Origin of the sequence: Novosphingobium sp. KN65.2, from assembly GCF_001368935.1 — a bacterium.
Taxonomy (GTDB): Bacteria; Pseudomonadota; Alphaproteobacteria; order Sphingomonadales; family Sphingomonadaceae; genus Novosphingobium; species Novosphingobium mathurense.
Genome location: NZ_CCBH010000139.1, coordinates 1 through 54,823 on the forward strand (window position 1 = coordinate 1; position 54,823 = coordinate 54,823).

Annotated in this window: 63 protein-coding genes and 1 tRNA gene (1 of these 64 cut by a window edge); 14 read left to right on the top strand and 50 right to left on the bottom strand. The window is 63.3% G+C overall.

The window, feature by feature from the left end; genetic code table 11:
• Window positions 1-32 precede the first annotated feature (32 nt).
• The 38 genes from SPHV1_RS06415 to SPHV1_RS06605 all read right to left on the bottom strand — a co-directional run bounded on the left by SPHV1_RS06415 (window position 33) and on the right by SPHV1_RS06605 (window position 27,420).
• A complete protein-coding gene (locus SPHV1_RS06415; RefSeq protein WP_054945218.1) occupies window positions 33-1,091 on the bottom strand; it encodes a DNA-directed RNA polymerase subunit alpha in 1,059 nt (352 codons plus the stop codon).
• A gap of 108 nt (window positions 1,092-1,199) precedes the next feature.
• A complete protein-coding gene (rpsK, locus tag SPHV1_RS06420; protein WP_007011846.1) occupies window positions 1,200-1,589 on the bottom strand; it encodes a 30S ribosomal protein S11 in 390 nt (129 codons plus the stop codon).
• 60 nt (window positions 1,590-1,649) lie between these two features.
• Window positions 1,650-2,018 (bottom strand): 30S ribosomal protein S13, encoded by a 369-nt coding sequence (gene rpsM, locus SPHV1_RS06425; RefSeq protein ID WP_007011847.1) that lies wholly within the window; start codon window positions 2,016-2,018, stop codon window positions 1,650-1,652.
• A gap of 314 nt (window positions 2,019-2,332) precedes the next feature.
• Window positions 2,333-2,992 carry an SRPBCC family protein gene (locus SPHV1_RS06435; RefSeq protein WP_054945220.1) on the bottom strand — a complete coding sequence of 220 codons (660 nt, stop codon included), beginning with the start codon at window positions 2,990-2,992 and terminating at the stop codon, window positions 2,333-2,335.
• A 109-nt stretch (window positions 2,993-3,101) separates the two neighbouring features.
• The gene (locus tag SPHV1_RS06440) at window positions 3,102-3,749 is read right to left on the bottom strand and encodes an adenylate kinase (RefSeq protein WP_054945221.1); all 648 of its coding nucleotides are present in this window, start codon (window positions 3,747-3,749) and stop codon (window positions 3,102-3,104) included.
• Window positions 3,750-3,785: 36 nt separating this feature from the next.
• Complete coding sequence (gene secY, locus SPHV1_RS06445; RefSeq protein ID WP_054945222.1) at window positions 3,786-5,153, bottom strand: preprotein translocase subunit SecY; 1,368 nt, start codon at window positions 5,151-5,153, stop codon at window positions 3,786-3,788.
• Window positions 5,154-5,363: 210 nt separating this feature from the next.
• On the bottom strand, window positions 5,364-5,843 hold the full coding sequence (gene rplO / locus SPHV1_RS06450) for a 50S ribosomal protein L15 (protein WP_054945223.1): 480 nt from the start codon (window positions 5,841-5,843) through the stop codon (window positions 5,364-5,366).
• Between the two features lie 117 nt (window positions 5,844-5,960).
• Window positions 5,961-7,184, bottom strand: coding sequence for a hypothetical protein (locus SPHV1_RS06455; protein ID WP_054945224.1), 1,224 nt, complete (start codon window positions 7,182-7,184; stop codon window positions 5,961-5,963).
• A 115-nt stretch (window positions 7,185-7,299) separates the two neighbouring features.
• Window positions 7,300-8,760, bottom strand: a complete 1,461-nt coding sequence (locus SPHV1_RS06460; RefSeq protein ID WP_054945225.1) for a hypothetical protein — start codon at window positions 8,758-8,760, stop codon at window positions 7,300-7,302.
• Window positions 8,761-8,967: 207 nt separating this feature from the next.
• Window positions 8,968-9,144, bottom strand: a complete 177-nt coding sequence (gene rpmD / locus SPHV1_RS06465) for a 50S ribosomal protein L30 (protein WP_054945226.1) — start codon at window positions 9,142-9,144, stop codon at window positions 8,968-8,970.
• A 6-nt stretch (window positions 9,145-9,150) separates the two neighbouring features.
• A complete protein-coding gene (rpsE, locus tag SPHV1_RS06470) occupies window positions 9,151-9,867 on the bottom strand; it encodes a 30S ribosomal protein S5 (RefSeq protein WP_079729167.1) in 717 nt (238 codons plus the stop codon).
• Between the two features lie 2 nt (window positions 9,868-9,869).
• Window positions 9,870-10,208 (bottom strand): 50S ribosomal protein L18, encoded by a 339-nt coding sequence (gene rplR, locus SPHV1_RS06475; RefSeq protein ID WP_054945227.1) that lies wholly within the window; start codon window positions 10,206-10,208, stop codon window positions 9,870-9,872.
• Window positions 10,208-10,741 carry a 50S ribosomal protein L6 gene (gene rplF / locus SPHV1_RS06480; protein ID WP_054945228.1) on the bottom strand — a complete coding sequence of 178 codons (534 nt, stop codon included), beginning with the start codon at window positions 10,739-10,741 and terminating at the stop codon, window positions 10,208-10,210. The genes rplR and rplF overlap by 1 nt, the downstream gene beginning before the upstream one ends.
• The gene (gene rpsH, locus SPHV1_RS06485) at window positions 10,741-11,136 is read right to left on the bottom strand and encodes a 30S ribosomal protein S8 (protein ID WP_013832934.1); all 396 of its coding nucleotides are present in this window, start codon (window positions 11,134-11,136) and stop codon (window positions 10,741-10,743) included. Before rpsH ends, rplF begins: the two co-directional genes overlap by 1 nt.
• Before the next feature lie 14 nt (window positions 11,137-11,150).
• The gene (gene rpsN, locus SPHV1_RS06490; RefSeq protein ID WP_054945229.1) at window positions 11,151-11,456 is read right to left on the bottom strand and encodes a 30S ribosomal protein S14; all 306 of its coding nucleotides are present in this window, start codon (window positions 11,454-11,456) and stop codon (window positions 11,151-11,153) included.
• 29 nt (window positions 11,457-11,485) lie between these two features.
• Complete coding sequence (rplE, locus tag SPHV1_RS06495) at window positions 11,486-12,067, bottom strand: 50S ribosomal protein L5 (protein ID WP_054945230.1); 582 nt, start codon at window positions 12,065-12,067, stop codon at window positions 11,486-11,488.
• A complete protein-coding gene (gene rplX, locus SPHV1_RS06500) occupies window positions 12,060-12,377 on the bottom strand; it encodes a 50S ribosomal protein L24 (RefSeq protein ID WP_054945231.1) in 318 nt (105 codons plus the stop codon). Before rplX ends, rplE begins: the two co-directional genes overlap by 8 nt.
• Window positions 12,377-12,745: a 50S ribosomal protein L14 gene (gene rplN / locus SPHV1_RS06505; protein ID WP_007011862.1), complete on the bottom strand. Its 369-nt coding sequence runs from the start codon at window positions 12,743-12,745 to the stop codon at window positions 12,377-12,379. The genes rplX and rplN overlap by 1 nt, the downstream gene beginning before the upstream one ends.
• A 60-nt stretch (window positions 12,746-12,805) precedes the next feature.
• The gene (gene rpsQ / locus SPHV1_RS06510) at window positions 12,806-13,093 is read right to left on the bottom strand and encodes a 30S ribosomal protein S17 (protein WP_007011863.1); all 288 of its coding nucleotides are present in this window, start codon (window positions 13,091-13,093) and stop codon (window positions 12,806-12,808) included.
• 12 nt (window positions 13,094-13,105) lie between these two features.
• Window positions 13,106-13,306, bottom strand: a complete 201-nt coding sequence (rpmC, locus tag SPHV1_RS06515; protein ID WP_054945232.1) for a 50S ribosomal protein L29 — start codon at window positions 13,304-13,306, stop codon at window positions 13,106-13,108.
• On the bottom strand, window positions 13,306-13,743 hold the full coding sequence (gene rplP / locus SPHV1_RS06520; protein ID WP_054945233.1) for a 50S ribosomal protein L16: 438 nt from the start codon (window positions 13,741-13,743) through the stop codon (window positions 13,306-13,308). The genes rpmC and rplP overlap by 1 nt, the downstream gene beginning before the upstream one ends.
• Window positions 13,744-13,764: 21 nt before the next feature.
• On the bottom strand, window positions 13,765-14,460 hold the full coding sequence (rpsC, locus tag SPHV1_RS06525) for a 30S ribosomal protein S3 (protein ID WP_054945234.1): 696 nt from the start codon (window positions 14,458-14,460) through the stop codon (window positions 13,765-13,767).
• A gap of 3 nt (window positions 14,461-14,463) precedes the next feature.
• Entirely contained in the window at window positions 14,464-14,841 is a 378-nt protein-coding gene (rplV, locus tag SPHV1_RS06530; RefSeq protein WP_007011867.1) for a 50S ribosomal protein L22, read from the bottom strand.
• Complete coding sequence (gene rpsS, locus SPHV1_RS06535; RefSeq protein WP_007011868.1) at window positions 14,841-15,119, bottom strand: 30S ribosomal protein S19; 279 nt, start codon at window positions 15,117-15,119, stop codon at window positions 14,841-14,843. Before rpsS ends, rplV begins: the two co-directional genes overlap by 1 nt.
• A gap of 6 nt (window positions 15,120-15,125) precedes the next feature.
• Window positions 15,126-15,962: a 50S ribosomal protein L2 gene (gene rplB, locus SPHV1_RS06540; protein WP_054945235.1), complete on the bottom strand. Its 837-nt coding sequence runs from the start codon at window positions 15,960-15,962 to the stop codon at window positions 15,126-15,128.
• Window positions 15,963-15,966: 4 nt separating this feature from the next.
• A complete protein-coding gene (locus tag SPHV1_RS06545) occupies window positions 15,967-16,278 on the bottom strand; it encodes a 50S ribosomal protein L23 (protein WP_054945236.1) in 312 nt (103 codons plus the stop codon).
• A complete protein-coding gene (rplD, locus tag SPHV1_RS06550) occupies window positions 16,271-16,894 on the bottom strand; it encodes a 50S ribosomal protein L4 (RefSeq protein ID WP_054945237.1) in 624 nt (207 codons plus the stop codon). The genes SPHV1_RS06545 and rplD overlap by 8 nt, the downstream gene beginning before the upstream one ends.
• Before the next feature lie 3 nt (window positions 16,895-16,897).
• Window positions 16,898-17,656, bottom strand: a complete 759-nt coding sequence (gene rplC, locus SPHV1_RS06555) for a 50S ribosomal protein L3 (RefSeq protein WP_054945238.1) — start codon at window positions 17,654-17,656, stop codon at window positions 16,898-16,900.
• A 355-nt stretch (window positions 17,657-18,011) separates the two neighbouring features.
• Complete coding sequence (gene rpsJ / locus SPHV1_RS06560) at window positions 18,012-18,323, bottom strand: 30S ribosomal protein S10 (protein WP_007011873.1); 312 nt, start codon at window positions 18,321-18,323, stop codon at window positions 18,012-18,014.
• A 202-nt stretch (window positions 18,324-18,525) separates the two neighbouring features.
• Entirely contained in the window at window positions 18,526-18,873 is a 348-nt protein-coding gene (locus SPHV1_RS06565; RefSeq protein ID WP_054945239.1) for a hypothetical protein, read from the bottom strand.
• Between the two features lie 128 nt (window positions 18,874-19,001).
• Window positions 19,002-20,192 (bottom strand): elongation factor Tu, encoded by a 1,191-nt coding sequence (gene tuf / locus SPHV1_RS06570; protein ID WP_054945240.1) that lies wholly within the window; start codon window positions 20,190-20,192, stop codon window positions 19,002-19,004.
• 92 nt (window positions 20,193-20,284) lie between these two features.
• Entirely contained in the window at window positions 20,285-22,378 is a 2,094-nt protein-coding gene (gene fusA / locus SPHV1_RS06575) for an elongation factor G (protein WP_054945241.1), read from the bottom strand.
• A gap of 118 nt (window positions 22,379-22,496) precedes the next feature.
• The gene (gene rpsG, locus SPHV1_RS06580) at window positions 22,497-22,967 is read right to left on the bottom strand and encodes a 30S ribosomal protein S7 (RefSeq protein ID WP_054945242.1); all 471 of its coding nucleotides are present in this window, start codon (window positions 22,965-22,967) and stop codon (window positions 22,497-22,499) included.
• A gap of 92 nt (window positions 22,968-23,059) precedes the next feature.
• Window positions 23,060-23,431, bottom strand: coding sequence for a 30S ribosomal protein S12 (gene rpsL, locus SPHV1_RS06585; protein WP_007011879.1), 372 nt, complete (start codon window positions 23,429-23,431; stop codon window positions 23,060-23,062).
• Between the two features lie 469 nt (window positions 23,432-23,900).
• Entirely contained in the window at window positions 23,901-24,422 is a 522-nt protein-coding gene (locus tag SPHV1_RS06590; protein WP_054945243.1) for a DUF1993 family protein, read from the bottom strand.
• 118 nt (window positions 24,423-24,540) lie between these two features.
• Window positions 24,541-25,740, bottom strand: coding sequence for a GGDEF domain-containing protein (locus tag SPHV1_RS06595; RefSeq protein ID WP_054945244.1), 1,200 nt, complete (start codon window positions 25,738-25,740; stop codon window positions 24,541-24,543).
• Between the two features lie 212 nt (window positions 25,741-25,952).
• Window positions 25,953-26,726, bottom strand: coding sequence for a peptidylprolyl isomerase (locus tag SPHV1_RS06600; RefSeq protein ID WP_054945245.1), 774 nt, complete (start codon window positions 26,724-26,726; stop codon window positions 25,953-25,955).
• Between the two features lie 4 nt (window positions 26,727-26,730).
• Complete coding sequence (locus SPHV1_RS06605; protein WP_054945246.1) at window positions 26,731-27,420, bottom strand: GcrA family cell cycle regulator; 690 nt, start codon at window positions 27,418-27,420, stop codon at window positions 26,731-26,733.
• 95 nt (window positions 27,421-27,515) lie between these two features.
• Between SPHV1_RS06605 and SPHV1_RS06610 the strand changes: the two genes are divergently transcribed.
• Both SPHV1_RS06610 and SPHV1_RS06615 read left to right on the top strand, forming a co-directional pair.
• Window positions 27,516-28,394: an ABC transporter permease gene (locus tag SPHV1_RS06610; RefSeq protein WP_197277667.1), complete on the top strand. Its 879-nt coding sequence runs from the start codon at window positions 27,516-27,518 to the stop codon at window positions 28,392-28,394.
• A 99-nt stretch (window positions 28,395-28,493) separates the two neighbouring features.
• Window positions 28,494-30,755, top strand: a complete 2,262-nt coding sequence (locus tag SPHV1_RS06615) for an EAL domain-containing protein (RefSeq protein WP_054945247.1) — start codon at window positions 28,494-28,496, stop codon at window positions 30,753-30,755.
• Window positions 30,756-30,787: 32 nt separating this feature from the next.
• Here the strand turns inward: SPHV1_RS06615 and hspQ are convergent, their stop codons facing one another.
• Window positions 30,788-31,168, bottom strand: a complete 381-nt coding sequence (gene hspQ / locus SPHV1_RS06620) for a heat shock protein HspQ (RefSeq protein ID WP_054945248.1) — start codon at window positions 31,166-31,168, stop codon at window positions 30,788-30,790.
• A 156-nt stretch (window positions 31,169-31,324) separates the two neighbouring features.
• On the opposite strand from hspQ, the gene SPHV1_RS06625 reads away from it, so the two are divergent.
• A tRNA-Ser gene (locus SPHV1_RS06625) sits at window positions 31,325-31,414 on the top strand.
• A 120-nt stretch (window positions 31,415-31,534) separates the two neighbouring features.
• Here the strand turns inward: SPHV1_RS06625 and SPHV1_RS06630 are convergent.
• From SPHV1_RS06630 to SPHV1_RS06650, 5 genes are all read right to left on the bottom strand, one after another.
• Window positions 31,535-32,305 (bottom strand): triacylglycerol lipase, encoded by a 771-nt coding sequence (locus SPHV1_RS06630; RefSeq protein ID WP_054945249.1) that lies wholly within the window; start codon window positions 32,303-32,305, stop codon window positions 31,535-31,537.
• 121 nt (window positions 32,306-32,426) lie between these two features.
• Window positions 32,427-33,011 (bottom strand): GNAT family N-acetyltransferase, encoded by a 585-nt coding sequence (locus tag SPHV1_RS06635; RefSeq protein ID WP_054945250.1) that lies wholly within the window; start codon window positions 33,009-33,011, stop codon window positions 32,427-32,429.
• Window positions 33,008-34,090, bottom strand: coding sequence for an alpha/beta fold hydrolase (locus SPHV1_RS06640; protein ID WP_054945251.1), 1,083 nt, complete (start codon window positions 34,088-34,090; stop codon window positions 33,008-33,010). Before SPHV1_RS06640 ends, SPHV1_RS06635 begins: the two co-directional genes overlap by 4 nt.
• Before the next feature lie 2 nt (window positions 34,091-34,092).
• Window positions 34,093-34,458, bottom strand: a complete 366-nt coding sequence (locus SPHV1_RS06645; RefSeq protein ID WP_054945252.1) for a hypothetical protein — start codon at window positions 34,456-34,458, stop codon at window positions 34,093-34,095.
• A 133-nt stretch (window positions 34,459-34,591) separates the two neighbouring features.
• Window positions 34,592-36,622 carry an elongation factor G gene (locus tag SPHV1_RS06650; protein WP_054945253.1) on the bottom strand — a complete coding sequence of 677 codons (2,031 nt, stop codon included), beginning with the start codon at window positions 36,620-36,622 and terminating at the stop codon, window positions 34,592-34,594.
• 156 nt (window positions 36,623-36,778) lie between these two features.
• On the opposite strand from SPHV1_RS06650, the gene SPHV1_RS06655 reads away from it, so the two are divergent.
• From SPHV1_RS06655 to SPHV1_RS06665, 3 genes are read left to right on the top strand one after another with little or no spacing between them, the layout of a single operon-like run.
• A complete protein-coding gene (locus SPHV1_RS06655; protein ID WP_054945254.1) occupies window positions 36,779-37,567 on the top strand; it encodes a tryptophan 2,3-dioxygenase in 789 nt (262 codons plus the stop codon).
• Between the two features lie 2 nt (window positions 37,568-37,569).
• A complete protein-coding gene (locus tag SPHV1_RS06660) occupies window positions 37,570-38,730 on the top strand; it encodes an aminotransferase class V-fold PLP-dependent enzyme (protein WP_054945255.1) in 1,161 nt (386 codons plus the stop codon).
• A gap of 13 nt (window positions 38,731-38,743) precedes the next feature.
• Complete coding sequence (locus SPHV1_RS06665) at window positions 38,744-39,427, top strand: type 1 glutamine amidotransferase domain-containing protein (protein ID WP_054945256.1); 684 nt, start codon at window positions 38,744-38,746, stop codon at window positions 39,425-39,427.
• 118 nt (window positions 39,428-39,545) lie between these two features.
• On the opposite strand, the gene SPHV1_RS06670 is transcribed toward SPHV1_RS06665, so the two are convergent.
• Window positions 39,546-40,868: a PQQ-dependent sugar dehydrogenase gene (locus SPHV1_RS06670; RefSeq protein WP_082430879.1), complete on the bottom strand. Its 1,323-nt coding sequence runs from the start codon at window positions 40,866-40,868 to the stop codon at window positions 39,546-39,548.
• A gap of 393 nt (window positions 40,869-41,261) precedes the next feature.
• On the opposite strand from SPHV1_RS06670, the gene SPHV1_RS06675 reads away from it, so the two are divergent.
• Together SPHV1_RS06675 and SPHV1_RS06680 are read left to right on the top strand one after the other, a co-directional pair.
• Complete coding sequence (locus SPHV1_RS06675; protein ID WP_054945258.1) at window positions 41,262-42,497, top strand: hypothetical protein; 1,236 nt, start codon at window positions 41,262-41,264, stop codon at window positions 42,495-42,497.
• Window positions 42,498-42,540: 43 nt separating this feature from the next.
• The gene (locus SPHV1_RS06680; RefSeq protein WP_054945259.1) at window positions 42,541-42,957 is read left to right on the top strand and encodes a thioesterase family protein; all 417 of its coding nucleotides are present in this window, start codon (window positions 42,541-42,543) and stop codon (window positions 42,955-42,957) included.
• Between the two features lie 187 nt (window positions 42,958-43,144).
• Here SPHV1_RS06680 and SPHV1_RS06685 read toward each other — a convergent pair whose 3' ends face one another.
• Window positions 43,145-44,545, bottom strand: a complete 1,401-nt coding sequence (locus SPHV1_RS06685) for a serine hydrolase (protein ID WP_054945260.1) — start codon at window positions 44,543-44,545, stop codon at window positions 43,145-43,147.
• Window positions 44,546-44,642: 97 nt separating this feature from the next.
• A complete protein-coding gene (locus SPHV1_RS06690; RefSeq protein ID WP_156367269.1) occupies window positions 44,643-45,938 on the bottom strand; it encodes a hypothetical protein in 1,296 nt (431 codons plus the stop codon).
• Between the two features lie 595 nt (window positions 45,939-46,533).
• Between SPHV1_RS06690 and SPHV1_RS06695 the strand changes: the two genes are divergently transcribed.
• From SPHV1_RS06695 to SPHV1_RS06720, 6 genes are all read left to right on the top strand, one after another.
• Window positions 46,534-46,920 (top strand): DUF6152 family protein, encoded by a 387-nt coding sequence (locus SPHV1_RS06695; protein WP_054945262.1) that lies wholly within the window; start codon window positions 46,534-46,536, stop codon window positions 46,918-46,920.
• A 64-nt stretch (window positions 46,921-46,984) separates the two neighbouring features.
• The gene (locus SPHV1_RS06700) at window positions 46,985-47,785 is read left to right on the top strand and encodes a hypothetical protein (protein ID WP_176167923.1); all 801 of its coding nucleotides are present in this window, start codon (window positions 46,985-46,987) and stop codon (window positions 47,783-47,785) included.
• A gap of 52 nt (window positions 47,786-47,837) precedes the next feature.
• Entirely contained in the window at window positions 47,838-49,169 is a 1,332-nt protein-coding gene (locus SPHV1_RS06705) for a DUF4185 domain-containing protein (protein ID WP_197277668.1), read from the top strand.
• A 446-nt stretch (window positions 49,170-49,615) separates the two neighbouring features.
• On the top strand, window positions 49,616-50,077 hold the full coding sequence (locus tag SPHV1_RS06710; RefSeq protein WP_054945263.1) for a MarR family winged helix-turn-helix transcriptional regulator: 462 nt from the start codon (window positions 49,616-49,618) through the stop codon (window positions 50,075-50,077).
• 267 nt (window positions 50,078-50,344) lie between these two features.
• Window positions 50,345-50,623, top strand: a complete 279-nt coding sequence (locus SPHV1_RS06715) for a hypothetical protein (protein WP_054945264.1) — start codon at window positions 50,345-50,347, stop codon at window positions 50,621-50,623.
• A gap of 16 nt (window positions 50,624-50,639) precedes the next feature.
• Window positions 50,640-52,160: an aldehyde dehydrogenase gene (locus SPHV1_RS06720; protein ID WP_082430885.1), complete on the top strand. Its 1,521-nt coding sequence runs from the start codon at window positions 50,640-50,642 to the stop codon at window positions 52,158-52,160.
• Between the two features lie 45 nt (window positions 52,161-52,205).
• On the opposite strand, the gene SPHV1_RS06725 is transcribed toward SPHV1_RS06720, so the two are convergent.
• The 3 genes in view from SPHV1_RS06725 to SPHV1_RS06735 are tightly spaced (at most 53 nt apart) and all read right to left on the bottom strand, a layout consistent with a single transcriptional unit that may run on beyond the window.
• Entirely contained in the window at window positions 52,206-53,498 is a 1,293-nt protein-coding gene (locus SPHV1_RS06725) for an FAD-binding oxidoreductase (protein WP_054945265.1), read from the bottom strand.
• A 53-nt stretch (window positions 53,499-53,551) separates the two neighbouring features.
• Entirely contained in the window at window positions 53,552-53,974 is a 423-nt protein-coding gene (locus SPHV1_RS06730) for a Rid family hydrolase (protein ID WP_054945266.1), read from the bottom strand.
• Window positions 53,975-54,015: 41 nt separating this feature from the next.
• Window positions 54,016-54,823: the 3' portion of a tyramine oxidase subunit B gene (locus tag SPHV1_RS06735; protein WP_197277675.1), read on the bottom strand. The gene runs 365 nt beyond the window's last position; the window shows 808 of its 1,173 coding nt (coding positions 366-1,173); its start codon lies beyond the right edge, outside the window; its stop codon occupies window positions 54,016-54,018.

The window sequence follows — 54,823 nt, forward strand, 5'->3', positions numbered from 1 at the left end:
CCCCCCCGCCGCCGGGGGGTTCGACTGGTTCCTTATCCAAGGAGCTCCTGTTCGAGCTTCTTGGCCATCTCTTCGATGTTCTCGGGCGGCCAGCCCGGGATGTCCATGCCGAGGCGCAGGCCCATCGAGGAAAGGACTTCCTTGATCTCGTTGAGCGACTTGCGGCCGAAGTTCGGCGTACGGAGCATCTCGGCCTCGGTCTTCTGCACGAGATCGCCGATGTAGATGATGTTGTCGTTCTTGAGGCAGTTCGCCGAACGCACCGACAGCTCGAGCTCGTCGACCTTCTTGAGAAGGTAACGGTTGAGCTGGTTGGTGTCGCTTTCCTCGGGCTGCGCAGCGGCCATGCCGATCATCTGCGGAGCGCCAACCGGAGCGATGTCCTCGAAGTGGACGAACAGCGCGAGCTGGTCCTGAAGAATGCGACCGGCATAGGCCACCGCATCTTCCGGGGTCACCGTGCCGTCGGTCTCGACGCTCAGGCTCAGCTTGTCGAAGTCGAGTTCCTGCCCGATGCGGGCGTTCTCGACCTTGTAGCTGACCTGGCGAACCGGCGAATAGAGCGAGTCAACCGGGATCAGGCCGATCGGCGCATCGACGGGACGGTTGCCGACGGCGGGGACGTAGCCCTTGCCGGTGTCGGCGGTCAGTTCCATGTTCAGCGTCGCACCTTCGTCGAGGTGACAGATCACGAGGTCCTTGTTCATGACCTCGATGTCACCCGAGACGGCGATGTCGCCAGCCTTGACCTCGGCCGGGCCGGTAGCCGAAAGCTGCAGACGCTTCGGGCCTTCGCCCTGCATCTTGAGCGCGATCTGCTTGACGTTCAGGACGATGTCCGTGACGTCTTCACGCACGCCGGCAAGCGACGAGAACTCGTGAAGCACGTTCTCGATCTTGATCGAGGTGATCGCTGCGCCCTGAAGCGAGGAGAGCAGCACGCGACGCAGCGCGTTTCCGAGAGTCAGGCCGAAGCCGCGCTCGAGAGGTTCGGCAACGAAAGTCGCCTTAAGCTTGGGGTCTGGTCCCGGCTTGATCTCAAGGCTGTTCGGCTTCTTGAGTTCCTGCCAGTTCTTGATGTTGACAGTCATGGACTTCCCCTGGGATTTCGATGGCGGTTACGCCCGCAGGCCGGTTGGAAAGGCCTGGGACGATCCGAAAGCCGGGCGACGACCGGTTCGTCGCCCGGAATAACTCGATCAGACGCGGCGGCGCTTCGAGGGGCGGACACCGTTGTGCGGGATCGGTGTCACGTCGCGGATCGAGGTAATCGTGAAGCCGACGGCCTGCAGGGCGCGCAGCGCGCTCTCGCGGCCCGAACCGGGGCCCTTGACCTCGACCTCGAGGGTGCGCACGCCGTGTTCGGCGGCCTTCTTGCCGGCGTCGTCAGCGGCGACCTGCGCGGCGTAGGGAGTCGACTTGCGGCTGCCCTTGAAGCCCATCATGCCGGCCGAGGACCACGAAATCGCGTTGCCCTGGGCGTCGGTGATGGTCACCATGGTGTTGTTGAAGCTCGCATTGACGTGCGCAATGCCGCTCGTGATGTTCTTGCGTTCGCGGCGCTTAATGCGCTGGGGTTCGCGTGCCATGTCCGTGTATCCTGTCGATAAATCGCTGCGGAAACCGAGGGCCGAGGCGGCCCGTCAGGCTTACTTCTTCTTGCCGGCGATCGGCTTTGCCTTACCCTTGCGGGTACGGGCGTTCGTGTGGGTGCGCTGGCCGCGAACGGGCAGACCCTTACGGTGACGCAGGCCGCGATAGCAGGCGAGGTCCATGAGGCGCTTGATGTTCATCGCGGTTTCGCGACGAAGGTCACCCTCGACCAGGTGGTCGGCGTCGATGGTTTCACGGATCTGGAGCACTTCGGCGTCCGAGAGGTCCTGAACACGACGGGTGTGATCGATGCCGAGCTTGTCGGCGATCTCAACGGCCTTGGTACGACCGATACCGTGGATATACGTGAGCGCGATGATAACGCGCTTGTTGGTGGGGATGTTTACCCCGGCAATACGAGCCACTTAAATCTCCATGCTCCACAGAAGACGCTTGGACGCCTTCCATCTCAACGCTTGCCACCCGAATTCCGATGAAACGGCAAAAGCCCAGAGGGCGTGCCACACGATGCCTTTAACACGCGTGGTGTGAGCCATCCGGACTACCGTGGTTTTCGAGTGAAGGGCGCGCTTAAAACGATTCGCAGCACCTGTCAACGTCCAGCGGACGAGAAACGGTGCCGTGTCCGCCATTGTATGGCGGCCAGCGCTCAACCAGTGTTCACTTCCTACCGTATCCATGGCGCGCAGTCAAAATATGCCAAAACGCGCGCCCTCCTTCAGCGACCGATTATTTCGGCGCCGGCGGTAGCAGGCGGCTCCGGCGGACCGGCCTTTTCCGCTTGCGGCTTCTCGACGGGCCTGTCTTCCGGCAGCGGGAATGCGGCCGAAAAAGAACCGCCCAGCTTTCCGGCGAGGCTCGCCAACTGGGCGCCGAGCATGCCGTCCACTGCCGGGGCCAGTTTGTCCATCGGCGTGCGCAGGAAACCGCCCACGACATATTCGAGCAGGACCTGCGTCCCGTCTTTGGCGGGCTTGATCTCGATCGTCAGGGTGCCATTGGCGGCATCGGCCTGCAGCGGCCCCAGCGCTCCGACCATGCGTAGCGCGCGGCCGTTCTCGATGTAGACCACCCGCATGTGCTCGACGCTGCCGCGCGGCGCCGCATTGGGCGACTTGGGATTGCGCAGCACTTCACAGAAGCACCCGCCCGCCTTCGCCTCGATCGAGAGGTTGGCCGCGTCGCCCGACCAGGTATGCGAAGATTCCCACCACTTGGCAGGTTCGAGGATCATGTCCCAGGTCTTGGCCGGACTGGCCGCGACCTCGACAAGGTGGCGCACCACGAAACCACGCTCAGAAACGTCCGCCACTTTCGCCGAAGCCGGTACGGCACTTCCGAAAAGGGCCAGGCCAAGGGCGAATGCAGCGGATTTCATCGGGGCATTTCTCCTGGAAGGTTTCCGGCAGTCCTCCGCACGCACGGCAGAGGCGTCACGGGCGAGAGGCAGAACCGCAAGGCGCGGCGCCCCTCGCCCGTGCTCACAATCAGGAGCCGAGGACGGCTTCGATCGCCGCGGTCACGTCGTCCATGTCCGCCATGCCATCGATCTTCGCGACGATGCCCCGCGATTCGTAGATCGGCAGGATCGGCGCGGTCTTGGCACGATACTCGGCCATGCGGGTACGCACGGTCTCGGCGTTGTCGTCGGGACGGCGCTTGAACTCGGTTCCGCCGCACTTGTCGCAGGTGCCGGGAACCTTGGGCTGTTCGAACTTGTCGTGGTAGCCCTTGCCGCAGGTGGCGCAGGTGAAGCGACCCGTGATGCGCTCGACCAGCGCGTCCTCGTCCACCACCAGCTCGATCACGCGGTCGAGCTTGCGACCGCGCTGGGACAGGATCGCATCGAGCGATTCGGCCTGGGCGGCAGTGCGGGGATAGCCGTCGAAGATGGCGCCCGCATCGGGGCCCATCGCGTCGAGTTCGTCGCCGATCAGCGCCGAGACGATGGCGTCCGAAACCAGTTCGCCACGTTCCATGACAGCCTTGGCCTCAAGCCCGGTCGGCGTTTCCGCCTTGACTGCCGCACGCAGCATGTCCCCGGTCGAAAGCTGGCGCATGCCATGCCGCTCGACGAGACGCTGTGCTTGGGTGCCCTTACCCGCTCCCGGCGGACCCAGCAGGATGATATTCACGCCTTACCCCTCAATTATTTGTCCGGCGCTCGCCCCTTAGCGGATGCGGCCTTTCAGTTTCGCCTTCTTGATCAGGTCGCCATACTGGTGCGCCAGCAGGTGCGACTGGATCTGGGTGATCGTATCGACCGTCACGTTGACGACGATCAGCAGACTCGTGCCACCCATGAAGAGCAGCGGCAAGCCGGTCATCGACAGGAAGTACTCCGGAACCGTGCAGACGATCGTCAGATAGATCGCACCGATCACGGTCACGCGCGTCAGCACGTAGTCGAGATAGGTAGCGGTATTCTTGCCCGGACGGATACCCGGGATGAAGCCGCCGTTCTTCTTCAGGTTCTCGGCAGTCTCTTCCGGATTGAAGACGACAGCGGTGTAGAAGAACGAGAAGAACACGATGCCGGCTGCGTAGAGCAGCATGTAGAGCGGCTTGCCGTGCCCCAGGTACTGGTTCAGCGTCACCACGACCTGGCCCATCGTCGATTCCGGCGAAAGCGAATTGCCGGCGAACTGGGTGATCGTGAGCGGCAGCAGCAGCAGCGAGCTGGCGAAGATCGGCGGGATCACGCCCGCGGTGTTGATCTTGAGCGGCAGGTGGCTGCGGTCGGCCTGCATCATGCCGCGCTGCGTGGCGCGCTTGGGATACTGGATCAGCAAGCGGCGCTGCGCGCGCTCCATGAAGCAGATCATCAGGATCATCGCGACGATCAGGACGATCAGGGCCATGATCAGGAACGAACCGGTGTCGCCGGCGCTGTAGGCCTGGCCCAGGTTGCTGGCGAAAGTCGGCATCTGCGCGACGATGCCGGCCATGATGATCAGCGAAACGCCGTTGCCGATGCCGCGCGAGGTGATCTGCTCACCCAGCCACAGCAGGAACATCGTCCCGCCCACCAGCGAGATCACCGCGCCGATGCGGAACATGTAGCCCGGATCGACGACCGCCTGCAGGCCGCTCGACGCGCCATAGGCTTCGAGGCTGACCGCCAGGAAGTAGCCCTGGATGGCGCAAAGGCCGACGGTGCCGAAACGGGTGTACTGGTTGAGCTTCTTGCGACCGGCCTCGCCTTCCTTCTTCAGCGCGACCAGCGCCGGGTGAAGCGAAGCGGCCAGCTGCACCACGATCGAGGCGGTGATGTAGGGCATCACGCCGAGCGCGATCAGGCTCATGCGCGAAAGCGAACCGCCCGAAAAGGTGTTGAACAGGTCGAGAATGCCGCCCTGCGTCTGGCTGTAGAGCGATTCGAGAATCAGCGGGTTCACACCCGGCAGCGGCACGAAGCTCAAAAAGCGGAAGACGATCAGCGCACCGATCGTGAACCAGATGCGGTTCTTGAGTTCGGTTGCCTTGGAAAAATTGGCAAGACTGAGCGAACTTGCGATGTTGTCGGCGCGAGATGCCATGACGTTAGGGATGCCTCGATGAATCTTATCGGAGTCGCCCTTAGCGGCTGCATGCCGGCTTGTCGAACCCCGGGACAGGAACTCGTCATATAGTTCTCGAGGCGGGAGCGAAAACCCCTGTCTCGAAAAACCGTGGACGGAACAGCATGAGAGGGCGAAGCGCCTGGCGCCCGCCCTCTCCGGATCATCAGATCACTTTATCGCCTTGCCTCAGGCTTCGGCGGCTTCCTTGGCAGGAAGTACGACCGAACCACCGGCCTTCTCGACCGCGGCGACGGCGCCCTTCGAGGCACCGGCGACGTTGAAGGCGACCTTGGCGGTCAGTTCGCCCTTGCCGAGCAGACGGACGCCGTCCTTGCCGCCACGGGCCAGGCCGGCAGTCTTCAGAGCGGCGTGATCGACGGTGCCCGAGATGTCGAGCTTGCCGGCGTCGATCGCCTTCTGGATCATGCCCAGGTTCACTTCGGCGTAGTCCTTGCGGAACTTGGCGTTGGTGAAGCCGCGCTTCGGAAGACGCATGTGGAGCGGCATCTGGCCGCCCTCGAAGCCGTTGATCGAAACACCCGAACGTGCCTTCGCACCCTTCTGGCCACGGCCACCGGTCTTGCCCTTACCCGAGCCGATGCCACGGCCGATACGCATACGGCGATGACGGGCACCCGAGTTGTCGCGGATATCATTCAGTTTCATAGTCTGCACTCGCTTTCGCTTTAGGTCGCGCTTGATGGGAAGGCGGCCCCTTAGGGGATCGGGCGGGGAATGTCACCCCCCTTTCGCCCCCGCCTCGTGCGACGCCTCGTCCGACGCCTACTTCGAACGAACCCCGACGATCAGCGATGCCTCTCCGTCGATCACGTTGCCGAAGACGCCACGGGCCGGCTTCCAGTGCAGGACATCGAGGCCCAGCGCGCAGATCTTCTCGTCATAGTCGGGATAGGTCGTCGCAGGCTCGATGCGGCAGCCGGTCGATTCGCCATCGCTGTTCACGGTGAAATAGATCCGGTGCTTGGTCAGATACCGGTTCTTGCTGAACTGCGCGGCGAAGCTGTCGTTGAGCAGCGTGAGCCCGTGATTGAACCGGTCGATGTCGCCGTCTGAGAGACGCGGCAGTTCCTGCAGCGCGTTGAAGTCATCCTCGGTGACCAGCGGCTGCATGCGTCGCAGCATGCCGACCCATTGCTGCACGCGTGCCACCTGCATCGGCGAGCGACGGTCGTAGATCGTCTGACAGCGAGAGCCCCCCGGGCTCGACTCGGCGCGCAGCAGCAGGTCCGATGCGCCGCGGCGACGATAGGCGATCGCCCAGGCCAATGGCGTCATCCCGAACAGGTCGGGCGTGTTCACGTCATACTGACCGGACCGCAGCAAGCCGTCGAGTCGGCTGACCGAGCCGCGCCGCGCCAGCTCGGCCAGAGTCGGCGCGGAACGGACCGAACCGAGATCGGCAAAGCCGAAAGCATGATCGGAAGGCCTCGCGTCCTGGACCTGCAGGGTGCCGTCCTCGCCGAACGCGACCTTGCCGTCGAACTTCCGGCAGATGTCGCCATAGGGATAGCGCTCATCGGACAGGATTGCCGCGTTGTAGGCCCGCGCAAAGGTCTCGGCCCGCATCAGATAATCCGGCCCGGGCTTCTCGGCCGGCACCGGGTCGAGGAAGGACACGGCGCGGATCGCCCGGGCGCTCAACCCGCCCATGATCCGGCACTGCGCCCCATAGACCGAGGTCGACACGCCTTTCGCCGTCAGGGCCCCGGCCAGGCGAAAATCGCCGCGCTCCAGCGCCTCGGCTGCCTGTGCCGCCGGATCGAGCGCCTTGCCCTCCAGCAGCGCCTTGCGCAGGGCATCGTCCACCCTGCGCTGCGAGCGCAGCAGCTCGGGATCGGACAGTTCGTCGATGCAGGCGCTCTCGCTGCCGATCTCTTCCAGCGCGTTGACGTCCTGGTTCTCTTCGCTGACAGGGCGCGGATCGCAGGCCGCCGTGCCCAGCAACGTCAGGCAGAGAAGCGAAACGGCAAGAGTACGACTGGCCAAGGTAATCCTCGTCTGGAGATCCGGCCCGGCGCGGCGCCCGGGGCCTGCGTGCGCCCTTAGCACAGCGCGCGGACAGAGGAAGATGTCACGAGCGGCGGCCCGGCGCGAACGGGCGCTATTTCGCCCCGCCATGCCGGTTGCAGTCGGCCCAGACATCCATCTTGCTGGAAAGAAGCCACTCGGGCGTCTCCACTCGGGCGACAAGCCGGCAGTTGGCGTGGATATAGGCGCGAACCGGCCGCAGAGTCTCCCAGTTGACCGGGTCCTGCCGCGGCTGGGGCGCGAGCACGACGGTGCTGGGACGCTCGGCCAGAACCCGTCGCACCTCGCCTGCAGTCGACAGGTGACTGACGTCCTTCTCTATCGTTTGCGCAAGATGATGGGGGAAGACCAGCGGCGATACGAAGCGATGCCCGGTCAGGTGATAGAGCTGGAACGGGCCGTCATAGACGAACAGCGGCCCGCCATCGTCATGCCTGCGAACCGCTTCGACCAGTTCGGTCATCGCCGCGCGCGAGCGCCGGGCGTGTTCGAAGTCCAGCACCGACGTCTCGCGAAAGGCGAGGAACGCGAGCACCACCATCGCGATCGGCCCGGCAATGCGTCCCTGCAGCAGGCCCGCGCTCACGATGGTCAGAGGTACGAGGATCGGCAGCGCATAATGGACGTAGAAATTGGGCACGGAAAGCAGCCCCAGGCTCGCAGCCAGCAACCAGAACCCCATGAACCGGCGCTGCTGCGAAACCATCTTGGGAATTCCGAGCACCCCCATGACGAGGAATGGCGCAAGCCTGATGAACATGAGGATCGTACGGATTCCGGAAGATAACCAGACTTTCGGCTTGGCGAGGTTCGACGTCACCATCGCGTGCCAGTAGATCGCCCAGTAACCCTCCAGCCAGTACCACGCGGAAATCGCCAGCATCGGCGCTGCGCCCAGAAGTGCCCACGAAGCGATGACGGTGCAGACCCGCCGACGCGACAGGGGCGCCTGCCAGAGGGTATAGGCACAGTAGAGGCCCAGGAAGGCACTCTCGAAGAAGCTGGTCTGCTTGACGGTAATCGCACAACCGCCCAGCAGCATCGCCGCATAGGGGCGCCAACCCGGCTTTCCTTCCCGCAGGTCGGGCAGAGCCTGCAGCACCAGCAGCGCGGCACTTGCCACGAAGAGATTGTAGAAGATCGGGGACTGGCCGCCGAAGCCCTGTTCCTGCTCCAGCCACAGCAGATAGAAGATACCGGCCAGAAGGCCGCCCTGCGCCCTGTTCCAGAAGCTGGCGATTGCACCGATCACCCAGGCGGTCGCCGCGGCGAACACCGTTGCCACCAACTGGTAGGCCAGCGGAGCATAGGACATGAAGGCGATCAGGTAATAGAGGAAGAACAGACCCCAGGGCTTGCGGTCCCAGACGTCGACGTAAGGCACCGCATGCTGTTCGTGCATGGCGATGCCGACGGTCTGGTAGAAGGTCTCGTCGACGTGGACGTTGGGATCACCGAAGGTGCTGGCCCGCAAGGCCAGGGCAACGAGCAGGAGGATGATCCCGTACCACGCCGGGAACCGTGCTTGCTTCATCTCGGCAATTGCCCCCTGCCCTCAGCGCCCGCTGCCCCCGACGGATGGGGGCAAACCCAAGGCGCAGTCCTAACCGGCCAGCCTGCACAATCAAAGACCGTTCCGCCATGCTTCACCATCAGCCATAGAAAAAGGCCCCGACGTTGCCGCCGGAGCCCTTTTCGAATGTCTCTCGAAGTGTTCCCCTAAGGGCGTTCCTCGAGCAGGTCAGTCGACCACGGCCACCATGTGCGGCAGCTTGGCGATCGCACCGCGCACTTCGGCGGTGTCCTCGACTTCGACGACCCTGTGCATCTTGCCGAGGCCAAGACCGATGAGGATCTTCTTCTGGCTCTCGGGGCGACGGATCGGCGAACCGATCTGCTTGATCTTGATCTTGGCCATGGTTGATTACTCCACGATGGCTTCGGCAGCGGCCTCGGCCTCTACCTCGCTGGCACCGCCACGACCGAGAAGGTCTGCAACCTTCTTGCCACGACGCTGGGCAACCGACTTCGGCGAAGTCTGGTTGGTCAGCGCGTCGAAGGTGGCGCGGATCATGTTGTACGGGTTCGACGTACCGACCGACTTGGTCACGACGTCGGAAATGCCCAGGCTCTCGAACACGGCACGCATCGGACCGCCGGCGATGATGCCGGTACCGGCCGGGGCGGTACGCACGTTGACCTTGCCGGCACCGAAACGGCCCTTGCCGTCGTGGTGCAGGGTGCGGCCTTCCTTGAGCGGCACGCGGACCATCTTCTTCTTGGCAGAAGCAGTGGCCTTGGTGATCGCCTCGGGAACTTCGCGCGCCTTGGCGTGGCCGAAGCCGACGCGGCCCTTGCCGTCGCCAACGACGACGAGAGCTGCGAAACCGAAGCGCTTGCCGCCCTTCACGGTCTTCGAAACGCGGTTGATGTGGACGAGCTTTTCGATCAGCTCCTCACCGCCATCTTCCTCGTTGCGATTGCCGCGACGGTCGTCGCGACGGCCACGGCCGCCACGCTCGCCACGTTCACCGCGACCACGGCCGCCACGACCGCGACCCTCGCGGGCCTCCTGCGGCTCACCGCCCTGCGGGTGCTCAGCCGCGATCGGCTGTTCGGGGTTGGTGTTTTCGTCAGCCATGATCAGAACTCCAGCCCGCCTTCACGGGCGGCTTCGGCCAGCGCCTTGACGCGGCCATGGAACAGGAAACCGCCACGGTCGAAGACAACAGCGGTCACGCCCGCCTTCTTGGCGGCCTCGGCGAGCTCCTTGCCGACGCGGGTAGCCGCATCAACGTCGGTGCCCTTGCCGCCAAGGGTGTTGGCAGCAGCCACGGTGCGACCCTGCGCATCATCGATGATCTGCGCATAGATGTGACGGCCGGTGCGGTGAACCGAAAGACGCGGACGATCGCCGCCACGGGCACGCAGAGCGGTACGAACACGCCGACGACGGCGTTCGAAGAGGGAAAGCTTTGCCATTACTTCTTCTTCCCTTCCTTGCGGAAGATGAACTCGCCGCGGTACTTGATGCCCTTGCCCTTGTAGGGTTCGGGCTTGCGCCAGCGACGAATTTCGGCAGCAACCTGGCCGACCTTCTGCTTGTCAATACCGGAGATTTCGACCGTGGTGTTGTCCGGGGTCTTGATCTCGATGCCTTCGGGCACGTCGATGTCAACGTCGTGCGAGAAGCCGAGCTGAAGCTTGAGCTTCGCGCCCTGGGCCTGCGCGCGGTAACCGACGCCCTTGATCTCGAGGACCTTGGAGAAACCTTCGGTCACGCCTTCGATCAGGTTGGCGACGAGCGTGCGCTGCATGCCCCAGTGGCTGCGGGCCTGCTTCGACTGGTTGATCGGCTTCACCGCGATGGTGCCGTCTTCAACCGTGTAGGTCACCTGGTCAGAAAGACCCATGGTCAGGGTACCCTTGGGACCCTTGACCGAGAGGATGCCGTTGTCGATCGCGGCGGTGACACCGCCGGGGATCGCAACCGCCTTCTTACCGATGCGGCTCATCAGAACACCTCCGCCAGCACTTCGCCGCCGACGTTCTGCGAACGGGCTTCCGCGTCGGAAAGCACGCCCTTGGGCGTCGAGACGATGGTGATGCCAAGGCCGTTGCGTACGATCGGGAGTTCCTTGGAACCCGAATAGACGCGGCGACCAGGCTTGGAAACGCGCTGAACGTGCTTGATGGCGGGCTCGCCTTCAAAGTACTTCAGTTCGATGCGCAGCTGCGGGTGAGCGCCGGTGGCATCTTCGCTGTAGCCACGGATGTAGCCTTCGCGCTGGAGCACTTCGAGCACACGTGCACGAAGCTTCGAGGCCGGCGACAGGACGGAGTCCTTCTTTGCGCGCTGGCCGTTGCGGATGCGGGTGAGCATATCACCCAGGGGATCGGTCATAGCCATTTTCTATATGCCCCTTACCAGCTCGACTTCGTCACACCGGGGATCATGCCCTTGTTGGCAAGATCACGCAGCTCGATGCGGCAAAGGCCGAACTTGCGGTAGTAACCGCGCGGACGACCGGTCGTGGCGCAACGGTTGCGAACCCGGGTCGGGTTGCCGTTGCGCGGGATCTCGGCCAGCTTCAGGCGGGCGATGAGGCGCTCGGTTTCATCGAGCGCTTCATCGTCAGCGATCGCCTTGAGGCGCGCGTACTTGCCTGCGTACTTCTTCACGAGCTTCTTGCGACGCTCGTTCTTGTTCACGGAACTCAGTTTCGCCATGGACTTAAGCTCTCTTCCTCAGCGGCGGCTCACGCCGCCTCCTTCTGTTCCTCGGCTTCTGCCGGGAACGGGAAACCAAACAGACGGAGCAGCTCGCGCGCTTCGTCGTCGGTCTTGGCGGTGGTGGTGACGATGATGTCCATGCCACGCACCTTCTCGATCTTGTCGTAGCTGATCTCCGGGAAGATGATCTGCTCCTTGAGACCCATCGCGTAGTTGCCACGGCCGTCGAACGACTTCGGGTTGAGGCCACGGAAGTCACGGATGCGGGGCATCGCGATGGTGATCAGACGATCGAGGAACTCGTACATGCGTTCGCGGCGCAGGGTAACCTTGCAACCGATCGGCATGCCTTCACGCAGCTTGAACTGCGCGATCGACTTGCGAGCCTTGGTGATCACGGGCTTCTGGCCGGCGATCGCCTCCATCTCGGCAGCGGCCGTCTGGACTTTCTTCTTGTCCTGGCTCGCTTCGCCCACGCCCATGTTGAGCGTGATCTTTTCGATCTTGGGCACTTCCATCGCGTTCTTGTAACCGAACTTCTCGGTCATCGCCTTGACGATCTCGTCGTCGTAGCGCGAACGCATGCGCGGAGTGTACTTCTCAGCCATCGATGGTCTCCCCGGACTTCACGGCCACACGGACCTTCTTGCCGTCCTTGGTTTCGAAGCGAACGCGGGTCGGCTTGCCGTCCTTGTCGGCAACCGCGACCTTGCTGATCGCCATCGGAGCCGGCGTGCGCTCGATGCCACCCTGCGGGTTCACCTGCGTCGGCTTGCGGTGCTTGGTGGCGACGTTGACGCCTTCGACCACGACCTTGCCGTCCTTCGGGAGAACCTGAAGCACGGTGCCGGTGCGGCCCTTGTCCTTGCCGGACAGGACGACGACGCTGTCACCCTTCTTGATCTTCGCGGCAGCCATTACAGCACCTCCGGAGCGAGCGAGATGATCTTCATGAAGCCGCGGCCGCGCAGTTCACGCACGACGGGGCCGAAGATACGGGTGCCGATCGGCTCCTCGTTCTTGTTGACGAGGACAGCCGCGTTGCTGTCGAAGCGGATAACGCTGCCGTCAGCGCGGCGCACGTCCTTCTTGGTGCGCACGATCACCGCACGGTGAACGTCGCCCTTCTTGACGCGAGCGCGGGGCTGCGCCTCCTTCACCGACACCACGATGATGTCGCCGACGCCTGCGAAACGACGCTTGGACCCGCCCAGTACCTTGATGCACTGGACGCGCTTTGCGCCGCTGTTGTCCGCGACGTCGAGATTGGATTGCATCTGGATCATCGATCCGGTTCCTTCTCAACTGGCTTGCCGGAACCAGTCCGGCAGTTCCAAAAAAACGTCTTAGTTCGCTGCTTCGACGTCGAGGTTGGCCTCGACAGCAGTGCCCTTGCTGGCAGCGAGGCGATCCAGCACCTTCCAGGACTTGGTCTTGGAGATCGGCTTGGTTTCCTCGATGCGGACGCGCTCACCGGTGCGGTAGGCGTTGTCCTCGTCGTGGGCGTGGTACTTCTTCGAACGGCGGATGATCTTCCCGTACAGCGGGTGCTTCACCTTACGCTCGACGAGCACGGTAACGGTCTTGTCGGTCTTGTCGGAAACGACGGTACCGATCAGAATACGCTTTGGCATCGTGTTTCCTCCTTACGCCTTCGCCGCGCGCTCAGCCTGGAGCGTTTTGATGCGGGCGATGTCGCGACGGACTTCCTTGATGCGTGCCGGGCGCTCGAGCTGGCTCGTGGCGGCCTGGAAACGCAGGTTGAACTGTTCACGCTTGAGGTCGACGAGTTCAGAGGTCAGCTGGTCGTCGGTCTTGGCGCGCAGGTCTTCAGTGCGGTTCGCCATCAGTCTTCTCCACCCAAGTGCGAGGTGTCGCCGAGACGGGCAACGACCTTGGTCTTGATCGGCAGCTTCATCGCGGCGCGGCTGAAAGCCTCCGCTGCGAGCGGGCCGGCAACGCCGTCCAGTTCGAACAGGATGCGACCCGGCTTGACGCGGGCTGCCCAGTATTCGACCGAACCCTTGCCCTTACCCTGACGGACTTCGGCAGGCTTCTTCGAAACCGGCACGTCCGGGAAGACGCGGATCCAGAGACGGCCCTGGCGCTTGATGTGGCGGGTGATCGCGCGGCGAGCCGCTTCGATCTGGCGTGCGGTGATCCGCTCGGGCTCGAGGGCCTTGAGGCCGTACGAGCCGAAGTTCAGGTCGGTACCACCCTTGGCATTGCCATGGATCTTACCCTTGAACGCCTTGCGGAACTTGGTTTTCTTCGGTTGCAGCATGGTGCTTCTCTACCTCAAGCCTCAGCGCGCCGGACGGACGCCGGAGGTCTGAGCCTCCATCATCAAACGATCCTGCGCCGTCGGGTCGTGGCCGAGAATCTCGCCCTTGAAGACCCACACCTTGATGCCGATGATGCCATAGGCGGTCAGCGCCTCGGCTTCGGCATAGTCGATGTTCGCACGCAGCGTGTGGAGCGGAACGCGGCCTTCGCGATACTGCTCGACACGGGCGATTTCAGCGCCGCCGAGACGGCCACCGCACATGATCTTGACGCCTTCGGCGCCCAGACGCATCGCGGACTGCATCGCACGCTTCATGGCGCGACGGAAAGCGACGCGACGCACGAGCTGGTCAGCAATGCCCTGAGCGACGAGCTTGGCGTCGATTTCCGGCTTGCGGATCTCGACGATGTTCAGCTTCACTTCGCTGGAGGTCATGACCGAGAGCTTCTTGCGCAGCTTCTCGATGTCGGCGCCCTTCTTGCCGATGATGACACCCGGACGGGCGGCATAGATCGACACGCGGCACAGCTTGGCGGGACGCTCGATCACCACCTTCGAGATTGCCGCCTGCGGCACGCTCTCAAGGATGAACTTGCGGATCTTGAGGTCTTCCTCAAGCAGCTTGCCGTAGTCCCGGCCTTCCGCGAACCAGCGGCTGTCCCAGGTACGGTTGATCTGCAGACGCAGACCGATCGGATTGCTCTTGTGACCCATGGATCAGGCCTCCTCGACTTCGCGAACGACGATCCGCAGGCGTGAGAACGGCTTGAGGATCCGGGTGGACTTGCCGCGACCACGAGCGTGGAAACGCTTCATGGTGATCGACTTGCCGACCGACGCCTCGGCAACGACGAGAGCGTCGACGTCGAGGTTGTGGTTGTTTTCCGCATTGGCGATCGCCGAAGCGAGAACCTTGCGGGCATCCACGGCCATCGCCTTCTTCGAGAAAGCGAGGATGTTCATGGCTTCCTCGGCCTTCTTGCCGCGGATCAGGCCGGCGACGAGGTTGAGCTTCTGGGCGGAACCACGAATGGTGGTGCCGACCGCAAGAGCTTCCTTCTCGCCAACGCGGCGGGGTGCTGCCTGCTTGCTCATTAGCGCTTGCCCTTCTTGTCGGCGGCGTGGCCGGGGAACGTGCGCGTGGGCGCGAATTCACCGAGCTTGTGGCCGACCATGTCCTCGTTGACCGAGACCGGGATGAACTTGTGTCCGTTGTAGACCTGGAAGGTCAAACCAACGAACTGCGGAAGGATAGTGGAACGACGCGACCAGGTCTTGATCGGGCCGGCCTTGGCTCCTGCATCCTGCGCGACCTCGGCCTTCTTGAGAAGGTACAGGTCGACGAAGGGGCCTTTCCAGACGGAACGTGCCATCGTGTCTTACCTCTTCTTCTTGGCGTGGCGCGAACGGATGATCATCTTGTCCGTCTGCTTGTTGTTGCGAGTGCGGGCGCCCTTGGTCGGCTTGCCCCACGGAGTGACCGGGTGACGGCCGCCCGAGGTACGGCCTTCACCACCGCCGTGCGGGTGGTCGACCGGGTTCTTGGCAACACCACGGGTCAGCGGGCGACGGCCCAGCCAGCGCTTGCGGCCGGCCTTGGCAAGGGTCTGGTTGGCGTTGTCGGGGTTCGACACGGCGCCAACGGTGCCCATGCAGTCGCCACGCAGGTAGCGCTGTTCGCCCGAGTTGAGGCGGACGATGACCATGCCGCGGTCACGACCGACGACCTGGACGTAGGTGCCTGCCGAACGGGCGATCTGGCCACCCTTGCCCGGCTTCATCTCGACGTTGTGGCAGATCGTGCCGACCGGCATCTGCGACAGCAGCATCGCGTTGCCCGGCTTCACGTCGGTCTTTTCGCCGGCGACGACGACGTCACCGATGGCCAGACGCTGCGGCGCGAGGATGTAGGCGAGCTCGCCGTCGGTGTACTTCACCAGTGCGATGAAGGCCGTGCGGTTCGGGTCGTACTCGATCCGCTCGACGGTGGCTTCCATGTCCCACTTGCGACGCTTGAAGTCGATGTAGCGGTACTTCTGCTTGTGGCCGCCAGCAATGCCGCGCGAGGTGACATGGCCCTTGTTGTTGCGACCGCCGGTCTTGTGCTTGCCTTCGGTCAGAGCCTTGACAGGCTTGCCCTTCCACAGCGACGACTTGTCGACGAGGACCAGGCCGCGACGGGCGGGGCTGGTCGGGTTGTATTTCTTCAGTGCCATCGAATCAGCCCCGTACGCCTTCGGTCACGTCAATCGACTGACCTTCGGCCAGCGTGACGATCGCCTTCTTCACGTCGCTGCGGCGGTAAGCCTTACCGCGCCAGCGCTTGGTCTTGCCCTTGACGACCAGCGTGTTCACGCCGGTGACCTTGACGTCGAACAGAGCTTCGACAGCAGCCTTGATCTCGGGCTTGCTCGCGCCGCCGGCTACCTTGAAGACGACCGCGTTGTTCTCCGAAAGGAGGGTCGACTTCTCGGTGATGTGGGGAGCGAGGATCACGTCGTAGTGACGGATGTCCACGTTGCTCTTAGCCATTGAAACGGGCCTCCAGCTTCTCGACCGCGGCGCGCGTCAGCACCAGCGTATCATGCTTCAGGATGTCATAGACGTTGGCGCCCATGGCCGGGAGCACGTTGACGCCGACGATGTTGCGGGCTGCACGAGCGAAATTGTCGTTCACCGCTTCGCCGTCGATCACGAGCACCTTCTTGCCGAAGCCAGCCTTGGCGAGCTGACCGGCGAGCGCCTTGGTCTTGGCTTCACCGTCGAGCGTGTCGACGATGACGAGACCGTTCTGGGCCTTCGAAGACAGAGCCATCTTGAGGCCGAGAGCGCGGATCTTCTTGTTCAGCGAGATGTTGAACTCGCGGCGACGTGCACCGTGAGCCTTACCACCGCCGATGAAGACCGGGGCTGCACGGTCACCGTGACGAGCCGTGCCGCCGCCCTTCTGGCGACCGAACTTCTTGCCGGTGCGGGCAACGTCCGAGCGCTCGCGGGTTGCGCGGGCGATGCCGCGACGGTTCTCGAGCTGCCAGGTGACGACACGGTGCAGGATGTCTGCGCGCGGCTCGAGACCGAACACGTCATCCGACAGTTCGATGTCGCCCTTGCCGGCGCTGCCATCGAGGTTGAGGACCTTGACCTTCACGACTTAGCCCTCCTGGCCTTCGGTCGCTTCCGGCGCCGCGGTGTCTTCCGCAGGCGTGTCGGCAGCGGCCGTGTCATTGCTGTTGGCGGCCTGCTTCAGGCCGGCGGGGTACGGAGCCTCGGCGTGACGGGCGACCTTGACGGCGTCCGAAACGGTCAGCCAGCTGTTCTTCGCGCCCGGGACCGAGCCCTTGACGAAGATCAGGCCGCGTTCGTCGTCCACGCGGACGATCTCGAGGTTCTGCTGGGTGCGCTGACGGTCGCCCATGTGGCCGGCCATCTTCTTGTTCTTGAAGACCTTGCCCGGATCCTGGCGGTTACCCGTCGAACCGTGCGAACGGTGCGAGAGCGAAACACCGTGGGTGGCGCGAAGACCGCCGAAGCCCCAACGCTTCATGGCGCCCGCAAAGCCCTTACCCTGGGTGTGGCCGGCAACGTCGACGAGCTGGCCGGGCACGAAGTGCGAGGCAGCGATGGTCGAACCGACGTCGAGCAGCGCGTCGTCGGCGACGCGGAACTCGGCAACGCGCATCTTGAGCGGCACTTCAGCCTTGGCGAAGTGCTCGCGCTGCGGCTTGGCAACGTTCTTCTGCTTGGCTTCGCCGGCACCGAGCTGAACCGCGACGTATCCGTCACGATCGGCAGTGCGAACCGAAACCACCTGGCAATCTTCCAACGCCAGGACGGTAACCGGCACGTGCCGTCCGTCCTCCTGGAACAGTCGGGTCATCCCGACCTTCTTGGCGATCACGCCTGTACGCATGACCTTTACTCCTTACAGAGGCCTGCGCGAGCCCATCCCGCACAGGCGTGTCCAGCCCAAATTGTGATGCATGCCCCGTCCGGGCTGGGTGCTCCCTTGCCGGTGCCCTTGGCACCTGCCGGAAGCGAGACGGGGGACGCATTCCCGGCGCTTGGCCCGAAGGCGGCACCGGAGGTATCCCTTGTGTCCCCGCCGGTTTCCCTTGGGGGCTCTGTCTCTGCGGGTTTCTCCCCGCAAAGCCGGCCTCGAGGGCCGACAAGGTCAGTTGGATCCGAGGACCCGAATGTCGTTCCGGCAGTTTAAGGTCCGACCGGAAAGGACCATGGGGCCGCCAAAGGCAGCCCCTGAAGCCGGCTTAGGCCAGCTTGATCTCAACGTTCACGCCAGCGGCCAGGTCGAGCTTCATCAGCGCGTCGACGGTGGCGGCATTCGGCTGCACGATGTCGAGCAGACGCTTGTAGGTGCGAACCTCGAACTGCTCACGCGACTTCTTGTCGATGTGAGGACCGCGGTTCACGGTGAACTTTTCGATCTTCGTCGGAAGCGGAATGGGGCCCCGAATGAGCGCGCCGGTACGGCGGGCGGTGTCAGCGATCTCGCCAGTGGCCTGGTCGAGTACGCGGTGGTCAAACGCCTTGAGGCGAATGCGGATGTTCTGAGCTTCCATTACCTACTACCGATGAGAAAGAGCCTAGGGACCGTAGCCCCGAACAAATTCGAGCCGCGCCCCTACAACGCATCCCGGATTCGCGCAAGCCCTTTGAGCCCCTTATTTTCGCTGAATCCCGCGGCCGTAACGAAATGATGCAGCGGACCGGATTTGCGAAACTTTCGGCCAGTCCATCTTGAGCCAACGAAGGTCGGACCCGTCAGCGCTGCTTCTTCTTGCCGAGCGCCGCGTTGAAGTCGGGATCCTTGTTCGCGACCCAACCGAGGAACTTCTCGATGCGCGGGTCGAGCTTCAGGAGATCGACGTCGAGTCCGTAGCGCTGAAGCTCGGAATTGGTGAAGGTGGTGATCAGCATGTTCTGGCAGATCGGGTGCATCGGCACGGTGTCGCGCCCTCCCCGGCTCTTCGGCACCGGGTGATGCCAGACCACCGTCTCGCCGCAAGGCCTGGAGCAAAGCCAGCAATCGGGCGGTGGCGCCGCCTCGGGCGCATCGTCGTCCTTCAGGATGTCCTCTCGCGGACCGTGCTTTGAATACTTGCGTGCCATACAGACGCCCTAAGCGCGGATCGTGAGCCACGCCAGCCCCCTGTCCGCTATCTGCGCCTTTCACAGAAAAAGCCCGGCCTCCTTTCGGAAGCCGGGCCTTTATCTCGGTTATCCGAGGATTACGAAGCTTACTTCGTGATCTTCGAAACAACGCCCGAGCCGACGGTGCGGCCGCCTTCGCGGATAGCGAAGCGCAGACCTTCGTCCATGGCGATCGGAGCGATGAGCTTGACCGACAGGGCAACGTTGTCGCCCGGCATGACCATCTCGGTGCCCTCGGGGAGGATCACTTCGCCGGTCACGTCGGTGGTGCGGAAGTAGAACTGCGGACGGTAGTTCGCGAAGAACGGCGTGTGACGGCCGCCTTCGTCCTTCGACAGAACGTAGACCTCAGCCGAGAACTCGGTGTGCGGGGTCACGGTGCCCGGCTTGGCGAGAACCTGGCCACGCTCGACGTCGTCGCGCTTCAGACCACGAACCAGTGCACCGATGTTGTCGCCGGCTTCGCCCTGGTCGAGCAGCTTGCGGAACATTTCGACGCCGGTGACGGTGGTCTTCTGGGTGTCGCGGATACCGACGACTTCGACTTCTTCACCAACCTTGATGATGCCGGTTTCGACACGGCCGGTGACAACGGTACCACGACCCGAGATCGAGAACACGTCTTCGACCGGCATCAGGAACGGCTTGTCGGTCGGACGCGGCGGCTGCGGGATGAACTCGTCGACAGCATTCATGAGCTCGATGATCGAGTTCTTGCCGATTTCGTCGTCGCGGCCTTCGAGAGCGGCCAGGGCCGAACCCTTGACGACCGGAATGTCGTCGCCCGGGAAGTCGTACGAGGAGAGCAGTTCGCGAACTTCGAGTTCGACGAGCTCGAGGAGCTCTTCGTCATCGACCTGGTCGACCTTGTTCATGTACACGACCAGAGCCGGAACGCCGACCTGGCGGGCGAGCAGGATGTGCTCGCGTGTCTGCGGCATCGGGCCGTCAGCAGCGTTCACGACGAGGATGGCGCCGTCCATCTGGGCCGCACCGGTGATCATGTTCTTCACGTAGTCGGCGTGACCCGGGCAGTCGACGTGCGCGTAGTGACGGGCACCGGTCTCGTACTCGACGTGTGCGGTCGAGATGGTGATGCCGCGCTCGCGCTCTTCGGGAGCCTTGTCGATGTTGGCGAAGTCGACCGCTTCACCACCGTTGACTTCGGCCATGACCTTCGTGATGGCAGCCGTCAGGGTGGTCTTGCCGTGGTCGACGTGACCGATGGTGCCGATATTGCAGTGCGGCTTGTTCCGCTCAAATTTTGCCTTCGCCATCTTTCAAACCTTCTTTCGTCCTGAAATTGAATCTGCGGGAAATAAGGCAGCGCCCGCTGAATCAGGCGCCGCCCCTAGAACCATTCTTGCCCTCAGGCAAGCTTCTCCTTCACCTCGGCCGCAACGTTCGCCGGGACCTCGTCGTAGTGGGAGAAGAACATCGAGTAGTTTGCACGGCCCTGCGTGAACGAGCGGAGCTGGTTCACGTAGCCGAACATGTTCGCCAGCGGCACGTGGGCCTCGACGACCTGGGCATTGCCGCGGCTGTCGGTTCCCTGGATCTGGCCGCGACGGCTGTTCATGTCGCCGATGACGTCGCCGAGATATTCCTCGGGGGTGACGACTTCGACCTTCATGATCGGCTCGAGCAGCTTGATGCCGGCCTTCTGGGCGACTTCACGCATACAACCGCGACCGGCGATTTCGAAGGCCAGGGCCGACGAGTCGACGTCGTGGTAGGCACCGTCGTAAAGCACGATGTCGAAGTCGATGATCGGGAAGCCCACCAGCGAACCGGTCTCGGCCGTCTCGCGCATGCCCTTCTCGATGGCCGGGATATATTCCTTCGGAATGTTACCGCCCTTGACTTCGTCCTTGAAGGTGATGCCCGAACCGCGCTCACCCGGCGTAACCTTGACCTTCACGCGGCCGAACTGGCCGGTACCGCCCGACTGCTTTTTGTGGGTGTAATCCACATCGACAGGCTTCGCGAGGTATTCACGATAGGCCACCTGCGGCGCACCGACGTTGGCTTCGACCTTGAACTCGCGACGCATGCGGTCGACGATGATGTCGAGGTGAAGTTCGCCCATGCCCTTGATGATGGTCTGGCCCGATTCGTGATCGGTCGAGACGCGGAAGCTGGGATCCTCGGCCGAGAGACGGTTGAGCGCGACGCCCATCTTCTCCTGGTCGGCCTTGGTCTTGGGCTCCACCGAAAGCTCGATGACCGGCTCGGGGAATTCCATGCGTTCGAGCACGATCGGCGCCTTTTCGGCACAGAGCGTGTCGCCGGTGGTGGTTTCCTTCATGCCGGCCAGCGCGACGATGTCGCCAGCGTAGGCTTCTTCGATGTCCTTGCGCTCGTTGGCGTGCATTTCGAGAATGCGGCCAACCTTTTCCTTCTTCTGCTTCACCGAGTTCAGGTACGAACCCTTCGAGAGCGTGCCCGAATAGATGCGGCAGAAGGTAAGCGAGCCAACGAACGGGTCGTTCATGACCTTGAACGCGAGAGCCGAGAACGGCGCGTCATCGCTGGGCGGACGGCTGTCGGGCTCGTCGCTGTCGACCTTGACGCCCTGGACGTCTTCGATGTCGAGCGGCGAAGGCAGGTAGTCCACGACGGCGTCGAGCAGGGGCTGCACGCCCTTGTTCTTGAACGCTGAGCCGCAAACGACCGGAACGAACGCGTGGCCCAGGGTGCCCTTGCGGATCAGCTTCTTGAGCGTCGCGACGTCGGGCTCGTTGCCTTCGAGATAGGCTTCCATGACGTCGTCGTCCTGCTCGACGGCAAGCTCGATGAGCTGGCTGCGATACAGTTCGGCTTCGTCAGCCATGTCGGCCGGGATCTCTTCGTAGAAGAACTCGGCGCCCAGCGACTCGTCCTTCCAGATGATCGCACGGTTGTTCACCAGGTCGACCAGACCCTTGAGATCCGACTCGAGACCGATCGGCAGGTACAGGACGGCCGGGGTGGCACCCAGACGGTCGATGATCGACTGGACGCAGTACTTGAAGTCGGCGCCGGTGCGGTCGAGCTTGTTGATGAAGCACATGCGCGGCACGCCGTACTTGTCGGCCTGGCGCCACACGGTTTCCGACTGCGGCTCAACGCCGGCAACGCCGTCGAAGCATGCAACGGCACCGTCGAGCACGCGCAGCGAGCGTTCGACTTCGATGGTGAAGTCGACGTGGCCCGGGGTGTCGATGATGTTGATGCGGTACTCATCGCCGTTGCCGCTGTCTGCCTTCCAGAAGCAGGTGGTAGCAGCCGAGGTGATGGTGATGCCGCGTTCCTGCTCCTGCTCCATCCAGTCCATGGTGGCGGCGCCGTCGTGCACTTCGCCGATCTTGTAGGACTTGCCGGTGTAGTAGAGGATACGCTCGGTCGTGGTGGTCTTACCGGCGTCGATGTGCGCCATAATACCGATGTTACGGTACATATTGAGCGGATGGCTACGTGCCATGGTGCTGTTCCTTAGCAGGAGTGTGAGAGAGCGGGCCGATGCTCAGAGATAAGCCCATGCCCCCTGAATTGAAAGTGTGACGCCCGCATGACGTCGATCATGCGGGCAATCCCACGTCTTACCAGCGGTAGTGCGAGAAGGCGCGGTTCGCGTCCGCCATGCGGTGCGTGTCTTCGCGCTTCTTCACGGCATTGCCGCGGTTGTTGGCAGCGTCCATCAGCTCACCCGAAAGGCGGGCGGCCATGGTGGTCTCGGGACGGTTGCGCGCCGCCGTGATCAGCCAGCGGATGGCCAGGGCCTGGGCGCGCTCGGGGCGAACCTCGACCGGGACCTGGTAGGTCGCACCGCCGACGCGGCGGCTGCGGACTTCGATCTGCGGCTTCACGTTGTTCAGCGCATCGTGGAACAGCTGGACCGGATCGGCCTTGGCGCGGGTTTCCATGGTGTCGAGCGCGCCATAGACGATGCGCTCTGCAACCGACTTCTTGCCGTCGAGCATGAGGTTGTTCATGAACTTCGACAGGACCAGATCACCGAACTTCGGATCCGGCAGGATTTCCCGCTTCTCGGGACGACGACGACGTGACATCGTTTAGAATTCCTTGTTTTTGCGGCCGGGGACTTGCGCCTTCCCGGCCGGTCAATCTTCATCGCGCGGCGCCCTGAAGCGCCGCAGCCGGATCACTTGGGACGCTTGGCGCCGTACTTCGAACGGCTCTGCTTGCGGTCCTTGACGCCCTGCGTGTCGAGCACGCCGCGCAGGATGTGGTAGCGAACGCCGGGAAGGTCGCGAACGCGGCCGCCGCGGATGAGCACGACCGAGTGCTCCTGCAGGTTGTGGCCTTCACCCGGGATGTACGAAATGACTTCGCGGCTGTTGGTCAGGCGCACCTTGGCGACCTTGCGAAGAGCCGAGTTCGGCTTCTTCGGGGTCGTGGTGTAGACGCGGGTGCAGACGCCACGCTTCTGCGGGTTCTGCTCCATCGCAGGGACCTTCGACTTGGCCTTCTGCGGTTCGCGGCCCTTGCGGACCAGCTGGTTGATCGTCGGCATCTATACTCTTCTTTCAAAATGGGAGTGCGATGGATCCGGCCCGTACCGTGGGCGCAAACCGCAAGCCACGGGACGGACCCGTCGCACCCCGGGTCATCAGGCCCGGCGGGTTCGAAAGACGAAGCATGATCGGAAGTCACGAAGGACCGGTTCTGATCGCCGTTACCGCATCCGCGCAATGGGGATGCCGACGAACCAGGACCCTGGCCGCAATCGTGAGCCGAAAAACACTCCACCCGGCACGAACCACCGGATTACTTTGCCGCCGGGTTTCCGAAAGCGGCCTTGCCCGACTCGGGGCAAGACCATCCGCAATGGGACCGATCCGGCAGAAAAACCGCCGGAAAAGCACCGAAAACTCGCGAGCGACAATGTTCAGCTCTATATCTCCCCTTGCGACCCGAAGCCGCAAAGGATGCGCGCCCTTAGGCGAGATCGCCGTTCGGGTCAAGGCAAACGGGGGGCTCGCTCAAGCCTTCCTGCGGGTTTTGCCTAAGAAGTCGCCCTTGCCGATGGCCACGCCCTGGCTGCGCAGGAGGTCATAGGCGGTCGTGGCATGGAAGAAGAAGTTGGGCAGCGAGAAGCTCAGCAGGAAGTCGGCGACGGTAAAGTCCATCCGGTAGCTCTTGAACTCGAAGCGCATGTCGCGCTCCGCGATGGCGTCGAGTTCGCCCGGCTCCACGCCTTCGAGCGTCGCGATCGACCGGGCGACCTCTTCGCGCAATGTCGCAAAGTCGCTCGGCACCGGATCGAGTTCGGGACCGAAGAGCCCCTCACGCACGCCCTCGATCGCGCGCGCCGAATGGTGCCCGGCCTCGAAGACCTGCTTGGCGAAAGGCCACATGTCGGGTGCGAGCCGCGCCTCGGTCAGCGTCTCGGCCGGGATGCCGCTCGCCTCGCAGTGCGCTTCGGCCTTTTCGAGCTGCCCGGCCAGCGCCCGCAGGATCTGCAGGCAGGTCTTCACATAGGCATCATCAAGCGAAACGGACACGGCTCTCTCCCTGGAACTATCGGGGCGAGAGGTAGAGGAAGGCGCGGGGCGGCACAACCGGCCCTGCAGCGATCGCGAAAATCAGTCCGTTGCAGCGCAGACAGGCCCGAGGACCGGCCTAGCTGTACTCATGCTCGCCGGTATCGTCGTCACCCTCGAAAGCCAGTCCGGCAGCATCGGCGGGACCGGCCACGTGAACGCAGTTGCGCCCTGCACTCTTGGCCCGGAACAGTGCCTCGTCCGCCGCCCGCAACGCCTCGCCCGAGGTTTCGTAGGCATGGGCATCGGCAACGCCTGCAGAAAAACTGATACGCCCGAAAGGGAGGTCCGTTGCGCGGTTGACGAACTTGCGGGTTGCCAGCTTTTCGCGCGCATTATCGAGAATATCCATCGCCTCTAGCGCGGTCTTGCCGCGCAGGAGGACGACGAACTCTTCGCCGCCGTGGCGCGCGACGTGACACTTGTCGTTCGAGATCTTGGCCAGCGACTGCGCTACCGTGCGCAGGATGCGATCGCCCGCCTCGTGGCCGTGAACGTCGTTGATCCGCTTGAAATTGTCGATGTCGCAGAAGGCGACGGCCAGGGTGTCCCCGACCTCGCGCGATTCTCCGAATTCCTGCTTGAGAACAGCCTCGAAGGCTCGGCGGTTGGGCAGGCCCGTCAGGTGATCCATCTCCGCTTCGCGCCGCGCGTCGGCCAGGTTCTTCTGGAGAGCGCGGGTTTCGCGCTCCGAACGGCTCAGTTCGCGTTCGATGTCGCGGGTGCGTGAAATCATGTCGCGGGCCAGCGAGGCCAGCTGGACAATCACCTCGTTCGCACTGCCGACTGCCCCCAGGTCGCCGACATGTGCCTCGAGCGCCGAGTTGTAGTCGTTCGTCGCCGTGCGTGCCGCCGTCGTGGTGGCGGCGAATTCGGCAATCGAGGATTCAAGGCGCATCACCAGGTGGTGCAGTTGCTCACCCGAATTGTCGCGGCTCTGGGCGATGACGACATCTTCGAGCCAGGCCAGCGTGATGGGCTCCCGGCTGCTGATGCGTTCAGCCACCAGACGCCCGACCATCGGGTTGGCCCCGGTCACGATGTCATGCGCGATCTCCAGCGTCGCCACCGAGACCGGCAGGCGATGCGTCAGCAGGAAGCTGGTGATCTCCTCCAGCGTCTTCTGCCGCATGCGCTCGCGCGCATCCGTCGCCTGGGGCCTTGATTCGCCTGCCGGAGAGGCCTGCTCTCCCGCATCACTGTCCTCGCGCCGTGACCCGCCAAGGCCGAACCAGCGCATCAAGCCCCCCCGGGCGTGACTGTCGTCATGTTCCGTCATGCGCTCGGTTAACGACAAAACCGTGGTTAATTTAAGTAGTAATCGCCGGGATCTGGATAAAAACTTTCTGGCAAGCATTGGAATCGGCCAGAAAGCACAAGTCGTGCATTCTCCGCGCGCAAAGGGCAGCACGAAACCTGCCAGACGTGAGCGCTTTTAGTTCGCCCGACCAAGTCGAATCACGGAAGCCACAAGTAAACGAACCGTAACGATCAATCGTCGCCCGCGTTGCCCCCGTCCGCGGCAACCGGCTCCGTCGGCGCGCCAGCCATTGGCCCTTCCGCAGGGGCGGCTGGTGGCGCGGCAACCCGGCGTGCCGCCGTGATCCTGACTTCATCCTCGAGGATGTCGCCCTTCATCACGCCCTCGCCCTTCGTGGCCGAGCGCGGCATGTCCCAGATCCTGCGCACGACATCCATGCCGGAGACGACATGACCGAAGGCGGCGAACCCGGCGCCGGGATCTTCGCCATTGTTGCCCTGCTCCGCATCGAGCGCGGGCATGTCGGAAATGAGGATCATGAAATCGGCCGTGGCCGTTCCGGGCGCGAAGCGCGCCATCGAGACGGTGCCGGCCTTGTGCAGGATGCCGGTCCGGTTGGTCGGCTCATGGGCCACGGGCGGGAACAGCTTGGCGCCGTCGCGCACTCCGCCCTGCAGCAATCCCGCCGGCTCGTCGCTGTAGCCGAGGTGCATGGCGCGATAGAAGACCGCACCATCGAGGCGCTTGGCATCGACGTACTTGAGGAAGTTCACCGTGGTCAGCGGCGCATGGGTCTTGTCGAGGTCGAGCGTGATCGCACCGGCAGGCGTCGTCAGCTCGACATAGACATGCTCGACCCTTTCAGGAGCAGCGGGCGCTTGCGGCGCAGCGACATCGACCGGCGCCTGGGCCTGCTGCGCACCGACAGGCGATCCGAGCGCGGCCAGCGCGAAAGGTGCGACCATGATGGCAAGAACCTTGCCCGGTCGCACCCTCGCCTTCATCGGATCAGCGAACCCGCGGCCCACCGAACGGCAGCGGCGGAGGAGGACGGCGCGCGCCGCGCGGCAGCTGTGCCTGGTAGGCGCGGCCGCAGTGATCGACGCAATAAGGGAACCCGGGGTTCACCTTTTCTCCGCAGAAGTGGAAGTCCGGCTCGCCCGGGTGGCCCATCGGCCAGCGGCAGATGCGATCGTTGAGGTCGAGCAGGCTGGTCTTGTCGGCGATCTCCGGGCTCGGCTTGGCCGGGACCAGGCGGCGAGGCGGCGCCGGCGGGATCGGCTGCTGCTGGTCGCCGGGACCCTGACGCAGGAAGCCGCCGGGGCCGACCGAAACGATGCGCGGCTGATCCGAAGCGGGCTTGTCGGCGGCAGGCGTCGGTGCAGCGGCAGGCGCGGCAGCGCGCGGGGCCGGAGCCGCAGGAGCCTGCGGGGCCGGCTTGACTACCGGCGCTTCGGCCTTGGGAGCCGGTGCGGCAGGCGCTTCGGAGGCTGGCTTCGCCTTCTTGGGAGCCGCCGGACGGGCGGGCTTTTCATTGGCCTTCACCGGAGACGGGCGGGCCTTGAGACCGAGGCGATGCGCCTTGCCGATCACGGCATTGCGGCTGACGCCACCGAGCTCGTCCGCGATCTGACTGGCAGTGGCACCGCCCTCCCACATCTTGGTCAGCTTTTCGATCCGCTCGTCAGTCCAGCTCATTCCAATTCCATCTTTCGCGCGGGGCGATCCGAGAATCGCCCGAAAAAGTTCCATGCCGCTTGCCTCGGAAGACCGCAGCCGATAGTCGCCGCTTCATGGCCGATCAAACGAATTCGACCGAGATGCTGACTCCTGCCGGTATCCCGCAGCCACGCCAGTTTCCGACGAAGGGCGAGCCAGTGATCCACCAGGTGAACTGGGTGGGGCTCAAGACCCTTTATATGAAGGAGGTCCGCCGCTTCTTCAAGGTGCAGACCCAGACCATCTGGGCACCGGCGATCACCACCCTTCTCTTCCTCGTGATTTTCACGGTCGCATTGGGGCGTGGCGGGCGCGAAATCCTGGGCGTGAACTTCGCGACCTTCGTCGCGCCGGGCCTGATCGTCATGGGCATGATGCAGAACGCCTTTGCCAATGCGAGCTTCTCGTTCCTCTCTGGCAAGATCCAGGGCACGATCATCGATTTCCTGATGCCCCCGCTCAGCGAAGGCGAACTGATGCTGGCGATGGTCGCCGCTGCCGTCACCCGCGCCTTCCTCGTCGGCCTGGCGCTGTGCGGGGCGATGATGCTGTGGCCCGGAGTGGACCTCTCGGTAGCCCACCCCTGGGCCGTGGCCTGGTTCGGACTGATGGGTTCGGTCTTTCTTGCCCTGCTGGGCTTCATGTCCTCGATCTGGGCGGAAAAGTTCGATCACAACGCGGCGGTGACCAATTTCGTCATCGCCCCGCTCTCACTGCTTTCCGGCACCTTTTACGTAATCGACAATCTCGCGCCGGCCTTCCAGGCGGTGAGCCGCGTCAATCCCTTCTTCTACGTCATCTCGGGCTTCCGCTTCGGGTTCCTCGGCCAGAGCGACATCGGCGACACCAACATGGCCGTGCTGCACAGCGCCATCGGCATCGGCATCGTCAACGCCGTACTGGCGTTCGTGGTCTATCGCGTGCTGCGTTCGGGCTGGAAGCTGAAAGGCTGACGCAGAGAGCGAAATATTTCCGGAATCTTGTCGGGCCAGCACGAAGTACCACTGGTCGTACTTAACCAATAATCAGTTCTCCGGTGATAACCGACTCCTGTGTCGGGTCAGGTCTCCACTCCATTAGCCGCCAAGCGTCCGGTTCATGTCCTTGGGCCGTCGATCGTCTTTGCCTTCCTCGCGGTCGTCATCCTGATCGTCGGACTGCTGGTCTGGTCAGGGCACGAGGTCGATCGCGTGGCCAGCGACCGCGACCGCGCGCTCGCCCAGATGGTGCTGGAAGAAAGCATCGACAGGCTCGGTCACGTCCAGGAATCCTCGACGATCTGGGACGATGCCGTAGAGCAGGTCCGCAAGCGCCCACTCGACCTGGACTGGATCGACATCAACCTAGGCACCTGGTTCCACGAGTATGCCGGGATGAACGAGGTATACATTCTCTCGCCCAGTGATCGGCCGATCTATGCAATGCGTGACGGCAAGCGGATCATCCCGGAGAACTTCATCGCAGTAGAAGACATCGTGGCGCCGATGGTCGCCGAGCTGCGCAAGAACGATAAAACCCGCCGCGAGAACGACAATTACCTCGCGATGCTTTCACCGGGCGTGAGCGACCTTGCGGTCCTGCGCGGGCGGCCGGCCATCGTCAGCGTCAAGCCGATCATCGGCGACAGCGGAAAGATCGTCCAGAAAAGCGGAACCGAAGCGATCCATGTCGGGATCGTCTATCTCGACAAGGACTACTTCAACCGCATCGGCTCCAACTATGGCCTCAACGAAGCGCGCTACGTGATCGTGCCCGGACACGGCCCGAATGAGACGTCGATTCCACTGCAGTCGCGAACGGGAAATGTCGTGGGCTACATGGTGTGGCACCCGTTCAAGCCCGGCTACGACGTCACCAGTTCTGTCGGCCCCGTCCTGCTTGCGGTGCTGATCCTTGCGGGAGCGGCGATCTACCTGCTCGCCAGCCGGCTCGCCCGTCGCACCCAAGACCTCGAACAGAGCCGCAGCCTTGCCCAGCATCAGGCCATGCACGATGCCCTCACCGGACTGGCCAATCGCGCCATGTTCGAAGCTCGGCTCGAATCTGCGCTGGCGCGCTGCAGGCGGCACAACTCGCTGCTCGCCCTGCTCTACATAGACCTCGATCAGTTCAAGCAGGTCAACGACAGCCTGGGCCACCCCGCAGGCGACATGCTGATCCGGCAGGTCGCCCACCGCCTGAGCGAGCAGATCCGCAGCTACGACACGGTCGCGCGACTGGGCGGCGACGAATTCGCCATTCTCCTCGACGAACCCGAGAACCGGGCTGCGGTCGAGCGCGCCTGCGCACGCATCATCGCCGAGCTGGAACGCCCCTTCGAACTCACCTCTACGCAGGCATTCATCGGCGGCAGCATCGGCGTTGCCCTTGCCCCGCACGACACCCTCGATCGCACCGAGCTCACCCGCAAGGCCGACATCGCGCTGTACCAGGCGAAGCTGGACGGTCGCGGCCGCTATGTTTTCTTCGCACCGAGCATGGACGAGGACGTGCGCCAGCGCGAGACGATCAACCGCGAGCTGCGCAGCGCACTTGCAGATTGCGACAGCCAACTCAGGCTCCATTACCAGCCGATCTATTCGCTGGAGAGCGGCCGGATCGTCGCCGTCGAAGCGCTGCTGCGCTGGGAGCATCCGCAGAACGGTCTGGTAACCCCCGATGCCTTCATCCGAACCGCCGAAGAGACCGGCCACATCGAGGTTCTGGGCGACTGGGTGCTGCGCAAGGCGATGCACGACGCACGGGCCTGGCCGGGCTTGCGAATCTCGGTCAACGTCTCGCCGATTCAGGTGCGCAGCCGCGTTTTCCGTCACACGGTAAAGCGCATTCTTGCGGAAACCGGGATCGAACCGACCCGGCTCGAACTCGAACTCACCGAAACGGCGCTGATGTCGGCATCATCCGATGTAGCCGAATCGCTGCGCAGCCTGCGAAGCCTCGGCGTGGCCTGCGCGCTCGACGACTTCGGCACCGGCTACTCTTCGCTCAGCCACATTCGCGACATCGCCGTCGACCGGATCAAGATCGACCGGTCCTTCGTCCATGCCGTCGGTACGGTGCCCGGTGCAGCGCTGGTGGAAGCCATCGTCAGCCTGGCCAGCGCGAATGGCCTGCACCTCACGGCCGAAGGAGTGGAGACGCTCGAGCAGCTCACCTTCCTGCGCAGCGTGGGATGTCATGAGGTGCAGGGCTACTACATGGCCCAGCCGGTTGCTGCCAAAGACGTGACCGAGCTGCTGCAAGGCCAGTACGGCGCAGGCCGGATCGCCGACATCCTGGACGCAGGCGGCATCAGGAACGAACGCGTCGCGTGATCGCCGCCGAGGCGGCCACCTTCAACGATGGATCAGTGAGCCAGACCGCGGCGCAACTGGTAGCGGCCGTTACGGAATTCCTCGAAGATCTCGCTGACGGAAGGGTGATCCACCGGCCCACCTTCGGCATCGTCGAGCAGATTCTGCTGGCTGACGTAGGCGACGTAGCTGGAATCCTCGTTTTCCGCGAGGAGGTGATAGTACGGCTGCTCGCGGCTTGGCCGCAGTTCGAGCGGGATCGACTGGTACCATTCCTCGCTGTTGGCGAAGACCGGATCGATGTCGAAAATGACGCCGCGGAAGTCGTGTTGCTTATGGCGAACGACGTCGCCAATCGCGAATCGCGCCCGCGTCTGGAACGGCGCGTCGATGACGCGTCCGGCCTGTGGCGAAAAGAAGGACGCTCTGTTCATGACCGCAAATATAGGTTTTGTGCGGGTGCGAAACAAGCGACGCCCCAAGAATACCCACAATTTCCCAATCAGGGGGTTGGCAAGCTCAAACAAGTGGGCTAACGGCGCGCTTCGCTCGACCCGGCGGGACTTTCCCGCTCCATCGCGATCTCTAGCGGAGAGGTGGCAGAGAGGTCGAATGCGCCGCACTCGAAATGCGGTGTACGGGCAACCGTACCGTGGGTTCGAATCCCACCCTCTCCGCCATTAACTCACTGAAAATCGGTTAGACTATCCCCTCCGGGGGCACCGGCGGGAGCTGCCGTCGTGCCTGCCTGCGCGATCGCTTTGGCCGCTGGCGAAGGGTACCGTTTCTGGCGCCGAAGATCAGGCGTAAAAGCTGGCGAAAGGCGCGCTGGGCTGGAAGGGTTGCCATTGCCCTTCGGCCTGCCCGAGGCGGTCCGCGATGACGTGAAAGACCGCCGGATTGGTCATGAAGCCGAAATGGCTCGACACCACTTCGACGTTTTCGTTGATCTCGTCGGTATCGCCCAGACAATTCTCCCAGGCGGTGACGCCATCGGTCCTGCTGAATACGGCGGTCGAGGGAATCGGCAGGGCATCGGCACCGATGCGATAGCGCTCCACCATCTTGGCCGAGTTGAAGTCGTTGCCGGTCGCGAACTGGTAGACCGTCTGCAGGTTCGTCGCACGCGGATTGCCGGAGAACGGACTGCCCAGCGAGATCACCTGCCGCAGATCGTCCGGATCGCGCCGCGCCGCTTCGCGGGCGATGACGCCGCCCAGACTCCAGCCGACAAGGCTGACCTTGCGCCCGGTATCGCTGCGGATCGCCCGAATGCGCTCGGCGATGTGTTCGCCGTTTTCACCGACGGTGTGCTGATCGAAGTTCCAGCCCAGATCCATCGGATAGACGTCATAGGACAGCTGCTTGAGGAAACTTCGCAGGAGCACGGTCATCGTATCGTTGGTGGCAAAGCCCGGCAGGACCACCACCGGATGGCCATCCCCGCGCGGAGACAGCGACAGCAGCGGACTGAGCGCGACGAGCGCACCGGCTTCCATCATGCAACGCGCCGGCTCGAGCAGGGCAAGGCCGAGGAATGGTGGACGAATGGCGGCGGTCTTGTGTTCCATGGGCGTTCAGGCCCTGCCAGCGTGCAAGGGGGTAGGGAAACGGATCATGAGAACTCCTGTAGCTGTCCGCGCGGGGTCATCGCCATGTGCGGTCGGGGGGAACGACAGCGCCAAGGGGCTTCTAGAGGCTGTATACCGTTCGCGTGGACGCATAGCGCTCAAGATTGAGCGCCATGATGACAATATCGCTGGTCGCGCCCGCGGCATCGCGAACCTGATCGCGCAGCAGCGCTTCAGGGCGAAAGCCCAGCTCCTCGAACATCCGCAGCGCGCCCTCCTGGTCGGGCGTCATCTGCACCGTCAGCTTCTCGACGTCCTCGGCCATGGCCTGATCGACGCAGTGCATCGCCAACAGGCGCCCCAGTCCCATGCTGCGGCTGTTCACGCCCACGAGGATGCGAATGTCGGCGACATGGCTGGACCAGCTGAGGCGGTCGCGAACAAGCGCGGTGCAGCCGTGGACCCGCCCTTCGGCGTCGACCGCCAGCAGGCTGCCGATCGAGCCGCCCTCCTCGGTCTGGTCGATCCAGGCGGAAACGACTTTCTCCTGGCGGATGTCGCGCTGCAGGAACAGCAGGTCGTGGACCGGCAGCGATTGCGCGAAGGCCAGGATCGCGTCGCGGTCGCCGCGCTCCATCGGGCGCAGGTCCACGCTGGTGTCGCCCAGCTCCAGCCGGGTGGGGGCAATATCCTTGCTGATCGTCATGTCGATCGTACTCCAAGCCACTCGTCTATGTGGGGCCATAGGCGCCGGACTGCAGCGGGTCCCGCGACGAGGCTGACGTGGCCGCCTTTTGAAACGATTTCGTGTCTGTCCTTCGATCCCGTCAGGTGCATGAGCGGCTGCGTCGCTTCGTGACTGACGATGTGATCGTGCTGCGCCACGATGTTGAGCAGCGGACATGCGATACCCGACAGGTCGACCATGCGACCGCCCACTTCGAGCGCGTTCTTCGCGAGGGCATTGTCCCACATGAGCCGGGTGATGATCTCGCGGAAGTATTCGCCGGGAACCGGGAGAGTCTCTGCCGCCCAGCGGTCGAACATGCGGTAGGACTTCACGTAGTCGTCGTTCCACATGTTGTTCCACAGCGTCATGCGCCCCGCGGTGCGATTGGCCGGGCGCGAGAGGTCGAAGGCGCCGAGCATCACGTCGGCGGGGATGACGCCAAGTTCGCGTACCAGCAGGTCGACATCGAAGTAGCGCTTGTCCGCCCATGCCTGGAACAGCTTCATATGGGTGAAGTCGATCGGCGTGGCGAAGGCGATCAGGTTCCTGACCGCGGCAGGATGCAGCGCCGTGTAGATCGTCGCCAGCGTGCCGCCCATGCAATATCCGGCCAGCGAGACCTCGGTTTCCTGCGTAATCTCCTGGATGGCGGCAAAGCTATCGGGCAGAAAGCGGTCGACATAGTCGGCAAGGCCAAGCCCGGCTTCCCCGCGCCGGGGCGGGTTCCAGTCGAGATTGTAAACGTCGTAACCGCGGTTCAGCATGAACTCGACGAAGCTCTGCCCGGCCGCGAGATCGAAGATGTAGCCCTTGTTCGACGGCGGCGAGACGATCAGCAGCGGCACGCGGTAGATCTCGTCGAGCACCGGTTCGTAGCGATAGAGGACAGCCGTGCCTTCGCGGTGGATCACCGTCTTGGGCATCGTCCCGACCGGCTCGCGGTCGGCGATGAGGAGGTCGAGCCCCTTGATGTTGCGCTTGAGCGCCCGCTCTATTTCCAGTTCGACGCGCTGGGCGATGGCGTCGCTGTCGAGCGGTGATGGCTCTGCCGCCAAAGTCAGTCGGCCTTGCCTGCCGGCTTGCGGGTTCGGCTAGGCTCCGGCTTGCCTGCAGGAACGGGGCCGTCCTGCGCCAGCTTGTCGAGCGCGATCCGCAGTTGGGCGATCGAGTCCTCGATGGCATCGAGGCGATCGGACAGACCTTCCACCTGGGCCTTGGTCGGCAGGTTGAGCGACTGCAGGACATTCTCCAGCTGGTCGGTCACGGTCCTCTGCGCGACCAGCATCATCTTGGTCGCCTGCCCCATGATCGCGCTGAACTGCTCGCTCTCGGTGAACTTGCCGGACCAGGCGTTGATTTCGAGCTCCCAGTCCTGAACGAACTTCTGCCAGGCGGCGAGCGGGTCATAGGGCGCATTGCTCATGGGCACTACAATGCTTTGCATCCCCGGCAGTACAACTATTTATTAAGAGAGATCGGCGCGGACTTTCGCTTGGGGCTGCCGCCATGGCACCGACAGGGATGACGGCGCCCCTCGCGCATGGTCCGCGTCGGCGTCAGGCCGGTTCGAGACGACCCTGAATGATCGCGCTGGCCAGCTTGCCGTTGACTTCGGCGAAGTGATCGAAGCGCGCCTCGAATTGCGCCATCCCCTGGCTTAGCGAACGCAGTTCGCCATCGAGCCCTGCCAGTTCGGCACCGGGCAACAGCATCTCGATGACGTCCCAGCGTGACCAGCCCTCCAGCGGAGTGATGCCCAGCATTTGCCCGCGCCGGCTCGCCAGATGCGAAGTCACGCGCGAGGTCGCCGTACCGGGGACGCGGATCGCGACATGAGCGAAAGGTTCCAGCAGGTAGGGTCCGGCCGCCGCGAGCGCCTCGCCCATCGCCAGACGCCCGGCCAGCCGGAACGCCAGTTCGGAGCTGTCGACGGTGTGAAAGGAGCCGTCGACCAGGGTCACGGCAACGTCCACCACCTCAAAACCGAGCGGCCCGCTCTCCATCGCGTCGCGCACGCCATGTTCGACCGAGGGTATCCACTGCTTGGGCACCGCGCCGCCGGTAATGCGCTCTTCGAAGCGGAAGCCCTCGCCGCGCTGGAGCGGACGCACCTCGATCACCACGTCGCCGAACTGGCCATGCCCGCCCGACTGCTTCTTGTGCCGTCCGCGCTGCGTCACCGCCTTGCGGATGGTCTCGCGATAGGGGACCTTCGGTGCGCTGGCGGATACGTCCACGCCATAGCGGCGCTTGAGCCGTTCGAGCACGACGGCGAGCTGTTCGTCGGTACGGCCGCGGATCAGCATTTCGCGGGTCATCTCGTCGGGCGCCCATGCGAGCCCGGCATCTTCTTCCACCAGCTTGCCGATGGCGGCGGACAGGCGCACTTCGTCCTTGTGGTCCTTGACCTCGATCGCCAGCGCGCAATTGTTCGGCGCCATGGCCGCCCGCTCTGCCGGTTCCGGCCTGTTTCCCGCCATGCCGAGCCGCTGCCCGGCACCGACATCGTCGAGCTTGGCGATCCCGACGACATCGCCCGGATCGGTCTGCTGCAGCTTGTTCGCCGCACTGCCCTGCAGGGCGAAGATCGCCCCGGCGCGCACCGCCTCGCCACTTTCGTCCACCCAGTCGGCCCCTTCGCGAACCTGACCGCCGAACAGGCGCATGAGCGCAAGGCGCCCGACAGAACTGCCGTTCATGATCTTGAAGACCTGTGCGGTATTCTTGCCGAGGCCGAGGCGTTCCATCGCCTGCTCCATCGGCGGTGTGTCATGACGCAGCATCTTGAGCAGTCGCCGCACGCCGAACCCGTTGATGGCCGACCCGAACAGGACCGGCACCGCCTGCCCTTGCGCCGTTTCCCGGGTCAGGTCACCGAAGATGACGTCGAGCTTGGGAACTTCGTCGAGCAGCAGTTGCTCGAGCAGGACGTCGTCGTGATCGGCCAGTTGCTCCAGCATGTGAAAGCGCGCCGCCGTTTCCACCGACTCAAGGTCGGCGGGCATCGGGATCTGTTCGGAAGGCTTTCCGGGCCGGTAGTGATAGGCCCGCTCCAGCGCCAGATCGACGAAGCCGTCAATGTGCTCGCCATCGCGAATGGGGATCTGCCGCGCCACCAATGCAGAGGCACTGAGAGGCTGCAGGGTCTCCAGCAGCTCCTCGATGCTGCCGCGCGCCTGATCGATCCTGTTGACGAAGATGGCCCGCGGAATCTCCATCGCCTCGAGCTGGCGCAGGACCGGTTCCGCCTGCGGGGCGCGCACCGGATCTGGGTCGATCACCACCAGCGCCAGGTCGGCAACCGCAAGCGCCTGCTCCGCATCGGCGGAAAAGCCGGGCGCGCCGGGCACGTCGAGCAGCACGAAGGGTTCGTCCATCCAGCCAAAGCGCATGAGGTTCATCTCGGTCGACCCGCCTCGGGATCGCGCTTCCGGACTGGCATCGCCCACGCTGTTGCCGTCCTTGACTGCGCCCAGTCTGGTGATCGCCCCTGCCGCGAACAGCATCGCTTCTGCCAGACTCGTCTTGCCTGCGCCCGTCGGTCCGACGAGCGCAATGACTTTCGCGCCGTTGCTGGTTGCCTTCATGTCGCTCTCCTCGCGCTTGCATCTCCTGAAATCCTGCCCGCTCTTGTGGCGGTGCGCCGGAGTCGCGAGGATCCTCCCAGTGCCGGGCCAATGCAAGCGAAACGAGGTATAGCCCCTGCGCTTGCGGACCGGTTGGGCTTGGTCCAAACCCTGAGCATGACTGACATGACTTACGCGCGCTATCTTGCGCTCGACGACCTTCTCGCCGCCCAGCACCCCGTCTCGGATGAGCACGACGAGCTGTTGTTCATCATCATCCACCAGACCAAGGAACTGTGGCTCAAGCAGATCCTGTCCGAACTGCACCTCGCCATCGACCTGGTGCAGCGTGACGCTCTGATCGAAGCCTACAAGAGCCTTGCCCGGGTGAGCCGCATCCAGTCGGTCATGACGCTGGCCTGGGAAGTCCTCGCGACAATGACGCCCAGCGACTACTCGACCTTCCGACCGGTGCTGGGGAGCAGTTCGGGCTTCCAGTCCGACCAGTTCCGCACGATGGAGTTCCTGCTCGGCCTCAAGCAGGCGGGGCATCTCGAATTCCAGGCCGACCGCCCCCATGCGCGGGCGGCAATGGAGAAGGCGCTCCGGCAGCCCAGCCTGTGGGACGAGGCCAACCGCGCGCTCGCCCGCGCCGGCTTCGCGCTGCCGCCCGAAGCGCTGGAGCGCGATTTCAGCGCGACTTACGAACCCTCGCCCCGGGTCGAGGCGGCGTGGCTGGAAGTCTACCGCGATCCGCACCGCCACTGGGACCTCTACCAGCTCGCCGAAAAGCTGGTCGACATCGACGATGCCCTGTCCACCTGGCGCCACAAGCACGTGCTTACGGTCAGCCGCATCATCGGCGGCAAGCCCGGCACCGGCGGGACATCGGGCGTGCCCTATCTCGCCTCTACCGTGACCAAGCGCGCCTTCCCGGAACTCTGGTCGCTCAGGACCAGCCTGTAATCATGGGAACCTCGCACAAGCACCTGTTCAGCCGCGCCCTCGGGGCGGCGCCCGGCAGGCTGCACTTCGCCGCCCATTCGCACCACTTGTGGCCGGATGCCTCGCATGCCGGCCACCTTGCCTGCTGGCAGGATGCGGCCTCCCTCGCCGACCGCAAGTGGGAGCGGGTCATGGGCGAAGTCTGGCCCGAAGCGCAGCGCCATGTCGCCGCCGAACTGAACCTGCCCGCCCCGTCCACCGTCGTCTTTGCGCAGAACACGCACGATTTCTTCGTGCGCATCGTCTCGGCCCACCCGCGCCGTCCCTTGCGGGTCCTGGCCAGCGATGGCGAGTTTCACAGCTTTCGCCGACAGGCCGCGCGCTGGCTGGAGGCAGGCGTGATCGAACTGGAAACGGTCTCCCTCGCGGGGGCGGACTTCGAGGACCGTTTCCTCGCCCGCGCGCAAAAAGGCGAGCACGATCTGGTCTGGGTCAGCCATGTCATGTTCGGTACCGGACAGGTCTTCTCGGGGCTCGAGCGGCTTGCCGAGATCGCCCGGCCCGAAGGGCCGTGGGTCGTGATCGACGGCTATCACGGCTTCATGGCGGCGCAGACCGACCTGTCGCGCGTTGCCGACCGGCTGTTCTACCTCGCAGGGGGATACAAGTATGCCATGTCCGGCGAAGGCGTGGCGATCATGCACGCCCCGCCCGGCTTCGGCGAGAGGCCGCAGGTCACCGGATGGTACGCCGAGATCGCCGACCTGTCCGACCCGTCCGGACGCGTCGAATATGCCAGCGACGCACGGCGTTTTCTCGGCGCGACTTTCGATCCCTCCGGGATCTACCGCTTCAACGCGGTACGCGTGATGCTGGCGCAGGAGGGCCTCGATACCGCGGCGATCAGTGCGAAGACCGAAAGCCTCAAGCGCCTGCTGCTCGCACGCATCGGGGAAACGCCACTGGCCGCAGCTACCCTGCTCAACGCGCCCGGCACCGGACCGCAAGCGCGCTTCCTTGCGTTCTCGCATCCCAGTGCCCAGCTATGGAAGGAAACGCTCGGTCACGAGGATGTGATCGTCGATGTGCGAGGCGAAGTCCTGCGCATCGGCCTTGGGCTATACCACGATGAAAGCGACGTGGACGCCCTTGTCGAAGCCCTCGCCCGACTGCCGCGCGCATAGCAAGGAGTTGTCCATGAAAGTCCTGATCGTCCTCACCTCGCACGATCGACTCGGCGATACCGGCCACAAGACCGGCTTCTGGCTCGAGGAACTCGCCGCGCCCTATTATGCGCTCAAGCAAGCCGGCGCGCAGATCACCCTGGCCTCGCCCAAGGGCGGCCGCCCCCCGCTCGACCCCAAGAGCAACGAGCCCGACTTCCAGACCGACGAGACCCGCCGCTTCGAAGCGGACCCCGAAGCGATGGGCGCGCTGGCGCAAACCGTCCGGCTGGCCGATGTGAAGGCCGAAGACTTCGACGCGGTATTCTACCCCGGCGGCCACGGCCCGCTCTGGGACCTGGCCGAGGACAGCCATTCGATCGCCCTGATCGAAGACTTCCTCGCCGCGCAAAAGCCTGTCGCACTCGTCTGCCATGCCCCCGGCGTCCTGCGCCACGCACGCAAGCCCGACGGCCAGCCGCTGGTCGAAGGCAGGAAGGTGACCGGATTCACAAACTCCGAAGAAGCCGCCGTCGAACTGACCGACGTCGTTCCCTTCCTTGTCGAGGACGAACTGAAGGCCAAGGGCGGTCAGTTCTCCAGCGGACCCGACTGGCACCCCCACGTCGTGCGCGACGGCCTGCTGATCACGGGCCAGAACCCCGCCTCCTCGGCCGCCACGGCACAAGCGCTGACGCAGGCCCTGCAGGCCGCGTGACCGGGACTTAGGCCAGCAGCGAAAGGCGGTGCGGCGCCTTTACAACCCGCCGTCCGGGTTGAACGCCGCAACGCTCGCTGGCTGGCCCGTATCGTCGTTCACGACCGGGTTAGCCCGGTCACTGATGGACTGCGTCTCGCGCAGCCGCGGTACCCTGCGACGCGTCGGCGCCCGGTCCGATACGTACAACAATGGCATTTTCTTCGTCCGTCACGGCATAGAGCAGGCCATCCGGTCCCTGGCGCACATCCTTGAAGCGCTGGTGCAAGCCATCGAGCAGGACTTCCTGGCGCATCTCCTCCAGCCGATCGTTGAAAACGACGCGAATAATCGCACCTGTTCCATTGATCTGACCGCGCCGGGCGCTGGCGACGAACAGATTGTTGCTCCAGCCGGGCATCGCCGCCCCGGTGTAGAAGGTAATTCCATTGGGGGCGATGCCCGGTGCCCAGATCAGGAAGGGGCCTTGCGTTCCGGCACCGACCGGCGCCGATGGCAAGGGCGAACCGCCGTATTGCGTCCCGTAAGTGTAGTTCGGCCAACCATAGTTCTTGCCCGGGATCAGAACGTTCAGCTCATCGCCGCCCTGCGGTCCATGCTCGGAAGCAACAATACGGCCGGTTTGCGGATCGATCGCCAGGCCAAGGGCATCGCGGTGCCCGTAAGTCCAGATTTCGGGCCGCGCGCCCTTGACCCCGACGAACGGATTATCCGCCGGGATGCTGCCGTCGAACCCGACCCGCAGGACCTTGCCGTAAATATTATCGGTGCGTTGAGAACTCTCGATATCTCGTTCGCTCAGCGCTCCCACGGACATGTAGATATGCCGATCGTTACCGATCATGATCCGCGAGCTGCCGGGCCCAATCAGCGATTCGCCGACCATGAGATCCTTGATGTCGGTCAGCCGCAGGTCATCGAGCCTGGCCCGGGCAAGCACCGTGACGCCCTTGATCCTCTTTTCGACGGGATCGTAGCCGTCCGGTCGGTTGTAAGTGAAATACACCAGCCGGTTCTTCGCAAAATCCGGGTCGGGCTTCACATCCTGAATGCCCATCATGTCCAGCGGATTCAGATGCTCGGCTTTGGAATACTCCGGTGCGTTGGCAACAGGCTGTGGCACCAACTCCGGATTGGGACCCGTGGCATGCCGCAGCAGGCGCAGCCGCTGACCGCGCTCCACGATCAATGCATCCCCATTGGGCAGGAAAGCGAGACTGAAGACATTCACAAGACCTCGGGCAACAATCTCCACTTTCACCGAAGACTGTTCTGCGCTGGGAAAGGTGAAGGGCCCGGGGCCCGGCGCTTCGACCGGAAAACCGACTTCGGGCACACCGGACGCCATGGCTGGTATCGTTGCGACCGCTGACAGAACCAGCCAGCCGGAACGCCTCCCTACGCTGAGCATCCGCTTCGCCAAGCCGCCAAACCCGTTCATTCACCCACTCCTGTCAGTGCCCGATCACCGAGCCCCCAAAGCGTCAGTCTAGTATCTCAGAGGAATGCGGACTGATTGCAGGGTCGGTCAATTTCTTGGCATCTTGGGTCGAATACCGGCGCAGCGTTTGGTTTGCCACCCGGCTTCAGGTTGCGACGCGGAATCCCGGCTTGCCTCGCGCCGAAGGCAACTGCCCCGCCGACATATTTCAAGATTGAAATATGTCGATCTGCGCCTAAACTCTCCACACGCGATGGCCTCAGGCTGTGCGTCAGTGCAACATAGGCGTTGCGGTTATGCCATACGGGGGTAACAGCATGACCGGCTGCGGGACGTTACAAGGGTTCTCCCGCAGGTAGTGGGGCACTATTGGGGATCGAGGCCAACAGATCAATGAAGCCAGAAGCTGCTGACGAGACTCAAACGGCCTACGAAATTGAAACCGCACGATTTCGCGAAGTTCTGGCGAAGGGGCGGTCATCCAATCAGCTCGCTCTGTTCGATCTCCTGGTTGAGCGTTCTCGCGACCACCGCTCGCCCAAGGAAGTCGAGCTTGCCATCGCCCTTTTCGGCAACGACGCCATGCTGGATTCCACCGCAGGATCGGGCGTGCGGGTCTATGTCCATCGCCTGCGCAAGCGAATCGACGATTATTATCACGGCAAAGAAGGTCCGCGCCTCGTCATTCCGAAGGGGGTATACCGGATCGTTCTGCAAGACGGCGAGGCTACGGACAGCGACGCCGATCTGCCGGCATGGCTGAGACGGTTGATCGGGCTGCCCCCGGCCCTCTCCATCGGATTGGTCCTCATCGCCTGCGCCTGCGTGGCATTCATCGGTTGGAGCCTCTGGTCGACGGCTTCGATTTCGACGGCAAGCAAGAGCGGCAGCCGCCAGGCCCTGCTCGGAGACGCGGCCAAGTTGTCCAAGCCGCTGATCGCTGTAGGCGACAGCCGCTTGCTGGCCGAAACTCCCGACCAGCGCAGTATCCGGCGGATGATCCTCAATCCCGAGGTCCAGACGCGCGACGATTTCAGCGAGTATCTGAAAGCCCATCCGGAGTCCTTCTACGAACTGTTCGATTTCGATCTGAACTTTGCGCCCATCGGTTCGGTCGAAGCTGCCTGGACAGTTCAGGACAGGCTTGGCCTGACTGGCGGGGCCACTGGCGAAACCGGCCAACTCGTTCCCGTCTCCGCACTGAGTGCCGATCTGCTCGAGAGCCATGACATCATTTACGTAGGCCGGCTGTCACAGCTTGGAATTCTGGAATCGCGGGTCTTTGCCCAGTCCCGCTTCCGTCCGGAAGGCTACGACGGTCTGGTCGATGTCGCGAAGCGCAGGAAATTCCAGGGCCAGGTCTATCGAGGCGAAGGTTCGGCATCCGCAAAGGACTACGGCTATCTTGCCGTCCGAACCGGTTCCTCCGGACGTCGCATGATCGTGCTGGCCGGCATCGGCGACAGTGGAACCAATGCCATTGTCGACCTCATGAAGACACCACATGTCATTTCTGCGTTGAAACGCAAGATCGGCGGTGCGCGCAACTTCGAGGCTCTGTTCGAGGTCACCGGGAGCAGCGGTGCCCCGTCCCAAAAGCGCCTCGTTTCAGTTCACGCCCTGAACTGATCTCGACCGCAGAACCTGTCTTTGGATTGAAGGAACGCGGGTTATGACGTTCAGGACAACCGGGCAAATCCGTTCCGCCCATATCGATGACACCGGGATCGTCTTCTATCCCCGCTATTTCGAAATGCTCAATGCTGCGGTCGAGGACTGGTTCGCCCGGGGCCTCGGGGCAAGCTTCAATTCCATGCACCTGGATCGCGGCATCGGGGTTCCTACCGTACAGCTATCTGCAGAGTTGGAGGCACCCAGCACCCTTGGCGAGGAACTGACGATACTGCTCACGCCCGGCAGGATCGGTCGCAGCAGTTGTTGCTACGACGCCGTATTCACCGCAAGGGGTCTGGTTCGGCTCCGGGCCACGGGAACTCTTGTCTGCATGAACCTTGAGACTCGGAAATCCGAACCCTGGCCTGAAGATATACGCGAGCGGATGACGCAATACCTCGTGCCGATCGTCTGAACCCTAAAGGCGCAAGACGAACAAGCTCTCGCTGCGCAGGATATTTACAGGGTAACGCCGGCCGAAACCGAATACAGATCCACGCGTATTCACGAAAGCCGGTCGGCACATCGAATGCACCGACCATCTCCAGCTCACCCGCCCCGTCCACAGGGAACGGAGCGGACCTGCGTCCTGGGGGAAAGGCCTAAAGCGGCTCGTTCCAATCCTTCAACGGAACGATGTCGAGAGTGGCGACCTTACCGTTCGAGGCCAGTCCCATGCGTATCTCGACGACGCCCTTGGCGAAGCGCGCACGGTAGCGATACAGGGTTTCACCGCATTGCGCCGGTCGGTCGAACAGCGCAAAATCGGAAAGCGGCCCAAGCTCACCCAGCATTCCGGCGTAAAGCGCCGTGAGTTCGTTATAATCGAGCTCAGCGAAATCGACGAAATCGGATTGCGTCGTGCGACCGGCAACAATCGCCTCGATCAGTGCGCGGGCCTTGGCCGTGACATTTGCGTCCGCATCGCTGCGCGGGCTGGCCGGCGCGCCTGCAAGCGCAGGATCGGTCAAACCCGCAATACTCCGCGCGAGGTAGCGGGCGTCGGCCTTCTCGCCGTTGGCATAGACCACAACGGTAAGATCCCGCCCCGGATACCGCAGGGTATAGGTCTGGAAACCCTGCCAGCTGCCTGCCTGGCTCCATGTCACCTGCTTGCCTTGCCGGTCGGTCGACCATCCCGGCACGTATGCGCAGCTCTGTCCGTCGCCAAGGCTCGCCTTCTTCGCCAGAATGTCCCACGATTTCGCGCTCAGCAGGCGTCGCTGTGAAACGGCATTCGCCCACGCCGCATAATCGAGTACCGAGAGGTAGAGCGAACCGTCGGCCGTGGAGTTCGCAGTCTGGGAGATCCATTCCGCATTGCGCAAACCCTTTTCGCGCAGTTCGTATCCCGTCGACCGGTTGGGGATGATCGCCATTTCGTCGATGCCCCGCGCCGATTGCATGCCGAGCGGTTTGAAGATCCGGCGATCCATGAACTTCGTCCAGTGTTCGCCGGTAACTTCTTCGATCATGAAGCCAAGCACGATGTATCCGGCATAGCTGAAACGCCAGCGGGCTCCGGCCGGAGAATTGATGTCCTGCGAGGCAATGATGTCGAGCAGCTCTGCATTGGTATACTCTGCCCGAAAATCGCCATTCGGCGTGGCTGGCAGGCCCGAAGTGTGATCGAGCAACTGGCGCACGGTTACCTTGGCCCACTTGGCGGGCACTCCCGACAGGTAGCGCTTCACCGGCGCGTCCAGTTCGATCTTGCCGTCTTCCACCAACAGCATGACGGCTGCCGCGGTCAACTGCATGCCGGTGGCGCCGATCTTGAACATCGTATCGGGATGAACCGGCACGCCATGCTCTATATCGGCCTGTCCGAAGGACTGCACCCGCGCCAGACGACCTTCGTCGACAACCGCGATGGCGACGCCGGGCGTCTTGCTGCGCTCCATCTCCGCCGCGACCAGATCATCGACCGGGTCAGCATGAGCCGCAGTGGAAAGAAGCGCGGAAAGAAGAAGACCGAAGCGCATGGAGTTACCGATATTCATAAGCGAAATTTGCCTTTCACGCGGGCTCATCGAAATTGCTAAAGCGGCCGGATTGTTTCTGGTCCCGGCCAGCCTGCATTCCCCTGCAACATTGGCTTTATTCTGGCGCCGGGGAATCGGCTTTCGTGTCGAAGGGGCGATAGGGCGCGACATTGCCGGAACTGTCCCAGATCTCGCCCGATTTCAGCGGCCTGTCGAGCACCGGAGTGGCCCCCACATTGACGTGTTCGATCGTCCGCACCCGGTACAGCGCTTCGAAACCGCTGCGCAACTTGGCCGGATTGGCCGCTAGACGTTCCAGCTGGTCGAAGTTCCCGACCAGTTGCGCGGCTTCCTTGAGACCGGCGTCCCCTATCCCCGCGATCACCAGAAGGCGATTGTCTGCCGGGCCGGGTACGCTCGCAAGATAGGCATAGTCCCTGCGCGCGATCCGTTCGTCGGTCAGTACCATTCCGTCCGACTGATAACGCTTCGAGCTTGCCGCATCGGTCAGGCCCTCGAAGCCCGATTCAATCCGAAAACCGGATGCCTGCCCCAGGGGATCCTTGAGCAGTGGCGGCATGCCATTGAACTGCCCGACATAAATGATGTCTGAAGCCTTGAGCATTTCCGGGGTCAGCTGCGAGGCCGCCACGAGCCTGGTCGACCGCCTCCGGAGCGAAGGCAGCTGATTGATATCGGCGCGAACTGCCGAAAGCGCCTGAATCGATCCACCGCTTACGAACTGCTGGTTGTAATCGACAATGCTGTGCGCATGGGCGGGATCGAGCATCTGCAGAATCGTCAGGTCTTCACGGGTGGGGACCTCCTTGTCCCACACCAGCTGCGGCCCGGCATCCGGTGTCCCGCCCGGAGAGTCGAGTTGCGCGAAAAGGTAGTAATCGCCCACCACGACGACGAGGGGGCGCTCGCTCTGATCGAAGGCCTGCCATACCTGGGTCTGCGCCAGCGGCGGCGTCGACCGATTCAGCCACCACCATCCCGCGATCACGCAGACAAGTGCCGCAGCGACCATAGCCGCCATGCGCCTGTAGCGAGGCCCGCCGCGTACCGTTACCCCCGATTCCGGCTGAGGTTGCCCGGTAACTTCGCCGTCGTCCTCATCGCTCAGACAGATGCGATACTCCCCCACGGGAATGTAGAGCCTCGGCCCGGAGATTTCCGCAAAGGCACTGTCGAGCGCCTTTCTCAAACGATGCACGTAGACCCGAACGTTGGCATCCTGTCCGGTGTCCAGGAAATTTTCGTCGGCGAAGGCTTCCGAGGCAATTGTCTGTTCCGACGGGGTTTCGCCAGCCATCGTTTTCGTCAGCAAATAGTCGAACAGACGAAGCAGGCGGTCAGAACGGCTTCCTTCGAGAGCCCCGCGCACCGTGTCGGCTGCAGCGAGCAAGCGGGCGTCGTCCTGATTCAAACGGGCCGAACTCACAGGATCACCGCTCCAGTCCATAGTTTACGTGGCGTAACAATGAATCGATATTGCACCATTCAATGCACAAATAGCAACAGTTCATCGCAGGCGGAGGATCCGCAGTCACGCCGACAATAGAATGGCAGGTAGCATATTTCATCGGCCCGGCCTCCAATCACCGGCTCGTTCACTGTAAGCTTCCGGTTTCTGAACGACACATAATCTTGTTCTACCCATGCCACTCGATGCCAGACACGGTTTATGCGCCCATTTTCGACACCCATCGTGACTTGCAAGGTTACAAATAAAACACTTATATAACATAGATTTGGATTTAAGATGTAACGGTTTCACAACTGTAATCGCCTTCGCCGGCCGACGCGATGGCCCCAAGTAGAACCCACAAGCAACCACGGTGCGACGACAGAGGTGAAGCGCAGCAAAGCCAGTGCAACTCAGGTTCAGGCCCAATGAACGGGGCGACGTGAAAGACAACGTCGGTCCGCAAATTTCGGGGCATCCAACCCTCGTTGCCAACTGCATCTTCCCCCCGGTCAGCCTCAGATGGAGAAGTCTCATGAAGTTATTCGGAAAGATCGCAGTCATTGCAGCCGGCGTCGGCGCGCTGGGCGCCGCTGTCGCCACTCCGGCTCTGGCTCACCATTCGTTCGCGATGTTTGACCAGACGACCAAGCTCGCCAAGGCTCAGGTCACTGTTGCAGAATTCAGGTTCACCAATCCTCACTCGTTCGTCGTCGTTAACGTCACCGAGGGATCGAAGGTCACCCGCTATGTCCTCGAATGCAGCAGCGTGAACATGCTGCGCAAGAGTGGCTGGAAGTTCAACACGATCAAGCCGGGCGACAAGGTGGACATCACCTACTATCCGCTCCGCAACGGCAAGCCGGGCGGGATGCTCAACAGCATCAAGGTTCCCGACGGACGTACCCTCTCCAGCTGGTAAGCCATCGTCCCGAACTCGAGAAAAAATGACGCCTGGCCGAGTTCGGCCAGGAGGGGGAAATCAAATGTTCAAATCGAAACTCGCACTTGTTCTTACGGTCGCACTGGCATCGGTCAGTAGCCACGCAGAGACGGTCCGCGCCGAAACAGGCCAGGCCGCAACGGTCCGCGACGTAAAGATCCAGGGGACGGATATCTCGGGCGTCTGGGAAATGTACCCCGATCCCTTCGCCGGATCCGAGCTGTCTTTTCTGGAGCTACCGGTACCGGGCGACGGTCCGAAACTGAAAGAGCCCTGGGCATCCCAATGGAAGAAGCTGCGCACAGAACGTGAGGAACTGCTCAAGGCCGGCACTCCGCGCGTCGATGCCAGCACCCAGTGCCTGCCTGAAGGCATGCCGGCGATCATGGGCGCGATCTTCCCGCTGGAGATCCTCCAGACGCCGGGCCAGGTGACGGTGCTCGCAGAGTTCCTGACCCAGACCCGCCGCATCTATCTCGATCGTCCGATGCCCGCTGCCGATGAGCTCAACCCCAACTTCTACGGCTTCTCGACCGGCCACTGGGAAGGGGACACCCTGGTCATTACCACCAAGGGCATCAAGGAACGCCCTGTATTCTTCGAGATTCCGTTCAGCTCGGAAATGGAGATCACGGAGCGCATCCGCCTGACCGGACCGGATCTGCTCGAGGACGTCATCACGATCAAAGACCCGAGGCTCGTGGAACCTTACACTTTCACTTACGGATACAAGCGCAATCCGGAATACGTGATCGAGGAATACTTCTGCGAGCGTGAAGATCCGCTGTTCAAGGTCGGCGACGACGGCACGATCGAAATGAAAACCGCCGACGAAATCCAGTAAACGCCACAAGGGCCGTCGCCTGATTGGGACGGCCCACCACGGGAGACCATCGATGAATCCCAGACGCGATTTCTTGCGCCATTCACTGGCGCTGGGCCTCGCCACCAGCATTGGTGGTCCTCTCGTTTCCCCGCTTTCTGCCGCTGCCCCGCGACGCGGCGCAGCGGCCGTGAACGGGGCTGTGCCGGTTGACGGCACGGTAACCCGCCTCGGCGGTCAGGGCGATGGCTACAAGATGACCGTGGCTGCGGATGGCCGGCAGATCGTTGTCGTCAACGACGGCCCCGGCTGGGCCCCTCCCCCCGCCACCTTCTTCAGCACCCGGTTGTGGACTGCAGAAGGGCCGCCGAGCGACGTGCGCTTCGCACAACTCGACGGTTATCCTTTCGTCGATCGCGCGGCCCATCCCGAAAACGCCCCGCACTATTATGGCAATGGCGTCATCGCGATTGGCCAGAACCTCTATCAGTTCCTCGCCACGCTCGATGCGGCCGAAGACCGGCCACGGCGCTGGACCGGCGCCAAGTTGATCCATTCTTCCGATGGCGGGGCCACGTGGCAGAACCTTGACGGTTCCCGCCCGGTCGTTTGGGAGGACTGGAACGAGCAATCGCGAACGCGGTTTCCTTTCTTCAACGAACCCGACGGCTGCTTTTCCCTGCTCGCCTTCCTCCAGCAAGGCCGGGCCTATGGCGCAAACCGCGACGGGTACGTCTATGTCTATGGCCTCAACGGCAGCGTCGACGGATTGATGAACCAGTTGATGCTGTTCCGCGTCCCCAAGGAACGGCTGCTCGATCGCTCCGCCTATCGCTTTTTCGCCGGCCGCGCGGGCAGCGGCAGGGCACGCTGGTCGGCCGACATCGCCGACCGCCGGCCGGTACACACCTTCCCGCGCGGCTGGGTCAACTACACCAACCTGTTCCCGGGCGATCTCGTGGTCGAATCCTGGCTGCCCAGCGTGGTCTGGAATGAACCGCTGGGGCTTTACATGATGTCCAGCGCCGGGATCGGTTGCGCACCCGATGGAACCGAATTCGGCAAGCCCAGCTATCTGGGCCTGTGGGTATCGGACAATCCCTGGGGTCCGTGGCGCCAGATCCACGAAGACACCGCTTGGACGCCGGGTGGAGATCCGAAGGCACGCGCCTATTCGCCGCAGATCGCGCCGGGCTGGATCTCCGCCGATGGCAAATCCTTCTGGCTGGTTTGGCCCGATCTCGCCGGAATCCGGGAGTTCGGGCGCGACGAAGAACTTGTGGACGCGGAAATGAGCAAGGCGCGCGACGCCAGTGAACGGACAACGATCGAGGCAGCTATCCTGCGCCGCTACCTGCCGGGCTTTGCCATGAACGCGCAACGCTTCGATATTCGAACCGACTGACCGTTCCACCCCATCCACCAGAGCCGTTCGAGGCATACCGATCTCCCCATCCATGGACGCGCTGGCCGCCACGCGGGCCATTCGCCGCAGCGATGCGTCCGGGAGCGCGCGCTGGAGCCGATCAACATCATCGATTGAAATGCACTTGCTCCCTCGCCGGACAGTCCGCATTACGCAGCAAAGGCGCGGCTGCGTATTACCGGCTTTGGCGAAGGGGAGATCATGGCGCCGACCAGACAGATCCACAGCTGCAATGACGGGCGCAATGCCTTCGTCGCACAGTTCCCCGGACAGGGCAACGCTGTGCATCTGTGCACATGGGGACTTCCCGATAATCAGTTCGCGAGTGCCCCGGGCTCCATCGGCCATGACCGGACGGGCCAGCGAGAGGACGATCCGCAACTGGCATGGCAAGCTCCCGTCCGGGCAGGCACTGGAGACCCTGCATGAGCAAATCCACCCCTCCTTGCACCTATGAAGAGCTGGAACGCTCCCTGCCCTACCTCGTCAATCGGCTGGCCATGCTCGGCCAGGCCACGCAGAGGCGCATGCTGCAGAAGAACAACCTCAATCTGGTAACCCTGCGGACGATGTCGATCCTGCAGATCGAGGACGGACTGACAATCAACGAGATTTCCGCCCGTACCTTCACGGAGCAATCCTCTATCAGTCGTGCAGTCGATGCCATGGTTATCCAGGGCCTGGTCGAACGTCGAGTTCCGAAACATGACCAACGCCGCCGAGAAGTCATGCTCACCGACAAGGGCCGCGATCAGCTTTTCGAGAACTGGCCGGCAATGGATGAATACTTCACGACATTGAGCGAGGGTATAGCGGAGGCGGAACGCCAGGTGTGCCGCGACGTGCTCAACCGGATGCTGGCAAACCTGATCGAGCTCAACGGATAGGCTGCCCCACTGGCAAGCGAGACAGCACGCCGAGATTGTATCGAGAAAATCGGCACTCGATACGGGAAGGACACCTGTCCCGGCAGGGCGTGGCCGAACATGCAAACTAAGATGGCACCTGCGCAATACCGCCTTTCGGGTGGATCGTCATTCATTGCGCGATAGAATAACCAGCCGTGCCACGGGGGCGGAATGACGCAGAAAACAGGAGCACTCGCGGCCAACGCGGCCAATTTCGGAGCGCCTTGTCGCAGGACCACCCGTGCCTTGACGACAGTTCTCGCGATCCTGACCTACGCTGCGGCGATGAGCGTCGTGGCCGGAATTATCCCCCTGATGTCGGCCTACGTTCCTGGTGCATATCCACCCGAGATCCAATCGTTCGCCTGTGTCGTGATGGTGCTGTTCGCCATCTGCGGCCAGCGATCGGTTACGCATGTTCGCAGTGCCGGGGCATTCGGCCCCCGCATCGCCCTCAACCTCGACGGCGAAAAGTCCGCCCTTCAAATCCTGCAGCCTGCAACGAACCGCTGCCTCGCTGCCTAACCCTATGGAAACGACAATGTCCTCTCAGAACACTGCCCATTTCGAACGCCCCGAAATCAGGCTCCCATCAGGGCGTATCCTCCTGAACGGCGAGTTGGTCCAGCCGCGCGGTGCCGAACGGACGATCGATGCGATAGATCCGGCAACCGGCGCGACGATCATGTCATTCGCGGCCTGCTCTGCCGAGGATGTCGACCGGGCGGTGAATGCCGCGCACGCCTGCTTCGAAAGCCGCGCATGGCAGGCGATGCGCCCGCTGGACCGCGGTCGGTTGCTGGAGAACCTCGCGCTGCTGGTCGAACGCTATCGCGAGGAACTGGCGGCGCTGGAATCGCTCGACAGCGGCAAGCTGCTTGCCGTGACCAATGCGATCGATCTGCAGTTCACCATCGACGGATTGCGCTATTTCGCCGGGTGGGCGTCCAAGATCAACGGCGAGTATGTGACCCACAACCCGCTGGTGCCTGAGGACGCCGTCTATCGCGCCTATACGCAGCGCCGCCCCATCGGCGTGGTCGGCGGCATCACGCCGTGGAACTTCCCGATCGGACAGGCGATCCAGAAGATTGCGCCTGCGATCGCCTTCGGGTGCACCGTAGTGCTCAAGCCGTCGGAGGAAAGCTCGCTCACCACGTTGCGGCTGGGCGAACTGATCGTCGAAGCCGGCTTCCCTGCCGGCGCCGTCAACATCGTCACCGGCTACGGCGCCGAGGCGGGCGCGGCCCTTGTCGATCATCCGCGCGTGCGCAAGATTGCCTTCACCGGATCGACGGCGACCGGCCAACGCATCCTGGCGGCCTCGGCTGCGACCATGAAGCGGGTGACCCTGGAACTTGGCGGGAAATCGCCCACGATCATCCTCGCCGATGCGGATCTGGATCGCGCCATTCCCGGCGCGGCCGCGGCAATCTTCTCCAACTCGGGCCAGATCTGCACGGCCGGTTCGCGCCTGCTGGTCGAGGATGCGGTCTATGATCGGGTCATGGACGGAGTGGCGGGCATCGCCGAAGCCCTGCGACTGGGGTCCCCCTTCGATCCGGCAACGCAGATCGGCCCCCTGATTTCGCCACGCCAGCGCGATCGCGTGAGCCAAATCGTCGCTGCAGGCGTGCAAGAAGGTGCCGAAGTGGTGGCCGGCGGACGCGTCGAAGAGACGGCAGGCTGGTTCTATCGCCCGACGCTGCTTGCAAATGTCGATCCCGACATGGTCGTAATGCGCGAGGAGATCTTCGGCCCGGTGGTCTGCGCAACGCGCATCACCGACCGTTCACAGATCGTGCCGATGGCGAACGACACCCCGTTCGGCCTTGCCGCCAGCGTCTGGACGCGCAACCTCGACCATGCGCATCTGCTGGCCGAACGGATCGATGCCGGGACGGTGTGGCTCAATACCCACAACGTTCTGGATCTCGCCATGCCATTCGGGGGAGGCAAGCTCTCGGGCCTTGGGCGCGAGTTCGGCAGCGAGGCTGTCCACGCATTTACCGAGCCCAAAGCCGTCTGCATGCGGCTCGAAGGCAACTACGAATTCGGATAAGCCGGAACCGTCGCTACCGCCCGACGCAGCCAGAGCTGAAAAGGCTCAGAAGCGATCCGGGCGGTAGGGAGTGGGATCGAGCGCCGGCGTCTTTCCGGTCACCAGATCGGCGACAATTTCACCGGCCGCCGGCGCGGTCCCGAAACCATGGCCGGAAAAACCCGTTGCCAGGGTAAGGTTCGGCAAGCGCGCGACCGGGCCGATCACAGGCATGGAATCCGGCGTAACGTCGATCATTCCGCCCCATTCCTGTGCGATCTTCGCCTTTGCAAAGACCGGCCAGGCCGCGATCAGATTGCGCATCGCTTCCTCGTTAAGCGAATGCCTGACATCCGGGTCCATGGTCCGGATCTTTTCGAAGGGCGATAGGGCATCTGCCTTCCAGCGCCGCGACAACGCCAGATCGTCGAAGAACTCGCGTCCGAACGAGACACGCAAGTTGCGCCACTGGGCCATCAGTGTGGGCAGATATTTCAGCCCGATCAGAAAGTGGTCGAGGGTCAGCGGGGCGAACAAGGCACCTCGCTGGGTGATGGTGTAGCCGCCATCAAGCCGCTTGCGGAACGAGAAATCCGTGCCGCCCACGGCGCAGTCGGTCGGCCCGTCCATCGGTTCGGTCCGCAAAACCGCGGCGACCAACGGTAAAGTCAGCAGCCTTACGCCATGGTTCCCAAGGAACCTGCGCGACCATACGCCACCGGCCAACACCACCTGCGAGCAGCGGATTTCCCCCTGTTCGGTCACCACGCCGCTGACCGCCCCGCCGGTGGTCTCCAGTTTGCGCACCGCGCAATTTTCGACGATGATGGCGCCCTTGGCCATTGCGGCCTTGGCAATGGCGCTCGAGGCCATGGTCGGCTCAGCCCGTCCATCGGACGGGGTGAGGATCCCCCCGGCCCACGTCCCGGTACTCCCGGGAAAAAGCTCCGCGACCTGACCCGGTGTCAGCATTCGGGAATCGACCCCCGATCCGCGCACCGACGTCAGCCAGCTTTCATGGACTGCAAGTTCTTCCGGCGTGCGCGAGACATAGGCGATCCCGGCCTGGCGAAAGCCGCAATCATCCCCCACGCGCTGCGGCGTCTGCGCCCACAGCCGTTCTGCCGCCTGAGCCATCGGCAGATCGGGCACCGGGCGCATCACCTTGCGCACCCAGCCAAGGTTGCGGGACGATTGTTCGCCGGCGATCCGACCTTTCTCGATCACCACCACGGGTACGCCGCGCTCGGCCAGGCAAAGTGCGGTGGAAAGCCCGACGATGCCGCCACCGATCACCACAACGGTGGTTTGCTTCGGCAGGGCGGGTGATGTTTGGACCGGAACGATCTGAGGAGCCATGAAACAAGGGCCTTGAAAGTTTGGATCAGCCCCGCGACGCGCGGGGCTGACTGTCACTGGGAGACGAGCAGTTCCTTGACGTCGGCCTTGGAAACGCCGCGAACGGCAACCACGTCGATTTCCACCTTGTACTGGGCGGCGCCCAGCGGAGGGCAGGTCATGGTCAGGGTCGGATTGATGCCGCCCATGCGCTTGCCGTATGCCGCCATGATCGTGTCGATATCCTCGGGGAACTGGACGAACACCCGCGCCGAAACGACATCTTCCAGCACCGCATCGACCGCGGCCAGCGCACCGGAAATGTTGTCGAGCACCTGATTGGTCTGTTCGGTCAGATCTTCCGGGATCAGTTTCGTTCGCGGATTGCGTCCGGCAGTGTTGGACACCCAGATCATGTTGTCCACGGCGACCAGCCGCGAATAGGAACCGAGATCCTCGAACTTGTTTCCGGTCTTGACCTTGATGACTTCAGGCATGGAGACTCCTGGTTAGAATTGATGAAGCGTTGGCAATCCGACTATTTCAGTGCCGGCGCGTCCCACAGGTTGAGTTTGACGCCGATCCCGTTGGCGACGGCATTGCGATAGATCACGGTGCCCCAGGCCACGTCCTCGACCGCCAGGCCGCCTACCGAGAGAATGAAGATCTCCTCGTCGTTCTGGCGGCCGGGCGCGTCGCCAGACACGATCGCGCCAAGGTCCTCGAGCGCCTCGCGTGGCAGGCTGCCCTCTTCGACGAGGTCGAAGAAGCGAACGCCGACAGAAGGCACGTGAACATGGCGCGGCGCCGGAAGCTCCTCGAGATAGGCTTCGTACAGGCCTGTGAAGTCCAGGACTTTCCTGATTTCCGGGCCCTGCATGCCCTCGTCGATGTTGCAGGGCGCAGGCATCGACAGGAATGTGCCGGGGCTCACCCATTCACGGCGCACTGTCGGATATTTCGACGGATCGCCGGTCGCAACCGAGGCACAGAAGGTGGCGATATCGGAACCGCGGACGACTTCCTCTTCGGTTTCCACAACCTTGATCGTGGTGATCTGCGGGTAGGTTTCCGCAACCCATCCCGTGAAAGCGTCGAGATTGGCCTTCCCTCGTCCCTTGATCTTCAATGTATCGATCAGCGGGCAGGTCTCCATGAACGCAGCGAGCGAAGTGCGCGCCATGACACCCGGGCCAACGATGCCCACCACGCGCGAATCCCGCCGGGCAAGATGCCGCGCTCCGACACCGGGCACTGCCCCTGTCCGATAGGCCGAAAGAAGGTTGGCCGACATCAGCGCCAGCGGCGCCCCGGTGTCGGCATCATTGAGCATGAAAGTCAGGATC

Excerpts from the sequence above, each read along its gene's own strand:
- rpsC (WP_054945234.1), bottom strand. The coding sequence starts at position 14,460 with ATGGGTCACAAGAGCAATCCGATCGGTCTGCGTCTGCAGATCAACCGT.
- rplO (WP_054945223.1), bottom strand. The coding sequence starts at position 5,843 with ATGAAACTGAATGATATCCGCGACAACTCGGGTGCCCGTCATCGCCGT.
- rplR (WP_054945227.1), bottom strand. The coding sequence starts at position 10,208 with ATGGCAAAGCTTTCCCTCTTCGAACGCCGTCGTCGGCGTGTTCGTACC.
- SPHV1_RS06680 (WP_054945259.1), top strand. The coding sequence starts at position 42,541 with ATGACGTTCAGGACAACCGGGCAAATCCGTTCCGCCCATATCGATGAC.
- SPHV1_RS06460 (WP_054945225.1), bottom strand. The coding sequence starts at position 8,760 with ATGAAGCAAGCACGGTTCCCGGCGTGGTACGGGATCATCCTCCTGCTC.
- rpmC (WP_054945232.1), bottom strand. The coding sequence starts at position 13,306 with ATGGCGAACCGCACTGAAGACCTGCGCGCCAAGACCGACGACCAGCTG.
- SPHV1_RS06725 (WP_054945265.1), bottom strand. The coding sequence starts at position 53,498 with ATGGCTCCTCAGATCGTTCCGGTCCAAACATCACCCGCCCTGCCGAAG.
- rpsG (WP_054945242.1), bottom strand. The coding sequence starts at position 22,967 with ATGTCACGTCGTCGTCGTCCCGAGAAGCGGGAAATCCTGCCGGATCCG.
- fusA (WP_054945241.1), bottom strand. The coding sequence starts at position 22,378 with ATGGCACGTAGCCATCCGCTCAATATGTACCGTAACATCGGTATTATG.
- rplB (WP_054945235.1), bottom strand. The coding sequence starts at position 15,962 with ATGGCACTGAAGAAATACAACCCGACCAGCCCCGCCCGTCGCGGCCTG.
- SPHV1_RS06700 (WP_176167923.1), top strand. The coding sequence starts at position 46,985 with ATGTTCAAATCGAAACTCGCACTTGTTCTTACGGTCGCACTGGCATCG.
- rpmD (WP_054945226.1), bottom strand. The coding sequence starts at position 9,144 with ATGGCCAAGATCAAGATCAAGCAGATCGGTTCGCCGATCCGTCGCCCC.
- SPHV1_RS06720 (WP_082430885.1), top strand. The coding sequence starts at position 50,640 with ATGTCCTCTCAGAACACTGCCCATTTCGAACGCCCCGAAATCAGGCTC.
- rpsQ (WP_007011863.1), bottom strand. The coding sequence starts at position 13,093 with ATGCCAAAGCGTATTCTGATCGGTACCGTCGTTTCCGACAAGACCGAC.
- rpsL (WP_007011879.1), bottom strand. The coding sequence starts at position 23,431 with ATGCCGACGATCAACCAGCTGGTCCGCAAGGGCCGCGAACCGCAGAAG.
- SPHV1_RS06710 (WP_054945263.1), top strand. The coding sequence starts at position 49,616 with ATGAGCAAATCCACCCCTCCTTGCACCTATGAAGAGCTGGAACGCTCC.
- rpsN (WP_054945229.1), bottom strand. The coding sequence starts at position 11,456 with ATGGCGAAACTGAGTTCCGTGAACAAGAACGAGCGTCGCAAGAAGCTC.
- SPHV1_RS06670 (WP_082430879.1), bottom strand. The coding sequence starts at position 40,868 with ATGAACGGGTTTGGCGGCTTGGCGAAGCGGATGCTCAGCGTAGGGAGG.
- SPHV1_RS06600 (WP_054945245.1), bottom strand. The coding sequence starts at position 26,726 with ATGAAGGCGAGGGTGCGACCGGGCAAGGTTCTTGCCATCATGGTCGCA.
- SPHV1_RS06660 (WP_054945255.1), top strand. The coding sequence starts at position 37,570 with ATGGGAACCTCGCACAAGCACCTGTTCAGCCGCGCCCTCGGGGCGGCG.
- rpsK (WP_007011846.1), bottom strand. The coding sequence starts at position 1,589 with ATGGCACGCGAACCCCAGCGCATTAAGCGCCGCGAACGCAAGAACATC.
- rpsH (WP_013832934.1), bottom strand. The coding sequence starts at position 11,136 with ATGGCTATGACCGATCCCCTGGGTGATATGCTCACCCGCATCCGCAAC.
- SPHV1_RS06610 (WP_197277667.1), top strand. The coding sequence starts at position 27,516 with ATGGCCGATCAAACGAATTCGACCGAGATGCTGACTCCTGCCGGTATC.
- rpsE (WP_079729167.1), bottom strand. The coding sequence starts at position 9,867 with ATGGCTGACGAAAACACCAACCCCGAACAGCCGATCGCGGCTGAGCAC.
- rplN (WP_007011862.1), bottom strand. The coding sequence starts at position 12,745 with ATGATCCAGATGCAATCCAATCTCGACGTCGCGGACAACAGCGGCGCA.
- rpsJ (WP_007011873.1), bottom strand. The coding sequence starts at position 18,323 with ATGGAAGCTCAGAACATCCGCATTCGCCTCAAGGCGTTTGACCACCGC.
- rplX (WP_054945231.1), bottom strand. The coding sequence starts at position 12,377 with ATGGCTGCCGCGAAGATCAAGAAGGGTGACAGCGTCGTCGTCCTGTCC.
- SPHV1_RS06695 (WP_054945262.1), top strand. The coding sequence starts at position 46,534 with ATGAAGTTATTCGGAAAGATCGCAGTCATTGCAGCCGGCGTCGGCGCG.
- rplF (WP_054945228.1), bottom strand. The coding sequence starts at position 10,741 with ATGAGCCGCATCGGTAAGAAGGCGGTTGCGATCCCCGGCGGTGTCACC.
- SPHV1_RS06665 (WP_054945256.1), top strand. The coding sequence starts at position 38,744 with ATGAAAGTCCTGATCGTCCTCACCTCGCACGATCGACTCGGCGATACC.
- SPHV1_RS06605 (WP_054945246.1), bottom strand. The coding sequence starts at position 27,420 with ATGAGCTGGACTGACGAGCGGATCGAAAAGCTGACCAAGATGTGGGAG.
- SPHV1_RS06545 (WP_054945236.1), bottom strand. The coding sequence starts at position 16,278 with ATGGCTAAGAGCAACGTGGACATCCGTCACTACGACGTGATCCTCGCT.
- SPHV1_RS06595 (WP_054945244.1), bottom strand. The coding sequence starts at position 25,740 with ATGACGGAACATGACGACAGTCACGCCCGGGGGGGCTTGATGCGCTGG.
- SPHV1_RS06565 (WP_054945239.1), bottom strand. The coding sequence starts at position 18,873 with ATGGCACGCAAGTATTCAAAGCACGGTCCGCGAGAGGACATCCTGAAG.
- SPHV1_RS06630 (WP_054945249.1), bottom strand. The coding sequence starts at position 32,305 with ATGGAACACAAGACCGCCGCCATTCGTCCACCATTCCTCGGCCTTGCC.
- SPHV1_RS06635 (WP_054945250.1), bottom strand. The coding sequence starts at position 33,011 with ATGACGATCAGCAAGGATATTGCCCCCACCCGGCTGGAGCTGGGCGAC.
- SPHV1_RS06685 (WP_054945260.1), bottom strand. The coding sequence starts at position 44,545 with ATGAATATCGGTAACTCCATGCGCTTCGGTCTTCTTCTTTCCGCGCTT.
- hspQ (WP_054945248.1), bottom strand. The coding sequence starts at position 31,168 with ATGAACAGAGCGTCCTTCTTTTCGCCACAGGCCGGACGCGTCATCGAC.
- SPHV1_RS06645 (WP_054945252.1), bottom strand. The coding sequence starts at position 34,458 with ATGAGCAATGCGCCCTATGACCCGCTCGCCGCCTGGCAGAAGTTCGTT.
- SPHV1_RS06415 (WP_054945218.1), bottom strand. The coding sequence starts at position 1,091 with ATGACTGTCAACATCAAGAACTGGCAGGAACTCAAGAAGCCGAACAGC.
- tuf (WP_054945240.1), bottom strand. The coding sequence starts at position 20,192 with ATGGCGAAGGCAAAATTTGAGCGGAACAAGCCGCACTGCAATATCGGC.
- rpsS (WP_007011868.1), bottom strand. The coding sequence starts at position 15,119 with ATGGCACGTTCCGTCTGGAAAGGCCCCTTCGTCGACCTGTACCTTCTC.
- rplE (WP_054945230.1), bottom strand. The coding sequence starts at position 12,067 with ATGGCTGAGAAGTACACTCCGCGCATGCGTTCGCGCTACGACGACGAG.
- rplP (WP_054945233.1), bottom strand. The coding sequence starts at position 13,743 with ATGCTGCAACCGAAGAAAACCAAGTTCCGCAAGGCGTTCAAGGGTAAG.
- SPHV1_RS06675 (WP_054945258.1), top strand. The coding sequence starts at position 41,262 with ATGAAGCCAGAAGCTGCTGACGAGACTCAAACGGCCTACGAAATTGAA.
- SPHV1_RS06650 (WP_054945253.1), bottom strand. The coding sequence starts at position 36,622 with ATGAAGGCAACCAGCAACGGCGCGAAAGTCATTGCGCTCGTCGGACCG.
- SPHV1_RS06730 (WP_054945266.1), bottom strand. The coding sequence starts at position 53,974 with ATGCCTGAAGTCATCAAGGTCAAGACCGGAAACAAGTTCGAGGATCTC.
- rplV (WP_007011867.1), bottom strand. The coding sequence starts at position 14,841 with ATGAGCAAGCAGGCAGCACCCCGCCGCGTTGGCGAGAAGGAAGCTCTT.
- secY (WP_054945222.1), bottom strand. The coding sequence starts at position 5,153 with ATGGCATCTCGCGCCGACAACATCGCAAGTTCGCTCAGTCTTGCCAAT.
- SPHV1_RS06435 (WP_054945220.1), bottom strand. The coding sequence starts at position 2,992 with ATGAAATCCGCTGCATTCGCCCTTGGCCTGGCCCTTTTCGGAAGTGCC.
- SPHV1_RS06655 (WP_054945254.1), top strand. The coding sequence starts at position 36,779 with ATGACTGACATGACTTACGCGCGCTATCTTGCGCTCGACGACCTTCTC.
- rplC (WP_054945238.1), bottom strand. The coding sequence starts at position 17,656 with ATGCGTACAGGCGTGATCGCCAAGAAGGTCGGGATGACCCGACTGTTC.
- SPHV1_RS06705 (WP_197277668.1), top strand. The coding sequence starts at position 47,838 with ATGAATCCCAGACGCGATTTCTTGCGCCATTCACTGGCGCTGGGCCTC.